This window comes from Lentilactobacillus kefiri (assembly GCF_007989105.1).
In the GTDB taxonomy this organism is placed as follows: domain Bacteria; phylum Bacillota; class Bacilli; order Lactobacillales; family Lactobacillaceae; genus Lentilactobacillus; species Lentilactobacillus kefiri.
This window is the reverse complement of the sequence record NZ_BJVK01000001.1, coordinates 57672-115342: the sequence shown is the minus strand read 5'-3', so window position 1 is coordinate 115342 and position 57671 is coordinate 57672. Positions and strand designations below refer to the sequence as shown.

Sequence of the window (57671 nt, the reverse complement as noted above, 5' to 3'; positions counted from 1 at the left end):
TTGGCAAATAAATGTCGTAAGATCTCTTCTTGTCCCGGACGAAAGGAGGTAAAGCCAAAATCTCTTTTTAAAATGTCATGCAAATTAATTTTCATCAGCTAATTTACTCCTGTATATCTGAAAAAGCCGAAATTCAAAGAACGCCAAATGAGGAAACACTTTGGAAGCATCTGCAAAAGACCATTCACCAACGTCTTCCGGTGAGTTGTCCGCCAACCGTTTCCAGAGATCGGGGGCAATCAAAGATTGATAAGGAAAAGCGTTGATTGGTGACATGATGGCCATTTCCAGTAAATGTTCGTACACGGTTGTTAATTTGATACCCCTTTGTTGGGCAATTGTTTTAAAGTCTCCGCTTCCCTGTTTGACAAATAGGTCAAAGGTTTCTTCGGCGCTCTTGGCAACCACCGGCTTATCCAGTCCGAATGTCAACTGCAACAACGGATTATCTTTAGGCAGCTTCAACAACTCCTGCAGCAGCATCCCATACAGCTGGAGCCATTGCAGCTGGACAATCGTCGCATGGGTATGTTCAGCGGCAGCCACCTGTTCTCCGGTCAAGCCCGAAAAATCATGACCGACCAAACTTTGAGTAAATGCATCAGCTAATTGGTTATCGCCCAGTCCACTCAAAAAGTCGTTTAACAGATCATGGAACTGTTGAGGCAACTGATGACGCTTATTTTGGATAAACCAGCGTTTTAACAATTGATCTTCAAAATAGTTGATCGATTGCGGATAGTATTTGTTGTTGGAATAACTATATTCGGACACAATTTGAACGGCGAAAGTAAACCGATGCATAAACTTCGCAACATCGTATCGGGATCCCACCGCCAAATTCTTTAATGGCAATAGCTGGCTTTGAAAATCCAGTTGTTTTTTGACGCCTTTGGAAGTGAGTCGAAAGCGGAAATCATCATCGGTTTCAACTAGGCCATCGTTCTTCAATTGTTTTAAAGCAGCGCTGTCCTCTTCAAAGCTGACGCCGTGCAGTGAATCAACAAAGTCCAACATGCCATATTGTAATGCCCAATACAGATTGGAGACCGTCCGTCGCCCACGAAGCGTGTTTTTAATGGCTTTGACTCGTCGAAACTGCGTGGGACTGCCAAATATTAACAAAAGAATGCTTAATTCCATGGATGGCCTCCGAAATAAAAAGCCAGTTCAAACTGTCAGTTTGTCCTAGCTTTTAAGATTACTCACTATTTAATTATATACGAATTGCTTTGAATATATACCTTAATTTATCGGAGCTTGAGCCGCGGCAGGAAACTCTGCTTAATTAAGATAAAGATTCCACCTACTACAACGCCCTTAATGAAGTTAAATGGCACAACCCCGGATAAGATAACCGTTGCCAGTGGGAATCCAAGCTTCATGCCCATCAGCTTCATATAAGGTGGAATGACACCCAGCCAATTGGTCAATGACATCACAATTGTCAGCAAAATTGCCATCAAAAGAACGATCAACGCAGCTTTCTTCCAACCATGGGTGAATGAGAAGAACCGGTCACCCAAGTAATAGGCCCAGATGAGCACCAGGGATGAAATCAATGATGATCCCACGCCGATGAAGTTAATGACATCCGCTCCGGTTGTGACCCAGTAAAGCAAGGCCTTGAGACCAGCGATTGTCATGCCGCCAACGGGTCCGAACAGAACCGTTCCCAACAAAATTGGCATATCGGCCAAATCCAATCTCATATATGGCACGATCGGAATAATTGGAAGTGAAAGAAACATGAGGACATAAGACAGCCCCGCTAAAACCGACATCTCTACCAAACGAGTTGTTGCCAACTGTGTATGCTTACCACTATTTTCCATTGAAAAAACCTCTCCTCCAATGGTCAATCTTCAAAATAATGCCCTGACAAAAAGAATTTGTCAGGGCATTACAAAAAGCGTGTAAAATTTAATCTTCTACATACCAGACTTTACTGTCGGCACTGGAATTTCACCAGCTCAGCACGATCTCTCGTGTGTCGCGGACTATCACCGCCGGTCGGGAATCACACCCTGCCCTGAAGATAAACCAATTTATTTAATTCAAATATATCAGAATTAAACCAGATGTCAACGATTTGTCTTGTCGGTCATTTCTTTCAACTCTTCAACTTCATGTGGCTTAAGTGGTCGATAGTCGCCTGGCTGTAATCCTTTAAGGGTTAAGAAGCCATAAGTTTCCCGACTTAATTTTTCAACCGGATGGCCGATTTTTTCAAACATATTTTTGACTTGGTGATTGCGGCCTTCATGAATTGTCAATTGAACAATTGAAGAATCCTTGTTGGTCCGAATCAGCTTAGTCTTGGCTTTGGCAGTCTTTCGATGCTCGATGACCACACCGGTTCTTAAGTGTTTCAAATCATCGTTTGTGACGATACCTTTAACCTTGGCAACATAAGTCTTCTCAACCTCATACTTGGGATGGGTCAACCGATTATCCAAATCACCATCGTTGGTCAATAGCAGCAAACCAGAAGTATCGTAATCCAAACGGCCAACCGGATAAATTCTTTCCGGAACCTCGTCCAAGATGTCGACAACTGTCTTTCGGTGCTTATCATCAGTAACCGCCGTGATCACACCGCGGGGCTTATACAACAGATAATAAACGGGGGCTTCTTTAGAAATTGGCACCTCATCGACTTTCACTTCGTCATTTGGGGTGACCTTGGTACCAAGTTCTTTAACAACTTCACCGTTGACCTTTACATGCCCGGTTGAAATTAAAACTTCAGCCTTTCGTCGAGATGCAACCCCGGCATGGGCAATGACTTTTTGCAAACGTTCTTCGTTCATAAATTTACCTCTTAATTTTCTTTATCAATTTCCTTGTTGAAACGTGTCAATAATGAATCGCTGGTGTCGTCATCCAAGACTTCGTCCTTCGGCAACGGCGGCAGATCTTTTAATGATTTCAAGCCAAAATAGTCTAATCCAAAATTGGTAATCCCATACTGCTTAGGATTTCCAACCTCTTCTTTGACACCCGTGACTTCGATCAAATCCTGGTTAACCAAGCGGTGAAGAATAGCCGAACTGTTAACACCACGGATCTGATCAATTTCAATTCGGGTAATCGGCTGATTATACATAATAATCGAAATTGTTTCCAGTGCGGCTTCGGATAAAACTCGTGGTTTGGCATCGTTCACGTAGTCGCCCACAAGTTCGGACAATTGCTCTTTGGTGCCCAATCGGTAGACATTATCACTTACAAATACTTTGAGGCCACTGTCTTCGTCATTTGTATACTTCTCAATGATTTTTTCCAGCAGCTGTCGACATGCGGCAACCGTCAAAGCCGTCCGTTGAGAAATTTGTCGCAGTGTGATGCCCTGATCACCGGATGCGTACAAGAGCGCCTCAATTTTTGCTAAATTACTGATCAACGTATCCCGGCCCCTTTCGAATTGTGATTTCTGATTGAACATTTGGCTGATCCAATCGAACTTCGTTGTATTTAGCCATTTCCAAAATTGCCAGAAAATCAGTCACAATTTCTTCAGTCTGGGATGAATGGCTGACCAACTTGTCAAAGGAAAGTTGCTCATGGTGTTGATTGAGCAGCTGTCGAATGCGTTGACTTTGACCCTGAATCGTAAACTGCCACTCATGAATAACCGTGGACATGGGTTGATTGTATTTAAAGTGCTTTAAGGCATCCACATAACTGGCCATGATGTCGCCACTATTAAATGGTGAAGGCTGGATCAGCTCTTCTTTGGTTGGCGGGACGGTCAATTCTGAACGGGTAAAGCTTTCCCGGCGGGTCATCTCACGCTTCTTGATGTCGGCTGCAACCATCTTGTACCGCTTGTAATTAAGCAGTTGAGAAACCAGTTCCTCTCGTGGATCGGCTTGTTCCTCGTCAGACTGGTCATCAGAAATCGTTGGCAGCAACATTTTTGATTTGATTACCATTAGTTTGGCAGCCATGACAAAATACTCACCGACAATTTCAAGGTTCAACTGTTGAGCATCATAAATATACTGCATATACTGCTCAGTAATTTTCGAAATCTGAATATCATAGATATCCATCTTCGACTCTTGAATCAAGTGCAGGAGAACTTCCAGCGGCCCATCGAAATCATTTAAATGTAGTTCAAGCTGCTTTGATTCAGGCATGATTGGTTGTGTTCTCCCATTTTTCCCAAGGTTCTCGATTATCAAATCCAACCACAATTTTATATTTGGGGTAAAGATCCTGTAGATCATCAAAAATGCGGTTGTAGTTGCCCTGACTGATGCTCTGGGGCGTTAAGACGAGTTGGTGAACCAACAGTTGGTCGCCTTGAAGTTCGATTCCGACCAAGCCGGACCAATTATTGGAAGGATCGCGCCATAAATAAATCAGCCGGTTGTCCTTGTTGGCGTACCAGTTCATTTCCTGGGCAACCAAATCCATATTTTGAAGTTCGGAAACCAATGAGAACAGGCCCATTGTGACTTTTTCATAATCTTTTCGGTATTGATATAACATTTATCTAGCCTCACTAATTATGCTCTAGGATGAAACTTATTATAGACTTCCGTCAAATGCTTATGGGAAACGTGGGTGTAAATCTGGGTAGTGGAAATATCCGAGTGCCCCAATAATTCCTGCACGATTCTCAAATCGGCACCGTTTTCCAGCAAATGCGTTGCAAACGAATGCCGCAAAGTATGCGGGGTTACATGGCGTTTAATGCCCGCCTGCTTGACATATTTCTTAATCATTTGCCAGATTGCCTGACGGGTTAAACGGCGTCCATGGGCGTTCAAAAACACATACTCGGTGTTGGACTTACCGCTTAACAATTGAACCCGGGTCGTTTTCAGATAATGATTCAACCAATTAATGGCAACGTCACTAATCGGAATAATCCGTTCTTTATCGCCTTTCCCAATGGTTTGTAACAGATTCATTGGTAGGTGAAGATCCCCAAGCTTTAAATTCACCAATTCGCTGACCCGCAAACCGGTCGCATATAAGGTTTCTAAAATTGCCCGGTCACGAATTCCCAACTTCTTGTGAACATCCGGCATGGACAACAATTTGTTGACCTCGGCAACCGTCAACACATCAGGAAGCGTTTGAGCTTTTTTGGGTGAATCAACTTTGAGCATCGGATCGTCTTTAATGACGTGAAACTGCACCAAATACTGAAAGAATCGGCGCAAAGTCGATACTTCCCGAATAATCGTGTTTCGAGCTTTATTCTGCTTTTGAAGACTCTCCAAAAAATTGAGAATAACAAACTGGTCAACCTTGGTGATTGTTCCTGCATGTTTGTCAAAAAAAGCACCGGCTTCTTCCAAATCCTGCCGATAACTTTTAATCGTATTTTCTGAAAGTCCACGTTCAACTCTCAAATAATGAAGGTAGTCCTCAATTTGTTCATGCATCTAAAAACCTACTTTTTTAACGAAATATGGCCATCTTCTTGAACAATCAAGTGCTCTTTTAACAGATGTCCCAATGCCCGTTTAAAAGCACCCTTGCTAATTCCAAAGTACTCCTTAATGGAATCAGGCGTACTTTTATCACTGAAATCAAGCTGCTTTTCATCGGTATGTTCGATAGCTGCCAAAATCATTTGAGCATCTTCACCGATTTCTTGATAGGCCCGTGGCTTTGTGGAAATGTTAACACTGCCGTCACGCAACATGCCAATAACTCGAGCATCAACTTCCTGACCCAATCGTGGCTCCATCAGGCGCTCATCTGGGTGTAAAAACGCCAAGTTGTAATCTTCGGTCAATAAACGGGTACCGGAAATCTTCAACCGATAAGCTCTGGCTTTCAAATTTTTATTTTGCAAATCGTCTTTAGCTGGTTTTGCAATTGCAGCGAAAATTTCTTCATCGGCCAAATGTCCCCAAATCCGGTTCTTTTTATCAACTGTTAAATCAATCAATAATTTATCACCATCTTGAGGCCATAATGAACGAACAGTTGGGAGCTCATCAATTGAAACCACAACATCTTTGTTGGGAAGCCCGATGTCGACAAAAACACCCAAGCCAAATTTTTCCTTCACAACTGTCGCAAATCCATAATGATCCCGTCTAATATCGGGAATATTTCTGGTAATCTGCATTTTATGCTGTTCATTTTCATAAGTGAAACCGGTAAAAGTAGCACCAATTTTCAACGGCTTCTTAACTTCAGTTTTATCGAGGAGAAAAGTTTCTCCTTCAATTTGAACATAATAATCTTTATCATTTTCATCGATAACCTTACCGGTTACCACTTGTGCAAGTATATTATTCATGCTTATCTCCGATCTAAACCCATCTTGCTCTTATTTTACACGTTTTCAGACTAAATTTCGACCGCAGGACAATAATAACAAACAGGTCCGGACGGATTAACCGCCCGGACCTGTCATTATTAGTCGTGATCACTCACGAATTAAATTTAGATTGATGATGAAGCACCATGGTAAATGATACCACGATGTGAATCAACAGTGATTAATTCACCGTCAGAAATCTTAGTAGTAGCATCGTTAGCACCAACAACAACTGGAATACCCATTGAGATACCCACAACAGCTGCGTGTGAAGTCAAACCACCGTTTTCAACAACAACGGCGCTAGCCTTTTCGATAGCTGGAAGATATTCTTTGTCAGTTGACTTAGTTACAAGGATGCTGCCTTCAGTAACTTTGCTCTTGGCATCTGCAGCGTTCTTAGCAACAACAGCTTTACCAATAACAGTCTTGTCACCAACACCTTGACCTTGAACAAGCTTTGAACCGATCAATTGAACTCTCATCAAGTTAGTAGTACCACTTTCACCAACTGGAACACCGGCAGTAACGATAATTAAATCGCCTTCCTTAGCTAAACCAGTTTCGAGAGCCTTCTTTGAAGCTAATTCAAAGATGTCATCAGTGTTCTTAACTTCGTCAACCAAGATTGGGTGAACACCCCAGTTAACCATCAAACCACGACGAGTACGTTCGTCAAATGTGATGGCAAGGATGTCAGCATCTGGATGATACTTGGAAATCATTTTTGCGGTGTAGCCTGAACGGGTAGCTGCAACGATGCAGTGGATGCCTAATTCTTTAGCAACACGGGCAACTGAATCACCAATTGATTCAGTAACATCACTTGAGTCGAATTTTGGACGTGGAGTACCAAATTCGCTAAATGCGTTTTCAGCCTTAACATCGATTCGAGCCATAGTTTGTACTGATTGAACAGGATAGTCACCATTAGCACTTTCACCAGACAGCATTGTTGCATCAGTACCATCAAAGACGGCATTGGCAACATCAGAAGCTTCGGCACGAGTAGGACGTGGGTTTTCCTGCATTGAATCAAGCATTTGAGTAGCGGTGATAACTGGCTTGCCAAGTTGGTTACATTTCTTGATCAAAGTCTTTTGTACCAACGGAACGTTTTCAGCTGGAATTTCAACACCCATGTCACCACGAGCAACCATCAAACCATCTGAAACCTTGATGATGTCATCAAAGTTGTTGATTCCTTCTTGTGATTCGATCTTAGGGAAGATTTGAACATGTTCCATATGCTTTTCTTCAAGCAATTGACGAATGTCCAAAACATCTTGAGCCTTACGAACGAATGATGCAGAAATGAAATCAATGTCGTGATCCAAACCGAAACGAATATCATCTGAATCTTTTTTAGTGATACCAGGTAAGTTGATTGAAACACCAGGTGCGTTAACACCTTTACGTGATCCAAGAACACTATCGTTTTGAACAGTGACAACTAATTCTTTGTTAGAAGCATCTTTCTTAGTTACAACAGTGTCCAACAAACCATCATCAAAAAGAACGTGACCGCCTTCATGAACATCGTCAAAGAGTCCTGGGTAAGTAACAGCAATCTTATCTTTAGTACCCTCAAGGCTTGCGTCCATTGAAATGCGGAATACATCGCCAGTGTGGAATTCGATCTTGCCGTCCTTTTGGACAGTGGTACGAATTTCAGCACCCTTAGTATCAAGCATAATTCCAACAGTCTTACCAGTCTTCTTTTCAGCTTCGTGAACCTTGTTCATACGATCAAGATGTTCAGGGTGGTCACCATGTGAAAAGTTAAATCGGAAAACATTAGCCCCAGCCTCAATTAACTTAGTAATTGTTTCGACATCAGTACTTGCTGGTCCTAATGTACTTACGATCTTAGTTTTCTTCATAAGTAAAATCTCTCCTTCGGTTTTTGGGCACTCAACACACTATTAAAAGTATCGTAAAACACTTTAAATGACGCATCGGTATCCTTTTAGATTTCAACCGTATTTTATCACTTTTTACGCGGGTTGTCGCCCACATTTTGGGTGTAAATGAACAAATTAACAAAACCCCACAAGGCAAAAAGTTAGGTGCACCGCAAATGTAAGCCTTTACCTAATTAACTTTGTTCACTAAAAGATAAACTAAAAATTACTTATAAACCACATTATTTCGCCCAAAAATTGTGATTAAACGGTCTTTAAGCGTATCACTTTGATTCAGCCATAAATCCGGATCCAGCTGCCAGGATTTTTTAGTTTCCATTTCAAATACAATCACTGGTACCTGGCCGTGAAATTCGTGACTTAAATCATCAAGTTTGTGAAACATTGCGTTTTTATCATGGTTACCGTCAATTCTCAGGTACCATTTTCGGGTTTCAGATGTCCGCTTGAGATTTTGTAGGGCATTGGCAGCCGGCTCCATCTCATTGGCAACCATTTGAATCGTATTATTTTTCTCAACGTTGCCCTTCACGAGGATAACCAAATCCTTGTGAAGCCAGGACTGGGTTTTGGCAAACAAATTAGGGAAGACGGTGATTGAGGTCTCCCCCACTTGATCATTTCCGTCTAAAAATGCCATCTGTTTACCGGTTTTAGTCCTGATAATCTTCACCTTGGTGACGTAAAGAATCAGGTAAACATTTTTCATCCCTTCTGCCATCGTATTGGTTGTTTGGGCCTTAAGGCGTTTAGCCAGGGGCACAAACCGTTCCGTTGGATGACCGGATAAATAGGCACCAAGATATTCGTTTTCTTTTTCCAGCCGATCCATCAACGGCATTTCCGGCATTCGCGGCATCTTGGGTTCCAGTGCCTTAAACAAACTCATCGAATTACCACTCAACTCAACGGAACTGATAAATTCCGGTGCGGCCGCAATTAATTCAGAACGGTTAAACGGAAAGACATCCAGCGCGCCGGAATAAATTAACGCGTTAATGAGTTCAACTTTTCGATATTTATCTGCCAGCCGACTTAAAAAGTCGGGAAATGATTTGAAGGGCCCGTTTTTCTTTCTTTCGGCAAGCAGGTCAATGACCATATCATGGCGAACACCCTTAATCGAATCAAGGCCAAAAATAATTTCGCCATTTTGAAAGGTAAAGTCCGCTTCACTTTGATTGATATTTGAGCCAACCACTTTGACCCCCATGGACTTGGCGTCCAATAAATACTCTTTGACCTTAACTGAATTATTATTAACAGAATTGAGCAGGGCAACGTGAAATTCGCCGGGATAATATACTTTCAAAAAGGCCAGTTCGTAAGCCATCTTGGTATATGCAACGGCATGGGATTTGTTAAAACCATAATTGGCGAATCGTTCGATATAGTCAAAAACTTTGTTGGCAACCTGCTCGGAATGGCCGCGCTTTTTGGAACCGTCCATAAACAGAACTTTCATCTGCTCCATGACGCCAAGCTTCTTCTTACTCATCGCCCGCCGTAAAATATCGGCTTGTCCAAGTGAAAAGCCGGCCATCTTTGAGGCTACCAGCATCACCTGCTCTTGATAAACGATGACGCCATAAGTCGGCTTAAGAATTTCCACCAAACTATCGTCGGGATACGTCAATGCTTCATTGTGATTTTTGCGTTTAACCACTTCATCGATATTTTGCATTGGACCGGGACGATACAGGGCATTTACAAGGGCCACATCTTCAAATCTTTCCGGATGCAGTCGGCGTAAAACGCTTCGAATCCCGTTTGATTCAAACTGGAAAATACCAGTTGTGTTCCCTTCCGCAAACAGCTGAATGGTTTTCTCATCATCCAAGGGCACAGCTGAGATATCCAAATCTTTACCTGTCGTCAGTTTCACTTGATGCAGGGCATCCGCAAGAATCGACAGGTTTCGTAATCCAAGAAAATCCATTTTCAACAAACCGACTGATTCAACATAGTCCTTGGAATACTGGGTCATCAGCAGGCCTTCATTACCATTTTGCAGTGGAACCAAGTCAACCAGTGGATTATCACTCAACACCAGTCCAGCAGCGTGAGTTGAATAATGTCTCGGTAGACCTTCCAAGCTTCGAGCAGTTTCGTACAGCGCTTGATTCAAAGGACCATCGGCAACCAAATTTTTCAATCGCTGAGAATTATCGTAGGCATCCTGCAGCGTCACGTGAAATGCACTGGGAATCGCTTTACTCCATTGATCCTGTTGAGTCGTGTTCAAGCCAAATACCCGGCCGACATCCCGAATTGATTGCTTGGCGGCCAAAGTTCCAAATGTGATAATCTGGGCCACCCGCTTATGACCATATTTTTGGTGGACATACTGGATCACTTCATCACGTTTATCATCCGGAATATCCAAATCAATATCCGGCATTTGAACCCGTTCCGGATTCAAGAAACGTTCAAACAATAAATTATATTTAATCGGATCAACGTCAGTAATCGTTAAAACGTAGGCAACCAGCGATCCGGCAGCCGATCCCCGTCCAGGACCAGTAATGATATTGGTCTGGTGGGCGAAATTGATAACGTCCCACACAATTAGGAAATAATTGTCAAAGCCCATTGAGTGAATAACCGACAGCTCCCGATCCAGACGATGCTTATAAGGCGTTGAATCCTTAATTTTATTCTTGGTTAAGCGATCAGCCAACCCCTTTTCACAAAGTTGACGAAGATAGGTACCCGAATCAATCCCGTTTGGCGTATCAAATTGAGGCAGCTTGGGCTGTTGTTTTTTAATTTCAACGTTACATGCAGCGACAATGTTATCAACTTGGGTAATCGAATCAGTTAAATGAATTTGGCGGTACTCGGCTTCTACCTGATCTGCCGGTCGCAGCCAATATGGACCCACTTGTTTGCTTAATTCCGCAACGTTGGCAATCTTTGTTCCCGCGGCAATGTTTTTCAAGACCTGCATTGGAAAATAATCGGTCGCATCGATGTAGTCGACTGGTGAATCGGCTACTAAAGGGACCTGCTCATCGGCCGCCAGCTTGCCAAGCATGTCGATCAGACTGTCAGAGGAATGGTAATCAACCCCAATTTTTAAAGCACCTTTGTCAATGCCCAGGGATTTGAGTTGCTCAATCAGTGCTGCTGCATCATCGGAACGGCCCTGCAGTAAAAGGGCGTTCATTTCGGCAAGCGGCGGTAAAATCACAACCAGATTGTTTAAATATTTTTTCAACTGGGAAACAGCCAGCTCCGGAAGCGTCATTTTCAACGTTGATAACTTCACAAGATTGGCATACCCCTGCTGATTTTTGGCCAGCATCACTAAATTATAATGATGATCGCTTAAAATCAGTCCGGGCAGCTGTAAGGTCAATCCAATCAACGGCTTAATACCCGCATTCGAACAAGCATCGTAGAATTCAACAGCGCCGTACATAACGTTGAGGTCCGTCAACGCCAGGGCCTTGTATCCTCGATCCTTTGCCTCGGAAATTAGTTCCGAAATTCGAATTGGGCTTTGCAGTAAACTATAGGAACTGATGACTTGTAATGGAACGTAACTCACAGTATTGCCCTTCTTTCTCTATATGAAATTATACCAAATTAATCGACGCCGCATTAGCAATTCAAAATTAAATAATTGATGATTTTTCACAAAATATATGCTAAAATGCTATTGATTGTGAGGTGGCGTTAAACATGAAACTTATTGCTTCAAATATCGTAGCTGTATTATGGGCTTATATCTTCGGAGAAATCATCGGTTACATAGGTTCCGCCCTTGAAGTCCGCGCATGGGATCCTTCCCAAGTCGGAATTGCTGCCGCTATCACCGCATTTATTGCCGTGAACGGTATTTATCTGATCAGCAAGGATTCAGCATCATCAAGTAAATCAAAAGATTAGTGTTTTTATGAAATGTTAAAAGGCTATGGCAAATACTTGTCATAGCCTTTTTATTATCTTCAAATATTACTTACTGATGAATTTCAAAAAACTTGAGCAGCCGATCGAAAACGACCTGGCGTTTGGTTTCCTGAAGGACTTCGTGTTTCATGTGAGGTTCACGGATACTGATGACCTTTTGATAGCCAATTTTCTTCAGTGTTCCAACCGTGTCAGCCAACCCTTTTTCACCACCACTAAATTTATCTTCGGCACCTACCAAGCTCATAATCGGTAAATGCGGGTTGGTACAGTGAAAATGGCGGGTCTGCTTAAGCTCAAAGTCGCCTTCCCATAAAGTCACCAAGCTTTTAACGGGATATTCATCCATCATTAAGGGATCTTGACTAACTTGGCGGATGTTTTCCCGATCGTAACTGAGCCACGAATGGTCACCGGGAGCCAATCCAGATAGTTTCGAAAGAAATGTCCATTTGGCAGTCTCAGGGTAAATCTTCAAAAAAGCTTTGCCGATCAATAAGCCAAGTGGCACGACCGGAATGTAATTTGCTGTTCCGGTGAGGGCCACCGCGTTAATCTCATTATCGTGTTTTTGAAGATATAAGCGCGCCAAAATTGACCCGAAAGAATGGCCAAATAAGCTGACCTGTAAACGGGGATATTTTTCCTTAATAAAGTTGGTTATCCGGACCTGATCGGCGATCAATTGGGGGATGCTGCGCATTATTCCCCATGGATCATCCTTTGAAATTGACGCACCATGACCGCGATTATCTGAGACCACCGCGATATAGCCGTGGTCACTCAAAAATTGGGCAAATTCATAGTACCTTTCCTTGTGTTCCAAGGCGCCATGAATCATTTGAACGATACCCTTGGGACGGGTTGTCGGAAAAACGGCCACTGCCAAGTGAGTTCGATTGTTTGTGGGAATCATGTAATTGTTTGGCACACCCATTCCTCCTAAATCATAATGACCGAGCTAAATTTGGGTGTCTGGCGACAACTGCTCGGGGGTGAACGTTAATTTATCACCGTCAAGATTGATGTGAACTTCGCTGTGCGGCTTAATCTCGTCGGCAACAATCATCCTGGCAAGTGGGGTTTCGACAACATTGGTGACATATCGTTGAAGCGGTCGTGCCCCATATTGAGGTTCATAACCATTGTTGGCAATCCAACGTTTGGCTTCATCGGAAATTGAGAGCTTGATGTCTTGAGCCTTTGTCCGTTGTGACAACTCGTTAATCAACTTCTGAACGATCTTTTCAATATCTGCTTTTGTGAGTGGTGTAAAGGTAATCACATCATCAATCCGGTTCAGAAATTCCGGCTTGAATGACGCCTTCAACAACTCATTGACCTTTTTCTTGGCATCATCGGAAATCACGCCGTTTTCATCGGTACCATCCAGTAAAATGTCTGATCCCAAGTTAGATGTCATAATTAAAATCGTATTTTTAAAGTCAATTGTCCGACCCTGACTATCCGTCAAACGACCATCGTCAAGAACTTGTAGCAAAATGTTGAAGACGTCCGGATGAGCCTTTTCAATTTCATCAAAAAGCACGATTGTATATGGATTACGCCGGACAGCTTCAGTCAGTTGGCCGCCTTCCTCATAGCCGACATAACCGGGAGCAGCTCCAACCAAACGAGAAACAGATTCTTTTTCCATATACTCAGACATATCAATTCGAACCATGTGGTTTTCAGAATCAAACAAGTCTTCTGCCAATGCCTTGGCTAATTCGGTTTTTCCGACTCCAGTAGGTCCTAAGAACAGGAATGAACCCAATGGCTTGCTTGGGTCCTGTAAGCCCGCACGCGACCGAATAACGGCATCTGAGACGGCAGTAACCGCTGCATCCTGACCAATCACTCGTTTATGCAAATTGTCGGCCAAATGAAGCAACTTCTTACGTTCTCCCTCAACCAACTTGGTGACCGGAATACCGGTTTCACGGCTGACAACCGCCGCAATCTCGTTGGCGGTAACTGATTCACTGACCAGCCAATCCGAATGCTGATCATTATCTTCCAGCTTCTTCAAATCGGCTTCCAGTTGTGGAATTGTTCCATGTTGAAGAACGGCTGCCTTATTCAAGTCATAGGCATTTTCAGCCTGCTTTAAATCATTCTTTGCTTGATCAAGTTGCTTCTTTTTATCAGAAATCTTTTTAATGGCTTCTTTTTCTTGAGACCATCTGGCATTTAGCTTGTTAACCTTTTCTTTGATATCGGCAAGGTCTTTGACAACTTCTTTCAAGCGTTTCTTGGAAGCTTCATCAGTCTCCTGCTTTAAAGCAGCTTCTTCGACTTCCAACCGCATCATTTGGCGCTTGGACTGATCAAGTTCGGTTGGACTAGAGTTCATTTCAACCCGGATTTCAGCCGAAGCCTCATCAACCAGGTCAATTGCTTTGTCAGGCAAATACCGATCAGTGATGTACCGGTCGGACAGTTTTGCGGCCGCTACCAACGCGTTGTCATGGATTCGAACACCATGGTGAATTTCCAAACTTTCGGACAAGCCACGCAAAATCGTGACCGTATCTTCAACGGATGGTTCGTGCACCATTACCCGCTGAAATCTTCGTTCCAGTGCCTTATCTTTTTCCATGTATTTCCGATATTCATCAATCGTGGTGGCACCAATCAAATGGAGTTCGCCACGGGCAAGCATCGGCTTTAAAATGTTGCCGGCATCCATGCTGCCTTCTGCTTTTCCGGCACCAACAATATTGTGAATTTCATCGATGAACATGATGATTTGACCCTCGGCCTTTTTAACTTCTTTCAAAACGGCCTGAAGACGTTCTTCAAATTCACCACGATATTTCGCGCCGGCAATGAGTGACCCCATGTCTAATTGAAAAATGGTTTTGTTTTTCAGGTTTTCGGGAACGTCGTTGGACGCAATCCGCATCGCCAATCCCTCAACGACAGCAGTCTTACCAACTCCGGGAGCCCCGATTAAGACCGGATTGTTCTTCGTTTTTCGCGATAGAATTCTGATAACATCCAGAATTTCTTCGTCTCGGCCAATGATTGGCCCTAATTTATTATCACGGGCAGCTTGAACCAAATCGGTTCCGTATTTTTCAAGTGATTGGTAACTGTCCTCTTGATTCTTGGTCGTGACTTTTTGGCCGCCACGGATTTTTTCAACCACGTTGCGGACCTTCTGCTCAGTGATTCCCTGGCCAGCCAGATAATCGGCAAACTTATCGCCGTGCAGCTGCATAACCGCAATCGTTAATGTATCAACCGCAATATAGGTATCGCCAAATTCATTTTTAATCTGTTCGGCATTTTGAAGGAGTTGATACAGGTTGGATGACAGAGATTCACCATATTTGATATTACTGCCTTCAACCGTGGCAATCTCGTCGATTTCAGAGTCCAGCTCCGAATTGACGTCGTCCAGATTCTGCCCCAACTGGGAATAGATTTCCCTTGCCAGTTCACCAGGCTGAACTAAAAACTTAAATAGATGGGCAACCGTAATGTTTTGCTGCTTACGGGTGGCGGCAATTTGTTGAGCCTGTGAAATGGCTTGGGTAACTGCTTCAGTTAAATTATCAGGATTCATTAAATTATCACCTTAATTAATGTATTTTTAAAAATTGATTTTAATAAAAAGGTTCGAAACAAAAATAAATTTTTCATTCCAAACCATCTAAAGCTATACTATCAAATTTTGAATGCCCTGAACAATAATTTGACCTTTTTTGACCTATTACTTTTCAGCGTATAATTTTGCAATTTCCAGAACAACATCGACCGCTTTTTCCATCGTCTCTTCTGAAACATATTCAAAGCGTCCATGCATGTTCTCACCACCGGCAAAGATGTTTGGGGTTGGCAATCCCATGTAAGAAATCTTCGAACCGTCAGTTCCACCTCGAACTGGGAAGACATGTGGCTTAGCATCCACATTTTCCATGGCTTGTTCGGCAATCTTAACGGGAGTTGGATCCTTTTTGATAATTTCGCCCATGTTGTAATACTGATCCTTGATGGTGACTTTAACCCGATCTTCACCAAAATCACTATTCATTTGGTTAGCAATTCCCTTAAATAATCGTTTTCGAGCTTCAAATCGATCTCTGTCGTGGTCACGAATAATATATCCCATGTCGGTGTGATCAACCGTTCCTTGAAAGTCGTAGAGATGGAAGAATCCTTCCCGGTCTTGCGTCTTCTCAGGACGATCGAAATCAGGCAGCTGAGCATGGAAATCCATTCCAACTTGGATGGCATTAACCATAATGCCTTTGGCTTCTGCAGGATGAACATCGGTTCCTTTGATGGATACCTTGGCGTCGGCAGCATTGAACGTTTCATAGTTCAAGTCGCCAAGTGGCCCACCATCAACGGTATATGCCACATCGGCCCCAAAGTCTTTAACGTCAAAGTGATCGGCACCGGTTCCAATTTCCTCGTCGGGTCCAAAGGCAACTTTAATGTCACCGTGTTTGATGTCTGGGTGCTCCTGAAGATATTTAACCGCTGAAATGATTTCGGATACTCCAGCTTTGTCGTCAGCACCTAAAAGGGTTGAACCATCGGTCGTAATCAGAGTTTGACCGGCATATTTTTTGAGGCTTGGAAATACCTTTGGGTCCAAAGTGTATTCACCGTTGTCATCCAGCTTGATAACGGAATGGCCGTCATAGTTTTCAACAATCTTCGGTTGAATGTTTTCAGAATTAAAGTCAGCCGTATCAATGTGGGAAATAAATCCGACTGCTGGAACTTTTTTATCTGTATTGGCAGGTAAAGTGGCAAAAACATAGGCACTTTGCTTATTGGTATGCACATTTTCCAATCCCATATCACTCAGCAAGTCCTTGAGGCTGTTCAAAAATTTAGTCTCTCTGTCTGAAGATGGAATTGTCGTAGAATTGGCATCAGAACGGGTATTGACCTTAACAAATTTCAAAAAATTGGGAATTAATTCAGAATACTTAGCCATAGTGATTATCTCCTTATTTTTTACATAAATGTGAATGGATCTGTATTGATGGTGGATTGGTAGACATCCAGATTCCAACCGTTTTCCTCGGACCACTGTTTGAACAATGCTGCCAACTTGGGAATACAGATACTTTCAATATGGTGACCGGGATCGATAACTGGAAAATCAGCGGCCAACATATCATGACCGGTATGATAATACACATCCCCGGTCACGTAAGCATCGGCACCCTTTTGTTGCGCCAAGTGGAAGAACTTGCCCCCGTCGCCGCCTAAAATGGCAATCCGTTTCAACGGCTTGTTCAAGTCATTGGCAATCACTCTCAGTCCGGAAACGTGGAAAACCTGTTTGCAATACAAAGCAAATTCTTTCACCGACATCTGATGATCCAGATCGCCGATTCGGCCCATGGTGAAGTGATGCTTTTTATCTTCAAGCCGAATCAGGTTATACAGTGGATGGTCCAGTGGATGAACATCGATCAGTGTCTTCAATACGTGATGCAAATTCTTTTCCGGCACTTCAAATTCCAGTCTGGAATCTTCAATTTCATTTGGTTCACCGGCTGCTCCCATGGTCGGATCCGCACCCGCTTTGGGAACATAATAAACGGTGCCGTCAATTGCGTACGTATAGCCACTATACTGATCAGCGCTGGCTTGCGCACCCGCATCAACTAATGACATGCGGACGGCAGTTGCATATACTTTTGGGACTTGAACGGTCAAACGAAAAACCGATTCGTCATAAGCCGGCACCATGCCGGATAAATTGTTAAGCCTTAACGTTTCGGCCAACCAATCGTTCATCCCGCCATCGGCAGAATCTAAATTGGTGTGAGCCGCATAAACCGTGATATGATGCGCAATGATGTTGGCATACATGGCGTTTTGCGGATTGTCCAAATCCAAGTTTCTTGCCGGATGGAACATGACCGGATGATGGGCAAAGATAAAATCAACGCCGTTTTCAATCGCTTCATCAACGACTTCCGGTCGAACATCCAAAGTCGTCATAACCTTGTGAACTTCGCTGTTCAATGACCCAATTTGTAACCCGACTGGATCTTTTTCCATTGCAAGCTTTTTCGGTGCAAACTGTTCAAAACGGTCAACTAATTCTTTAACTTTCAACCTGTATCACCTCATTAATTGTATCGATTTCTTTTTGAATGGATTGAATTTTTGTAGTATCTTCGTGAACGGCTTGATGCATATTTTCAATCACCCGTTTTAACAATTCAATTTCTTCCTGCCACTTTTCAACAAATACCGGTGACTTTTCTTTCATCAAAAAAGGGCCGAACTTTAGCTCCAAATCCGTATAGTGAACCGGCTGGGGTGCTTTTTTTGCCGTAATAATTTCATAAATATGCCCATCTTCTTCAAGAATTTGTTCAGCAAAGATTCGGTAGCCGTTGGTCATCAGCCAATGTCTAACAACTGGTTCGCCAACGTTGGGTTGAAGAATCAATTTTTCCTGGCCTGAAAGCTTCTCTTTGCCGGCTTCAAGGATGTGGGTAATTAAGTTACCACCCATTCCGGCAATGGTAATTGCATTGACATTGTCGCCGGGTTCGATGGCCGCTAATCCATCCGCAAGTCTGGGATGCAAAACATCCAGAAGACGATCTTTTTTGATTTCTGATATGGCGTTTGAAAGCGGACCTTTAGCAATTTCACCAACAACACCGTATTCGATGGTGTGGTTCTTAGCCAGATGAATCGGCAAATAGGCGTGGTCTGAACCGATATCAGCCAACCGACTGCCTGGTTCAACGTGATCACTAACGGTCTGCAAACGTTTCGATAAATGAGTGCTATTCATAATAAGCTCCTAAGTTTGTGTATAAATTCATTATAAATTATTCAAATGAAAAATAACAGATTTGACATTTAGTTTTGAAGAATCCCAAAAACAAGCCGTAAAAAAGAGGCTGGAACAATGAATGCTCCAACCTCTTTTGAGTGAACCTTTTTTATTAATCCAAGAAATCTTTAAGCTGCTTACTACGTGAAGGATGACGCAATTTTCTCAAAGCCTTGGCTTCGATTTGACGAATCCGTTCACGGGTAACACCGAAGACTTTACCAACTTCTTCAAGGGTTCGGGTGCGACCATCATCAAGACCGAATCGTAAACGCAAAACGTTTTCCTCACGGTCAGTCAACGTATCCAAGACACTTTCAAGCTGCTCTTTCAGTAATTCATAGGCAGCATGATCAGCTGGTGACGTTGCATCCTGATCTTCAATAAAGTCCCCAAGATGTGAGTCGTCCTCTTCACCAATTGGTGTTTCAAGCGAAACAGGTTCTTGAGCAATTTTAAGAATCTCACGAACCTTTTCAGTTGGCATATCCATTTCAGCACCAATTTCTTCAGGAAGCGGCTCACGGCCTAAATCTTGAAGCAATTGACGTTGAATCCGAATCAACTTATTGATCGTTTCAACCATGTGAACAGGGATTCGGATGGTCCGAGCCTGGTCAGCAATGGCACGGGTGATGGCCTGTCGGATCCACCATGTGGCATAAGTTGAAAACTTAAAGCCTTTCCGGTAATCAAACTTTTCAACGGCCTTCATCAAGCCCATATTTCCTTCTTGAATCAAGTCCAAGAACTGCATCCCACGACCAACATAACGCTTGGCGATGGAAACAACCAGTCGTAAGTTGGCTTCGGCAAGTTCCTGCTTGGCTTCTTCATCACCGGCTTCAATTCGCTTGGCCAATGAAATTTCCTGATCGGCACTCAGCAATGAAACCCGACCAATTTCCTTCAAATACATCCGGACTGGGTCGTTAATCTTAACACCGGTTGGAGCAGAAACATCGGAAAGTTCCTTCTTGGTAACCTTCTTGGCAGCACCAATTGCTCGTGGATCCGGATCACCTTTTTCATCAACAACACTGATTCCAGAATCTTCAATGCTTTCCAACAAGTTTTCCATATCTTTGTCAGTCAGAGAATATGGCTTTTGAATCTTCTCTGCCAATTCATCATAGGTGATATGACCGATTGGCTTATTTTTCTTGACAATTGCGTTAAATTCTTTTTTGTAAGGCTTGTCTGCTTTCTTGGCAGCTTTGGTCGTTTTGGCCTTGCTTGACTTGGCTCTGGTAGATTTTGCCTTGGCTGCAGTTGTTTTTTTGGCTGTGGTCTTCTTGGCCGTAGTCTTTTTAGCCGTCGTCTTTTTAGCTGCAGTTGTCTTCTTAGCTGTCGTGGTCTTTGCTTCTGTTACCTTATCTGTTTTTTTGTTAGCCATCAAAAAGCCTCCTGGAATTATACTTGTTGCTTCATTCTCTTCTGTTGTTCAAGCTTGACAATCTCGATTGTTAACGCGCGCTGTTTGTCAACATCGCCGATCTTGGTTGCCTGCTTAAGTTCCGCACGCTTTTTCTTTAATTTTTCTTCTACGGGCGCTCGATGCATTAAAATGTTTAAATAACTGTCAATTTCAGCATCGGTTGGATTATCAGGAAGTTCGAGCATGTCGATATCAACTAATAGACTTTGCAGGGAATCTTCTGAAATCAGATTACTGAAAGTGGCCACATTATAATCATCAAATTTAGTGAAATAGCCCTCAGCTAAAAGGTACAACATTTGATACTGTTCATCAACAAATGAGAATCCTGATACATTACTTACCTTTAACCAAATATCATGGTAATGCAGCATCCGGTTCATCAACTGCATTTCGGCTTTCTCAACCAGTGAGTAATGCTTTTGCTGTTTAACCGTCTGAGCCGGCTTGTGATAAGCATGCTGCTGTTCAGATGCCTGAGTGTTCGGCCGGGCAAGGAGTGGTGCCAACTGCTGTTGCAGCAGCGACTTGTCCACGCCAAACTCTTGAGCCAAGCGATTCAAGTAGAGATCCCGTGAAATGCTGGAATCCACACGACTAATCAGTTTTAAAGCTTCAGCAATGTAATTGGTTTGATCAACTTCAGAATCTAAATTGTACTGCTTCTTAAGAAAGCTCAGTTCAAATTCAATTGGTGCCTGAGCATGAATAATCAACTGTTTGAAATCATCAGCACCCTTGTTCCGAATGAACTCATCAGGATCCATCCCACCGGGAATTGAAATAATTTTCATTTCAATCTGACTTTTTTGCTCATTGAAGGCATCAATTGCCCGCTTGATTGCTTTTTGACCTGGTGTATCGCCATCATACGAAATCACAACTTCATGAGTGATCCGTTTGATGTCATAAATCTGTTGTTCGGTTAAGCTGGTTCCCATTGAAGCAATTCCTGATTTGATACCTGCCTGATAGGCAGTGATCACATCCATAAATCCTTCAAATAAAATTGCCGGATCCTTGCTGCGAATGTTCGGTCTGGCAAGATCCAGGTTGAAAAGAACCTTACGTTTGTTAAAAATCTCTGTTTCAGGACTGTTCAAATACTTTGGCATATCCGAATCAGTCGTTAACAAACGGCCTGAAAAGGCAATGGTTTGCCCCGATCCGTTGCGAATTGGGTACATCACCCGATCAACAAATCGGTCTCTCAAGTTACCGTCCTGATCCTCTGAAAATAAACCGGATTTGCGAAGTAACTGAAAGTCCACCTTCCGTTCATCGAAAAATGGTTTCAATAAACGTTGTGCAGGTGCATAACCCAACTGATAAACCGCAATGGTATCATCGGTAACTCCCCGCTTGTGGAGATAGTTAAGGGCTGGTTCTCCCATCTTGGTATTTGTCAAAATATGATTATACAGCTTGACACTTTGCTCATGAAGGTCAATTAACTGTTTTTGCTGAGAATTTTCGGCTGCGGACTGAGAATTGCCGCTCCCACGGAAATACTTGTCATCAACCGAAATATTTTTCATCTCGGCAACTTTTTTAACGGCCTCTGGAAACGAAATGTTTTGAAGCTCCATCAAGAATTTAAAGACATTCCCGCCTCTTCCACAACTGAAACAGTGGAAAATCTGTTTATCTTCAGATACAGAAAAAGATGGGGTCCGCTCCTCGTGAAACGGACAAAGGCCAAATAAATTCTTTCCGGATTGTTTTAACTGAACAAACTGGGAAACAACGTCAACAATGTTAACCTGTGACCTAATTTCTTCAATCACATCTTCTGGGATTTTCACCATACTTCGCCTCCCATCTTTTAAAACAGCGTCAATACCTGTAAAAAGCCGCACCAAAAGTGCGACTTGTTTTACTGGCGATACGTATTTAAATATTATCATAAATGTCAAGTTTGTACAAACATTGACACTTTAAAATTATCCTTTAACAACCAACTTATCAAGATCACCAAGGTACATAATCATGTTGGCAATAATCGTTAATTGACGAAGGTGATTATTCTTCAATTTGTCATCTTTTGCCATAACCATTGTTGCATCGAAGTAATCGTTGATCTTATCTTTCAACTGAGACAACCGATCGAAGTCTTCCTCTGCTGTTTGACTAGTAAAGTCTTTTGAAGCAGTAGAAACAGCTTCATACAAGGCCTTCTCGGAGTCGTTTTCAAACAAGTCGGGGTCAACATTCAGATCATCAGGCTTAAATGAACCCTTCTTGGAAATTCGTTGAACACGGGTAAGTGATTCAATGATGTCTTTGAAGTTGTCATCGTCTTTATGATCTTGCAAAGTCTTGGCACTAGCAATGTTGAACAGGATGTTGGTATGTGATCCTGAAGTAACGGCATCCGCAATATCGTAACGAACACCCAAATCATCCAAGTACTGCTTGATCCGGTCTTTTGTAAATGAGCTGACGGCAGCAACTTGGCTCTTCATATCAAGTTTTGGTGCAACTTTTGACTGTTCTTCCAAATCAATCAGCTTATCAAGGGTGTCATCCAGATCAAAGTTCAAATTCTTATCGGCAACAATTCGAACAACTCCGGTGGCCTGACGACGCAAAGCGTATGGGTCATTTGAACCGCTTGGAATCATCCCTGCAGCAAAGAATGTCAAAATGCTGTCCAATTTATCGGCAATTGCCAAGATTGAACCAACGTTGGTCTTAGGCAACTCACCATTAGCAGAAATTGGCATGTAGTGTTCGGAAATCGCGGTGGCAACGGCTTGGTCTTCACCCTTTAACAAGGCGTATTTGTTTCCCATTACTCCTTGAAGTTCAGCAAATTCGCCAACCATTCCGGTGACCAAATCAAATTTATAGATTGAAGCAGCCCGCTTAAGATCCTTGAGTTCCTGTTCGGAAAGTCCGGCCAGCTTGCCAAGGTAAGCAGACATTACTTGAACCCGCTGCATCTTTTCGTACATCGTTGAAATCTTGTCATGGAAGCTGACTTTTTTAAGTCGTTCAACATCATCGGCAATCGACTTCTTTTGGTCTTCTTGATAGAAGAACATGGCATCATCAAGTCGGGCGGTCAAAACTTTTTCGTTCCCGGCAACCACGTTTTGAATGTCATAGTCGTTTCCGTTTCGAACGGAAATAAAGTGTGGTAATAATTTGCGATCTTGATCAGTGACGTAGAAGAATCGTTGATGATCTCTCATTGAAGTAATCAAAACTTCATCGGGAATTGTCAGGTATTTTTCATCAAAGTTACCGAAGAATGCGGTTGGCCATTCAACCAGGTTGTTAACTTCTTCAAGCAGGTTTGGATCAAGATTGATCTTCCAATTATTGTCGGCAGCAATCTTATTAATTTGCTTGGTAATTAATTCTTTTCGCTTGGCAGCATCGGCAATAACGAACTGTTCGGTTAATTTTTCTTCATACTCATCAGCGTTGGCTAATGCAATATCTTTACCTAAGAAACGATGACCGGAAGTGATTCGGTCGGTATTGACGTCCAAAATCTTGAATGGAATGACTTCATCGTTGAGCAATGCCACAAGCCATTTGATTGGACGAACATACTCAAATGAGTAGGTTCCCCACTTCATCATGGTTGGAAATGTCATTGAAGTAATAACGTCCTTCATACCAGGCAAAATTTCTTTAAGTGACTTTCCGGCAATATGCTTTTCAACGAAGACGTATTCGGTTCCTTTAACATCCTTGAAGGTAATGTCGTCAGGAGTTGCTCCCTGGCCTCGTGAAAATCCGATTGCAGCTTTGGTCCAGTTGCCGTCAGAATCTTTGGCGATCTTCTTGGCTGGTCCCTTAACCGATTTGTCAATGTCCGGCTGCTTGTCGGCCAAACCAGTGATGTACAAAGCCAAACGACGTGGAGTACTGAAAGTTTTAATATCAGCAAATGAAATTCGTTGATCCTTCAAGAAATCACTGGCCCGCTTCTTAAGTTGATTAATACTTGGTGTTACAACGTGGGCAGGAATTTCTTCCAAACCAATTTCCAATAAGAAATTATTAGCCATTATTTCTTCTCCTCCTTATCGTCTTTTAATAGTTCTTGGCGTTTCTTTTTGTCTTTGATTAATGGGAAGCCAAGGCGTTTACGTGCTTCAACAAATTCTTTGGCAACTGAACGGGCCAAGTTACGGATTCTTGAAAGGTATCCTGCTCGTTCGGTAACTGAAACGGCTCCTCTGGCATCCAGTAAGTTAAAGGTGTGACTGCACTTAAGAATGTAATCATATGCCGGGTGAACCAAATCTTGAGCCAACAAACGTTTAGCTTCACGTTCGTAATCATTGAACAGATTCAGCAGCATTTCCTGATCGGAAACTTCGAAACTGTATTTTGAATGTTCATATTCGGGTTCTTTAAAGATATCACCGTATTTAACATCGTCTGACCAGTTAAGATCAAAAACGGAGTTGACGTCTTGAACGTATGATGACAAGCGTTCAAGTCCATAAGTGATTTCAGAAGCAACTGGATTCATCTCAAGACCACCGACGATTTGGAAATAAGTAAACTGGGTGATTTCCATTCCATCCAGCCAAACTTCCCAACCAACACCGGCACAGCCCATTGATGGGTTTTCCCAGTTATCTTCAACGAACCGGATATCATGTTCCAAAGGATTGATACCTAATTCCTTTAAACTATTTAAATATAAATCTTGAACATTTTCGGGAGAAGGCTTCATGATCACTTGGAACTGGTGATGTTGATACAACCGGTTAGGGTTTTCTCCGTATCGACCATCAGCAGGACGGCGTGATGGTTCAACGTACGCAGCGTTCCAAGGTTCTGGCCCGATAGCTCTTAAGAAAGTGTAAGGACTCATGGTTCCGGCACCTTTTTCAGTGTCATAGGCCTGCATTAACATACATCCCTGGGCTGCCCAATACTTTTGCAGGCGCAGTATAATCTCTTGAACTGATAATTTTTCAGTCATAAAAGTTCCTCCTAATTAGTTAAAAACATGAAAAAAGTCCCTATGTTCAACGACTTATAGACTAAGCCACTCAACATAGGGACGATGAAATCGCGGTTCCACCCTACTTCTGGTATTGCTACCAGCACTTAATTGTTCAACTCGAAAAGCGCCATTCGTCCAATAAATTTTAATCAGCTCACACTATCCTGATCTCGTTTTAAAAATCCATTAGACAATTTCTTTTGTCATCGTTGAATTATTCATTTCAAAAATAATCATAGTTGACATTAAAATAATTGTCAACGCTGTTATGCATTACAACTTAAATTTACCAAGCTGATCGATAAAATGCTTGCTCTTTGGGACGACCCCAACGCTTCGCAAATAAATCTGGTCAAGCACTTCCCGCAACGACTTTTTGGTTTGGTCATTGACTTTGATATGGGTCAGCTTTTTAAGATCTACCACAGAAAATAAACGCAGGTAGTAAATCGTCCGGGCATCTAAATGCATCCGGTACGGGTCTTTATTCCAGTGGTTACTGCACAATAACCCACCATAGGCTTCGGAATAATCAAACGGCAGGTCGGTTCGATGGCAAATGACACAGTCGACCCAGTCGGGCGCAACCCCGTATGCATTAAGCAGCTGAACCTCAAAAATGTTGGTAATGATTTGTTCATCAAATCCTTCATCAATGAGATGCAAACCCGTCAATAATTTGTCATACCAACCGGGAATTGCCTCCCCATCCGGATACGCCATATCAATCAGCGACATAATGTAGGTTGCATAAGCATTTTTAGTGATATCTTCACTAATGTTTTGGAAATGTTCCAAATGCTTATCGTTCATGATATAAGAAAGGCCGGAGTCTTTGATGTCACCACCATAAAGGCCGTATGTAAACGGTAAAACTGCCGCCCGCATTTTGAACTTTGGCCGTTTGGCACCCCTTACCAGAAACATCTTTTTGCCGAACTCCTTGGTCAGAAATTTTATCAGCAGGTCGTGTTCCCGATAGGCTTTTGTATATAGCAAAATACCGTTAAAATCCGTTCGCTGACCATTTGACAAAATCACTCACCTCTAATAATTATCTTTACGGTAACCATATGAATTTAACAAGTTGGCTTTATCACGCCAATGAGGCTCAACCTTAACCCAGAGTTCCAAGAAGACCTTGTTGCCCATCATGTTTTCAATATCTTTTCTGGCAAGTGTTCCGATCTTTTTGAGCATCGATCCACCCTTGCCAATGACAATTCCCTTTTGGCCGTCACGTTCAACAATAATTGTTGCCCGAATTCTCAAAAGACTCTTTTCAGTCTTGATACTTTCGACAACCACTGCGGTTGAATGGGGAATTTCCTGACGGGTTAATTCCAATACTTTTTCACGAATTAATTCTGAGATGACGAACCGCTCAGGGTGATCGGTTACCTCATCAGCAGGATAATATTGGGGACCATTTGGCAATTCTTTAATCAAAGTATCAACTAATTCGGGAACGTTGTTGCCTTGAAGTGCCGAAATTGGATAAACATCTTTAAACGGCAGTGCATTCTTATATTGCTCAATGATCGGCATAATATCATCTGGTGAAATTTCATCAATCTTATTAATCAACAGATAGATTGGCTTGTCGACATTCTTGAGCTGGTCAATGATAAAGTTGTCACCGGCACCACGATGTTCTGTGGCGTTAACCATGAATAAGACCGCGTCAACTTCTTTTAAAGCAGACAGCGCAGAATCCATCATGAAATCACCCAGTTTATTTTGTGGTTTATGAATTCCGGGTGTATCGATGAAGACAATTTGGGCATCCTTGGTTGTATAGACACCTTGAATCTTATTTCTGGTTGTTTGTGGTTTGTCACTCATGATCGCAATCTTTTGGCCGATCACTCTATTTAAGAAAGTTGACTTACCAACGTTTGGTCTGCCGACAATGGCAACAAAGCCTGAATGAAAATCTGGATTATCCATTTTTTACCCCTCTTATTTCAATAACGTCATGAATCTGGGAACAAAAATCAACATGCCGATGATAACAGCAAAAAGTGCCGACAGTAGGACACCACCGGCAGCCACATCCTTCGCACGCTTGGCCAAGAAGTCAAAATGATGGCCAACAATCAAGTCAACAACATTTTCAATAACCGTATTTAGGACTTCGGAACCAATGACAGAGAAAAATGCGGCAAACAGCCATAGCCATTCGTTGATACTGATCTTCATAACGATTGCAAATGTTAAGACAACAATTGCGACAATTAAGTCGATCCGGAAATTGCGCTCTTCTAAAAGAAGTCGCTTAATACCGTCAAGCGCATGACCGACTGATTGAAGAAATGATTTGTTCTTATCCAATTGTGGTTTTTGTTTATCTTTTGAGTCCATAAGCATTTAAAATCTCTTTTTGAAGCGGAAACATCACGTCCGCGTCAGCTTTCTTCATATGATCGTAGCCGTTTAGGTGTAAGAATCCGTGAACACAGAGAAATCCCAGTTCGCGTTCAAACGAATGACCGAGGTAATCCGCTTGTTCAGCCACCTTGTCGACAGAAACAAAAATATCGCCAATGTTTTCAGGAATGGCCTCTTTTAAAGACTCATCCATGACAATTGGAAAATCGTCTGCATCGTCACTATCATCTTCGATTGCGAAGCTGATAACATCAGTAGCCCGGTCAACACCCCGGTATTTTTTATTGATTTGATGAATTTCATCGTTATTCACAAGGGTGACCGACATCTCAGTATTGTCAGCCAAATGAATGTAAGATCCGGCAAAATCAAGAACGTCGCGGATCAACTTTTGATCCTTTTCAGGGACCCCTTTTTCAGTTTTATCATATATTTCTAAATCCATTAAGTTATTCCCTCAAGTCTTTTGTAAAGTTAATGGCCACTTTTTTCGTACGCAGTAATAATTTTTGCAACAACTGGGTGACGAACAACATCTTTAGCCGTAAAGGTCACAAACTCAATTTGATCAATGTTCTTTAAAATCTTTTGAGCGGTTACCAATCCACTGGCAGAATGTTTTGGCAAATCAATTTGTGAAATATCACCATTGACAATCATTTTAGATCCAAATCCAAGTCGGGTCAGGAACATCTTCATCTGCATGTTTGTCGTGTTTTGAGCTTCATCCAAAATCACAAACGCATTATCAAGTGTTCGGCCACGCATATAGGCCAATGGGGCAATTTCAATTGTTCCGCGATCCATAAGCCGTTCAGTGTGTTCTGCACCCAAAATTGAATGAAGAGCATCGTAAATTGGTCTCAAATATGGATCAACTTTTTCTTTCAGGTCACCCGGCAAAAAGCCCAGGCTCTCACCTGCTTCAACAGCAGGTCGGGTCAAAACAATCTTGTCGACGGTTCCCTTCTTGAGAGCAGCGATCGCCATGACAACTGCCAAATAAGTCTTACCGGTTCCGGCAGGACCAATTCCAAAAGCAACGTCATGGTGTTTAATTGCCTGAATATACTGTCGCTGTCCAAAGGTCTTTACACGCACAGCCTTGCCTTTTGCATCTTTTATAGGGACTTCATTGTAAAGGTCTTTAAAGTACTCCAGCGTGCCATTTTGAGCCATATTCATCGCACTAATGAAGTCACTGCTGTTAATATTAATTCCCTTTTGAATTAACGAGAGAATATTCTCCAAAATATGCAGCGTAATGCTGACAGGTTCATCCTGACCAGTTACTCTCAGCGAATTGCCAAAGACATTGATGGAGACATCCATTCCCTCTTCGATGATTGTAATGTACTCATCTTGAGCACCGACAATCTGCAATAATTCGTTTGGGTCGGATACAATAAACTCTCTTGTAACTTGTTGAGTATCAGCCAAGTAAGTGAGCTCCTTTTCATTGTCATATTTATTCAGATACTACCACAAAGTTGGCAGTATCCTAACAGAATTCTAGCTTTGTAGCTGTTTCTTAACTAATTTGTTAATAACGCTGCCGTCAGCCTTGCCTTTAACTTTAGGCATAATAGCACCCATTACTTTACCAAAGTCAGCCATTGATTCTGCACCAATTTGTGAAATTGTGTCATTGACAATCTTTTCAACTTCATCTTCTGAGAGTTGTTTTGGCGCATATTCTTCAGCAATCTTCAACTTGGCTTCCTGGTCTTTTACGAGATCCTGGCGGTCGGCTTTTTTAAATTCTTCCAATGATTCTTTTTGCTGCTTAATTTCTTTTGTGATAATGTCATTGATTTGGTCTTCGTTTAAATCATGGTTTCCATCTGCTACTTTGGCGTTCATAATTTGGGCCTTGATTCCGCGAATTACACCAAGTCGGACTTTGTCACGAGCCTTCATGGCATCTTTCATGTCAGAAAGCAATTTATCATATACACTCATCAAAGTAACCTCTTTTCAGTTAATACTTAAATTTTAACATTAAAAAAGATCAGAGACTAATAAACATTAGCTCCGACCTCTATAATCGCTATTGATTAATAACGACGTTTCTTCTTATTGTTACGCTTACGTGCTGCTTCAGACTTTAATTTACGCTTAACACTTGGTTTTTCATAAAACTCTCGTTTACGATATTCCTGTAATGTACCGCTTTTAGAAACTGTACGTTTGAAGCGTCGAAGAGCATCATCAAGAGACTCGTTTTTACGAACGACTGTCTTTGCCATATGAAATTCCCTCCCTCCGAGCTTAAATGTAACTGTTTAATCAACACATTAAGTGTTTTCTAAAACGGTTCGAAGTAAATTATACATATTAATCGATATATCGTCAATGATTTAAGATAAAAATGATACTTCATGTTAATATTTAGTTAGTAAATATAATTTTAGGGGTTATTTATCATGCAAACTCAAAACGTTTTTATTATATCAGATTCAAGCGGTGCAACGGCTCAGACAGTTGCGCAAACCGCCCTGTCACAGTTTCCAGACATTAAAGGCGAGATCCGGCGCTTCCCATTTATCCAAACTGATTCGATTTTAAGGGGAATTTTAAAGATTGCCTTAAATCAGCATGCGATGATTTTCCATACGTTGGTCAATACCGATCTCAGCAAAATGGTTCAAAGCTTCTGCAAGGAAAACGGCCTTTCGGACTTTGACTGTGTTCAATCACCAATGAACATGCTGAGTCAATTGACGGGTCAGCAGCCGGCCCACGTTCCCGGATTAATTCATGATTTAAATCAAAATTATTTCGAGCGAATCTCCGCAATTGAATTTGCCGTCGAAAATGATGACGGTAAAAATCCAAAGGGACTTCAAGAGGCCGACATTGTGTTGCTTGGTGTTTCAAGAACGTCTAAAACGCCATTATCATTATACTTGGCAAATCAAAACCAAAAGGTTGCCAACCTGCCAATCGGCCCTGAATTGCATCTTCCGGACGAAATTCACGATATCGACAAGGATAAGATGTTCGGCTTGTTAAACACACCCGAAAAGCTCAGCAAGATCCGTAAGCAGCGAATGATTTCATACGGCATGAATCCTGATACGCCTTATTCTGATCCAAAGCATATCAAGACTGAATTGGAATACGCAAAAAAGCTGTATCGTAAGATTGGTTGTTTGACAATTAATGTCGCAAACAAGTCAATCGAAGAGACAGCTACCATCATTTTGGAAAGTTTAAATTTGAATACAACAGAATTTGAAGATTAACAAGCAGCCGGTATCAATATGGCTTGCCTGCCTTCATATCTTCAATAATGTCGGGATTAAATTTCTGCTTTTTAAGCATCGCAACTTCATAACCGTGAGGATTCCACTTAATCTTTTTGTTGTCGGGATCCTTCAAAACTGGCGTTTCCATTATTTTGGGAACGCTTTTTAGTTGGTCATGATGAGCAACATAATTGAGGGCGTCAAACCCGATTGTCCCCAAACCAATGATTTGATGACGATCTTTGTGGCTACCCTGCTCATTTTTGGAATCGTTTAAGTGAATGACCTTAAGTCGATCCAGCCCAATGATGTGATCGAACTCGTTTAATACACCGTCAAAATCATTCTTGATATCATAACCGGCATCGCTGGTATGACAAGTATCAAAGGTAACGGCTAATTTGTCATTATTTTGAACCTTATCGATAATCTCAGCCAACTGTTCGAAAGTGACACCAACTTCCGTCCCCTTGCCTGCCATCGTTTCCAAGGCAATTTGGGCATGCTGGTCATCAGAAATGACTTCGTTAAGCCCTTTGGCAATTTGATTAATTGCCTTTTCAGGTCCGGCACCCACATGAGCACCCGGATGCAAAACGATTTCTTTAGCGCCAATTGCTTCAGCACGTTTGATTTCCTGTTGAAGAAATTGAACGCCAAACGTAAAGTTTTGCGGCTTCAAAGTGTTGCCAAGATTAATAATATAGGGCGCGTGAACAACGACTTCTTTTAAGCCGTTGTCGGCCATAAACCGCTTACCCGCATCAGCATTTAATTTTTCAATCGGTTTTCGAACGGTATTTTGAGGAGCTCCCGTGTAAACCATAAAAACATTCTCACCATATGAGGCAGCTTCTTTGGCCGAACCCAGAAACATGTCCTTGCCGTTCATACTGACATGAGAACCAATTAAAAATGTATCATCACTCATTTCGTTTTCCTCCCTGTAAAATCAGTTGACTAACCTTCTCAGAGGCCTGACCGTTTTCCCATGAGCAGAACTTCCTGTTGAATGCCTCAAGATTGGTACTAAAGTCAGTAAAGCTTCCGTGGTCAGTATAATCCTTTAAATCCTGATAAAATTCATCAGTGCTTTGAGCCATCGGTCCGGGGAGATTATCCTGATTATAATCAAAGTAAAATCCTCTCAGTTGATCTCGATAATGAATCAAATCGTAGGGATAGAAAAGCATTGGCCGTTCCAGATTGGCGAAGTCAAACATCACTGAGGAATAATCGGTAATCAATAAGTCGGTAATCAAATACAACTGATTAATATCAACATCGGCAAAAATTCGAACCCGATCTTCATATCCAGAAATATCAATCCTGTCCTTAACCAGGTAATGCGGCCGAATGACCAACATCGTATCCGGAGAAACCCGCTTAAAGAATTCGTTCAAATCAAATGGCAGGTTAAACTTATACTGTCCCTTTTCAGAAAAGCTGTCATCGCGCCAAGTTGGTGCATACATCACAACTTGTTTAGGTTGAAAACCAAACAGCTTTTGCTTAATAGTGGCAATCTTTTCTGGTGTATTTTCAGAATATAGAACATCATTTCGTGGGTAACCAATATCCAAAAAACGGCCAGCGTATTTAAAAGCCGACTTGAAAATGTCATGAGAGTACTGGTTGGGTGCGATTAAATAATCCCAACGAGCAGCTTCATCCACAAATTCCTGATGGTATTCAGCTGTCGTACTACCGGGAATTTCGACGTTGGCAATATCAACACCCAGTTTCTTTAAGGGCGTCCCATGCCAGGTTTGAATAAACGTGGTCTGTGAGTTTTTCTTCCACCACTTTGGCATTCGGGAATTCATCACCCAAAAGTCTGCTCGGGCAATGTATTTTACCCACCCTGGCGTAAAGCGTTTAACAAATTGAATGTCAGGATATAATTCTGATAATTTTCGATACTCACTCGGCTTTACGCTGAAATAGCAGCGATTGCGAGCACCAGGATCATCCGACAGCAGTTGTTTGTATATAGCAAGTGGGTTGTCACTGACATCCTTGCCGTTAAAACTTTCAAACAAAACGGTCTCTTTTTTAACCGGCATACAAATAAACCCATCGTTCATCACGATGAGTATTATGCGGGCTATAAGTTTAATAAAATTGATCATTGAACGTTTCAAAAACTCACCCTCAAAGCTAGATTAAATCAACAAATCTTGATCTGAATTTATAGTGCAAATGAGAACCAACCAATAAGAAGAACAGGATCATTCCCCAAAAGACAAGGGTCAAAGTTGGCTTTTGCCAGAACCATGCGGTCCCAAGCATCCCATCACGGAATCCTGAAACAACATAGAAGAATGGGTTTAACTGCAAGATATGAACGAATGGTGCCGGAAAGGCATCAGTCTGGAAGTTAAACAATACCCCGGACATATAAAACAGCATCCGCATCAACGATTGGAGCAGGATTCGATAATCCCGAACCAAAACAGAGATTGTCGAATTGAAGATTCCAAACGCAATCAGCCAAGCGATCATGCAAATGAAGTAGTAGATCCATTGAATCCAGTAAATCGATGGTGTCACTCCGTAGAGAAAACCAATGACGATTGAGAAGACCAGCATTGTCCAAAAAGCACTTAAGTTACTGACAATCTTAATGGTTGGCAGCACACTAACGGGAAATTTCATCTTGGAAACCATCCCGACACGTTGGTAGATACTCTTGGAAGCATCAAGAGTCGCACGGTTCATAAAGAACCAAGGCGTGATCCCGATAACCATCCAAACCAGGTAATCAATCCCGTGGGTGGAGTTTCCGTGCTTTAATCCAATACCAAACACCAGCCAATAAATTCCGATTTGAATCAATGGGTATAAATATTCCCAAATTAATCCGAGATAATGACTTTGGTATTCAGCTTTATCTTCGTATTTTGAAATTCGAAAAATAATTCCAATATTTAGAAATTGTTCTTTTATTAAAGTACTGACTTCTTTCAATGTAAGGCACTCCTTAATTAGACTCTAAGAATTTGACGTAACGATCAATGACTCGTGCAGTCGCATGGCCATCATTATACGTATTCCAGTGTTGATTAAACTTTTCAAAGTTAACAGCTTTTGATTCGGCAATTTGTTTTCTGAGCTGCTCGACCTTATAAACCGGCTCTACCGGTAGCCAGTCGAGAAAATCATCTTGAATTCCCGGATCCTTCTTGTAACTGTCAATATCAAACATAAAGAAAATCATCGATTTGGCATTCGGCAATAAGCTGAAGTCAAATGCAACGGAAGAATAATCAGTTACAAGCGTGTCGGCAACTGCCAGTAAATCACTGGTTTCAAGTTCATGATAAAACTTGATTTTGGGATTGCCAATCCGTCTCATTGACACTTCGCGGTCTCTCAACACAGGATGCAATTTGATTACAACCACAGCATTCGGATCCGCAACCAAGGCACTGCCAAGCCCCTTGGGCAGCTTAAAGTCCTGATGGGCACGATAAGTTGGCGCATACAGGATAACCCGGCGATTCTTTAATTCGGGAGCAGAACGATAAATTCTTTCCCGAGCTTTCTGTTGCCAATCCTGACTCAAATATTGATCAGATCGTGGATAACCCAGCAACTGAATTTTGTCGAAGTCTTCGTGATAACTGTTAACAAACACTTGGCCCATCGCTTTGGAGGCAACAATATACTCATCAAAGTGGTCATAGACCTTTTGAAATCGTTTCTTATCAGAAGAGCTCCGCTGTTCAGTCGTTGGATCTTGCCAGCCGAACTTCTTAATCGCACCATCAGCGTGCCAAATTTGAACGATCTTTGTCGATGGCAGTTTGATCAAACCACCTAAAAAAGCATAATAGTTGTCACAAATAATCAGCTTGGCCGACATCAGCAATGACACGTCGCTCAAGACAAATTTTAACCCATCGCTAAATGATCGTGTATTAATGCCAAAAGCTGCCAAATCAGTAGCAGCCGCTTCTGTATTGGAGCGGTATAACACATATAATTTATATTTATGTGGCAGTTTCTGCGCCAGTTGCTTAATAAAATCAACATTATCGCTGAAACTCATCACATAAACAATTTTATTTTTAGACCGCCAAACATTCATCATTGAAAATAGCTTGATCAGCCATAAATAGACAACTTTCAAAATTTTCACCGTATTTCAGTAATTTGTGATCACACACAAAAAATATTATAACATAATCCTTCTGGAGAACTAATTTCTTAGGAAATCTTTAGAAACATCAGCTAAGGCTTCGGCTCATAAAATCGGCCAAGAATTTTGACCGAATCCGATATGCTTGCGAATGCATTCGGATCAGATTCCAGCAGTGCCTCTTCAAGTTCCCCCATTTCATAACGTGAAATGACGGTAAACAAAATGGTCTTTGCATCATGGCGATAAGCCCCTTCGGCGTTATGAACAATTGTGATTCCCCGTCGCAAATGATTTTGAACACTATCAATCACTGTGTTGGGCCGATTTGTAATAATCATCACCTGCATTCGCTGTTGCCGAGTATATGTCATATCCATGACCCGGGCGTTGACAATCAAACTCAAGACTGAATAAAACGCATAAGGCCAGCCATACATAATCCCCGCCGAAAGAATAATCAACGAATTAAAGGCAATATTAATGGTTCCGATGGAATTTCCGGTTCGATGCCGGATAACAATCCCTAAAATATCAAGGCCACCGGTTGAAATACCATTTCTCAATGCCAAGCCAGTTCCAAAACCATTAACGGCCCCACCAAAGATCGCACAAATAATTGGATCATGCGTCAGTGGAATCGGCTTTAACAACTGAATCATAAAACTGGAAAGAAAAACCGTGACAATGGTGAAAATGGTGAATTCATGGCCGATTGCGCGCCATGACAACAAAAATAATGGCAAATTAAGCAGAAAGAGTGCAAGTCCAGTTGAAATTGTAAACGGGAATGCCCGGGTGGAAATGGTATTCAGCAACTGGGCAAATCCAGTGACACCGGACGAATAGATATGTCCAGGTGTCCAGAAAAAATTAACCGCGATAGAAACTAAAATTGCATAGAAAAATGAAGTTGAAATTTTGGTTACGTAGGTATGCCTACGCATTAATTTGGAAACATCATCCATAAAATAAAACCCCTTCGAATACGATTTGAAGTCCATGCTTAATGATAAACGTAAATGACAAAAATAACATTAAAAATCCTGTAATCAATGAATAGATTACAGGATTTTAAGAAATTAATTTAGTTTAAAAACTGTTGTCTACTTTTTGTCATCAGGCTTGGCAACAAACAAACCAAGATCTTCAAGCTGTTTAGTAGCAACAGGTTGTGGTGCACTGGTCAATGGTTCAACAGCCTTCGAGTTCTTAGGGAAGGCAATCACGTCACGAATGTTTTCAGTGTTGGCAAGCAAACGGACGAAACGATCCAAACCAATTGCCAGACCACCATGAGGTGGAAAACCATAATCCAAGGCATTCAGGAAGTAACCAAACTGAGCTTCGGCGCTCTCTTTGGTAAAGCCAAGTGCTTCGAACATCTTTTCTTGAAGGGCTCTGGTATGGATACGAATTGATCCACCACCAAGTTCAAGACCATTCAAAATAATGTCATAACTTTGAGCGTATGCCTTATGTGGATCTTCACCCTCGTTCATCAAGTAGTGAACATCGTTTTCATTAGGCATGGTGAATGGATGGTGAGCAGCAACGTAACGCTTTAAATCAACATCCCATTCAAACAATGGCCAGTTGACAATCCATAAGAAAGCAAACTTGGATTCGTCAATCATGTCCTGTTCCTTGGCAATTTCAACACGGAGATATGCCAATGTGTTGGCAACAACCCGGCTGTTATCAGCAGCGAACAATAACAAGTCACCAGGCTTTGCTTCGGCCTTTGCTAAAATCTTTTCACGCAAGTCAGGATCCTTGAAGAATTTGGCAATTGGACCGTTAAAGCCGTCATCAGTGACCTTAAACCATGCCAAACCTTTAGCGCCAAATCGTTCAACGTATTCGGCAAACTTGTCGAGATCTTTACGTGAATACTTTTCAGCACCACCAGGGACGGCAATTGCCTTAACTTGGCCGCCATCTTTAACGGCACCAGAGAAGACTTTGAAATCAACATCTTTCATAATATCTGAAAGATCCTTGAGTTCCATTCCAAATCGGACGTCGGGCTGATCGGTACCAAAGCGGGCCATTGATTCATCCCAATCCATTCGCTTGAATGGCAGCTTAACATCGATTCCCATTGCATCTTTCATAACTTTGGCAATGAAGCCTTCAGTAACATCTTCAATTTCTTCCTGATCGGCAAATGACATTTCCATATCAATTTGGGTAAATTCAGGTTGACGATCACCACGTAAATCCTCATCACGATAACAACGGGCGATTTGGTAATATTTATCAAATCCGGCACCCATCAGCAATTGTTTAAATTGTTGTGGTGATTGTGGCAATGCGTAGAATGAACCAGGATATACACGTGAAGGAACCAGGTAATCACGGGCACCTTCAGGAGTTGACTTGGTCAAAGTTGGGGTTTCAATGTCAATGAAACCATTTTTATCAAAGAAGCTGTGGATTGATTGAATAATCCGGTTTCTCAGCAAAATGTTTTTTTGCATTTCGGGACGACGAAGATCCAGGTAACGATATTTCAGCTTCAAATCTTCTGAAACGTTAATGCCGTCTTGAATATAAAATGGCGGTGTTTTGGCAGTTGCCAAAATTTTGGCTGAGGTAATATCAACTTCGATCTTACCGGTCTTCATCTTCGGGTTAATTTCTTTAGGATCACGGGCAACAACCTTACCCTTGGCTTCAACAACGAATTCGCTACGAAGCTTATCGGCAACAGCCAATGCATCCTGGCCAAATTCCTCACTAAATACCAACTGAACGATTCCTTCACGGTCTCGCAGTTCGATAAAAATCAAGCCTCCAAGATCTCGACGCTTTTGGACCCAACCTTTTAACACGACTTCCTTGCCGATGAGCTTTTCATCAACAAGGCCAGCATAAGTGGTTCTCTTCATGTCTAATCAATCTCCTCATCATCTGTAAAATATTTGGCAATGATATCATCAAAGTCCTTGAAAATTGAAGCAAGTGAAACGGTAACTTCTTTACCTGTACGCATCTGTTTAACATTGGCTGTCTTATTCTCCAACTCACTCTCACCAACGGTAATTGTGTATTGAGCGTTCAACTTATTAGCCGTCTTAAACTGCGCTTTGGGTTTCCGATCAAGATAATCCCGATCAACAGCAAAGCCGTCGGCACGCAATGCCTGAACAATTTGAAGGGTCAAGACGCTGGTTTGTTCACCAATTCCAACAACATAAGCATCCAGTTGATCAAGGACTGGGAACTTAACGCCCTGGGCCTCCATCAATACCATCAAACGCTCCATGCCAAGGCCAAAACCAATTCCGGGCATTTCAGGTCCGCCAAGCTGCTCAACCAAGCCATTGTAACGGCCGCCGGCACAGATAGTTGTGTATCCGTCGCCAAGGGCCTTTGAATCCACCATAATTTCAAAGATTGTGTGGTTGTAGTAATCCAGTCCCCGAACCATATCCGGATCGATGACGTAAGGAATATTCAAAGCTTTGAGTAAGCTCTTAACACGATCAAAATGTTTTTGGGATTTTTCGTCAAGATAATCCAAAATTGAAGGTGCATCTTTAACGATTTCCTTATCGCGTTTATCTTTACTATCAAGCACTCGGAGTGGATTCTTGTGAAGCCGAACTTTTGAATCATCACTCAACTCATCAAAGTGTGGATCAAGATAATCGATTAAAGCTTGACGATAAGCATCCCGGGATTCTTGATCCCCAAGGGTGTTGATTTCAAGCCGCAGGTTGGATAAACCAAATTGCTGCAGCAAATCCATCCCCATAGCGATGACTTCAACATCTAATTCGGGTTCGTCACTTCCAAAAGCTTCGACACCGATTTGATGAAATTCACGCTGACGGCCTGATTGTGGTCGTTCATATCGGAACATCGAACCCATGTAAAAGACTTTAACTGGACGTGGATGTTCCGGACCATACAATTTGTTTTCAACGAAGGCTCGAACAACCCCTGCAGTCCCTTCAGGACGAAGGCTCATGTGTCGGTCACCTTTATCTTTAAAATCATACATTTCTTTTGTTACAACGTCGGAAGTATCACCAGACGTTCTGGAAAAGACATCAAAGTTTTCAAACATTGGTGTCCGAATCTCTTGATAACGATAATCGTTAAACAGCATCCGGGCAGTCTCTTCGACGTAATTCCACTTTTGAGCTTCGCCTGGTAAAATATCAGCCGTTCCTTTTGGTCGTTGATATCTCATAATTGTTTCCTCCCACTTTTATTTCCGAAAAAAAAGACCCCTGTCCGAAGACAAGGGTGCAATGCGCACGGTACCACCTTAATTATTTCTCAAGGATAACGCTCGCACGAATAGCATTTCGCTATTAACCATTATTAGCAAAAAGTGTCACTTCGAAATAATTGACGCACTCTTTCACCAAATGAATGCTCTCTGGAAGCCAACCATAACGATAGTTCTTTTTATCGGTTGAATGTTTAACTGTCTTTAAGATTAGCGTAACCTCACTGAAATGTCAAGAGAACATCGACATGATTTCTAATCCCACTAGCCTCTTTTAGCGTTTTCAACTATAATATTATTATTTGAGTGAGGGAATAGACTTTGAAAAGAATTTGGGAAAATAAAAGCTGGATCGTGGCAACCCTGGCAATCATCATCACTTTTGTGATATTGATTCTTTCGTTGGAAGCCAATTCAGTGACCGTAAAGGTTAATCAATTAAATATTCGAAGCGGCCCTTCCGTGACCTACTCCGTTAGGGCAAAAGTTAAGCAGGGCCAACGCCTTCAGGTCATCAGTAAAAAGAGCAACTGGATTAAAGTGATCTACAAACACAAGACAACCGGCTGGGTCGCAGCTTGGTTGGTTCAAAACAGCAACGTGCAAAACGTCACCCGCCTGTCGGAGGCGACAATCGTACTGGATCCCGGCCACGGCGGTTCAGATACCGGTGCCCTTTCGATGTCCGGCCAGCCCGAAAAAAAGTTTACTTTACAGGTTGCCAAACGTGTTGAACGAAAACTTCAGGCAAGGGGCGCCCGGGTTGTGATGACGCGGAGTTCCGATAAAACAGTGCCGTTAGCTGCCCGACCGGAAGTCGCCAACTCGGCGTCAGCCAACATCTTTGTCAGTTTTCATTTTGATTCGTCGGATGAAAATAACGTTGCCTCCGGATACACCTGCTACTTCTATCACGATGGTGATTCAAAACAGTTGGCTGAATCGGTTAACAAAAAGATGACCAACTTACCAGTACCGTCTCGGGGAACTGAATTTGGCAATTTCCTGGTAATCAGAGACAATTCAGTTCCGGCCATTCTGATTGAAGGCGGTTACATCAACACCAGTAAAGACTTCAAGCAAATTAAAAGTCCAGCCTATCAAAAAAAGCTTGCAACCGATGTTGTCAACGGAATTGCAAACTATTTTAAAAATCACAATTAAATTATTTATTGGTCAGCCAAGGAACCAGTTCGTTAATCTCGGTTACCCGAATTTCAGGGTTCCCGGAATCAACAATGGTTCCATCCGGATCAAACAAACACGAAGCGATATTTGCATTGTGTCCCGCAGCGACATCAAGCTTGCGGTCACCAATCATAATCGCTTTTTTTCTATCAACATTGTTGGTTTTAATCAACCAATTAATTGAATCAGGCTGGGGCTTTCGCGGAAAGTTTTGATCAGAAGTGACAAAATCACTAAAGTAATCCAGTAAATCAAACTTCTTGAGCATGGTTTTAGCCTGATCGTCACGATGGGTGAGTAAAAAGTTCCGACCGTCCATCGAGGTTGCTAAATCAAGGACTTCTTTAGCCCCCGGAAATGGTAAGGCCGTTTCAATCATTTTTGTCTGATACGTTTTGTTAAGCTTACGGAGCTTTTTTTCGTCAATCCCATAAAAGGCCGAAAACTTTCTGATCGCTGTTCCAACGTCATGTTGACGCATTGTGACATAGATTTGATTCTGGTCAATTTCCACATCATCAACCCCTAAATCACGCAATGCCTGCATAAATGCTTCCACCATCTTTGGATACGTATCAAAAAGCGTTCCATCAAAATCCCAAAATAATTGATTAATCATTGTGCACTCCTTAAAAAAGCCGAATCTTCACGATTCGACTTTTATTTTTATCTAAATCATTTGTTATCTGTGTCAAAAAGAATGGTAACCGGACCATCATTTTGAATATTGACCAGCATGTCGGCACCAAATACACCGGTTTGAACATCCAGTCCAGTCTGTCGCAAACTTTCATTCAACTGCTCATAAACTTTGTCTGCGTGTTCCGGCTCACCGGCTTTGGTAAAACTTGGCCGATTGCCCTTCTTGGTATCTGCATACAAAGTGAACTGGGAGATGGATAAGATTGCGCCGTTAACGGCATTAATATCCAAATTCAATTTGCCATTATCGTCTTCAAAGACCCTTAACTTACTGATTTTATGGGTTAAATAGGCAACTTCTTCGTCACCATCGCTATCACTTACCCCAACCAGCAAAACGAATCCTTTGCCAATTTTGCCATGAACCTGACCATCGATACTGACGGATGCTTCTTTCACTCTTTGTAATACGACTCTCATCCAGCTAAACTCCTATCTGAATTTTCGTTCAACCAAATAAACATCGTGAACGTTTTTAATAGCACCAATTACCCGTTCCAACTGTTCAAGGTTGCGGACGCCAACGACCAGTGAAATTGTGGCCATCTTATTGTTATCAACCTGACCGTTAACAGATGACACCGTCTTGGTAGCTGAATTAACAGCGGTCAAAACGTTGGTCAATAATCCCGATCGATTGTATCCCTGAACGGAAAGACTGGCATCGTACATAGCTCGTTCTTCCGGATTGTCAGCCCAAGCGACTTCAATCAAACGTTCACCGTTTTCTTCGGCAGTTCGAATGTTTGGACAGTCAACCCGATGAATAGAAACCCCACGGCCTTTGGTAATGTAACCAACAATCTTGTCACCCGGCACAGGTGTGCAGCAGTGACTCAAGCGAACCAACAAATTGTCGACACCTTCAATGACAATTCCGTTGGAAGACTTGCGCTTCTTTTGCTTCTTGGCAGTCTCCGTATCTTCGGAAATTGTCTGATGGCCTTCAAGGACTTCCTTTTCGGCCTTATCCTGACGTTCCTTTTTAAGCTGGGCACGGGCGTCTTCGGTCAATCGGTTAATAACCCCGGTTGGCTGCACGTCACCAAAACCAACCGCTGCCAATAGATCGTCAGCGTGTTGATAATGCATGTTATTGGCTGCTTTTTCAAGTTTATCCGGAATCATGATCCGGTTGGGCTCAAATCCAGCTTCACGAAGTTTTCGTGAAATCAGATTCTTTCCCTCTTCAATGTTCTTAGTCCGATCTTCTTGTCGGAAGTACTGCTTAATTTTATTTCTTGCTCGCCGGGTATGAACCAACTTAAGCCAATCACGACTGGGACCGGCAGAACCGGTGGCAGTAATAATATCGACAATATCACCGGTCTTTAACTGATGATCCAGGGGCACAATTTTGCCGTTTACCCGCGCACCGGTGGTGTGGTTTCCAACTTCGGTATGAATCATATAAGCCATATCAAGTGGGCCGGCACCCTTGGGAAGTTCGTAAACATCCCCCTTGGGAGTAAAGACATAGACGTGATCGCCAAATAGTTCCCCTTTGACACTGTCCATAAAGTCGGCGGCGTCATCGGTATCTTCTTGAAGCTCGATAATTTGTTTAAACCAGTTCAGCTTATTGTTATCCTGAGAACTTTTAACCGCGCTGGTAATGCCTTCCTTGTATGCCCAGTGAGCAGCAATACCAAATTCAGCAACTCGGTGCATTTCTTCCGTTCGAATCTGCACTTCCAGCGGCTTGCCTTCAGGGCCGATAACGGTTGTATGCAACGATTGATACATGTTGGCCTTAGGCATTGCAATATAATCTTTGAACCGTCCGGGCATTGGCTTCCATTCGGAATGAATGGCACCTAAAACCGCGTAACAGTCCTTAATTGAATCCACAATTACCCGAATGGCCAATAGATCATAGATTTGGCTGAACTGCTTATGCTTTTCAACCATTTTCCGGTAAACAGAATAAATGTGCTTGGGACGGCCATAAATTTCAGCCTTAATTCCCAGTGCAGAAATTGCCTGCTTAACTTCCTTAATCGCCTTATCGATATAATCCACCCGTTGATCTCGTCGTGAGTTCATCAAATGAACAATTCGATAATATTGCTGTGGGTTGAGGTAACGTAATGAAATGTCCTCAAGTTCCCACTTGATAGTTCCAATACCTAAACGGTCGGCAATGGGTGCATAGATTTCCAAGGTTTCACTGGCAATGCGGCGCTGCTTATCGGGACGCAGTGACTTAAGCGTCCGCATGTTATGCAGCCGGTCAGCCAGCTTAACGATCATGACCCGGATATCTTTACACATTGCAAGCAATAACTTTCGGTGGTTTTCAGCCAGCCGTTCTTCGCTTGATTTGTATTTAATTTTAGACAGCTTGGTAACCCCGTCGACAATCAGCGCGATATCGTGGCCAAAAAGCTCTTGGATGTCGCTTAAAGTGGCCCCGGTATCTTCTACTACATCATGCAGAAAACCGGCTGAAACCGTCTCAGGGTCCATATGCAGGTCAGCTAAAATACCAGCCACTTGGGTTGGATGCGTAATGTAGGGTTCGCCCGATTGACGTTTCTGGTATTGATGGGCAATTTTTGCAAATTTATATGCTTTTTTAACCTCATCGACATGTTCTTTATTCATGTACTCGGAAACTTTTTCGATTACATCGTCTGGAGTCCAAATTTTCGTTGCCATTCTACCAACTCTTCTCTCATCTGCCCGGAGGCGTTCATCAATTAATCTTTATCATAATAATATCATTGTTGTCAACGTCATTCAGCTAACTAGATCAGTTCGGTCAAGACAGAAACCGCGCTCAAAAAATATAACGGAGCGGTTTCGGTACGCATGATTCGGGGACCAAGGCCGGCCAAAACAAATCCATTTTCTTTTAAAAGTGAAATTTCAGATTCACTAATGCCACCCTCAGGGCCAAAGACTGCCACAATCGATTGGCCTGGTGAAGTCTGCCTGACAGCTTTAACCAAATTCGCTTCTTCACCGACTTTGGCAGACTCTTCATAGGCAACCAGCTTGGTATCGAAATTCATTTGGGTCAATGCTTTAAGCCCATTCAAATAGGCAACTTCAGGAACCACATTTCGATGGGATTGTTCGGCAGCACTTAACGCGACCTCGTTCAGTCGGTTAATTTTTTTCGATGCTTTTTGATCCCACTTAACAATTGACCAGTTCATTGGCATAAAAATGACTTTTGAGACACCCAGTTCCGTCGCCTTTTGGACAATCCACTCAGGCTTGTTACCCTTTGACAGCCCACTGACGATCGTCACGTTGACAGGCAGCTCAACATCTTTATTCGTTTGTTCAGTCACCACTGCGGTGATTTGATTGCCGTCAAGCTCACTTATTTTGGCTTCAAAGACTTGATGCTCGCTTGAAACCAGTTCAAATTGGTCACCCACCTCAGCCCGCAAGACTTTCCCCAAATGATGGGCAATCTCTTTTGGCAGCTGAACGGATTGGCCGGTGGTCAAACTTTTGTTTAAGAAATAGTGCTGCATCGTTAATCCTCATCCTTTGGCTTTTGCGCGATAATGCCATACCAGTCTTTCATTCTTAACGTTTCGATGATCAGGAATCCCTGCTGGGTCATTGAATCTCGAACCGTTTCAAATTTATCTTTGATGATCCCGGAGGTCAGAAAATAACCTTGGGGCTTTAAATTCTGCCATGCCTGGGGCACCAGTGGCACGATAATTTCTGCCAAAATATTGGCAACAACAATATCGACTTGTTCATGAATCCCTTTAAGAAGATCGTTTGCGGAAACTTGAATATCTTTGGCTGCCGGATTGAGCTGAATATTCTTTTCGGCTGACCTGACCGCAATATCGTCGACGTCAAACGCGTGAATTTTTCCGGCGCCCATCAATTTGGCCGCAATACTCAAAACACCCGAGCCGGTACCGACATCTAGGATCGACTCCCCGCCCTGCATCACGATTTCCAATGCTTGAAGGGATAATCGAGTTGTTGGATGAGTTCCGGTTCCAAATGCCATTCCGGGATCCAAGCGAAGAATCTTTTCCTGATCTGATTTAGGTTGATAGTCTTCCCAGCTTGGCACAATCGTCATAAATCTGGAAATTGAAACGGGATGATAGTATTTTTCCCAAGCCGTCTGCCAATCCTGGTTGACGACCGACGTAATGTTGACTTCGGCCGGACCAGGATTTAGCCCGAATTGGGACAGATTTCGAACCTTATGGGCAATTTCTTCGGCCTCTTGGTCAATATGCTGATTATTTGGATAGTACGCTGACACAACCGCTCCCTGCGTAATATGAGTCAGGTCGGCTGGATCAACAATTTCACCGTGATCACCATATCTACCGGGCTTTAATTTTTCAAAATCCTTTGCATCTTCAATTGAGACGCCAGATGCGCCATGTTCCATTAAAATATTGGAAACAGCTTCCACTGCCTCACTGGTTGTCATGATTGATAATTCTGTCCAATCCATTGCTTTCTCCTTTAATTTACAGTCAAAAATCCGGCTTAATTGGTCATTTTAGACGGAAAGCTGGTTTCAGCCCAAATAGGCAAAAACCAGCTTTCTGTGAGAGTCCGTATCATTTTGACACGCCGTTTGCGGCATGCTTTTTTCCTTCACGCTTTTTTTCTGCCTCTCTGGCACGTACTTTAGCTTCGTGTTTCAGCAGATGGTCTTCCAAGTAATTCAATAATTCAGATTCATTTTCAAAAATCCGGGGATGCTTTTGCTTATGAAGACGTAAATCTATTTCGTTAATGCGTTGTCTTCCAGTCCACTTATGACTGTACCGAATAATAAGCCGGTTATCCAAGCGGTCGCGGCCAAATCTAAAAATGTAGATGTTGTCCGGGGTAAGCAAGGGGCGAATATATTCCTTTTTATAAAAATACCCATTTTTTCTTAAATACTGTTTCGTTCGACTTAGAATAATAACACCTCCCAGCTTATTAAATTTTAATTTTTCGAATCGAATAAATGACGAATTAATATATATAATAATTGAATGTGATAGAAAACGCAAACTGTTTCTCATACTTCGAGGTTGCTTTACTTAACAAGTTTAGCATATGATGTAGGAAAGGAGTTGACAATTATGGAATTATTCCGAATTCGATTCATCAACAAAATCCGTCCCGATACACTTGAAATTCGCTACCGGGCAGTGCTGGAGTCAAACTCCAGCGATACGATTTTTGAAGGTCACCAATTATTCCTGAGAAGTTATCTGGACCCCACAATCTTAAAATCTGGGGAAGTTGCCCTCAAGGCAATTTATAATATTTTTTCAGCAACCCCCAAGAATCTGTTGTTGGATCAGGTTGCTTTTGAGCAATCTCACGATCGAAGTCTTCTCGAAGTGCCAACCAAAAAATTCTTTGATGAATATGTGATCGACAATGGCATGATTAACCGGGTTGTTAGCCATCAGGGAAAAGACGGCAATCCAATTATTGATACCAAATTGGTCACTGAACTGCGGATTGGATAATTTCATTTCTCCCAAAGTGTATTAGTTTGACAAGTGTGTGTCAATTGTCATATGGTAACTGTGACAGGAAAATTAAAATTAAATACTGAATTTTATCATCATTTTTTTATCATTTGGGGGAAATGCATATGAATACTAGAGAAAAAATTCAGGCAGTTATCGACAGTCATGATAGTGCCTATCAAATACAGAAGTTAACGGGGGTTAACTCGTCAATCATCATCAGATTAAGGAATCATACCAGATCCATTGACCGTCTGTCACTAAATACGGTTGAGAAACTGGAACGATACTTTGACTACCACGTCAAACACGAAAATGACGACTTTCCAACATCAATTCAATTATCGCATTTTCGTCATCGCCTAATCAATCTTCTTCAAGAATTATATGAAATTCAACAAGCAAAAGTTGAATCTCCCGATGCCCAACCAGATGAAAAAGCAATGACCGCTGCGGTTGAGCAAATGTTCAATGACGTTATCGGCAATAAGCTTGAACTGGAACATCTTGAAACAATTTACAATCAATTGGCTCCAAACCCCAATCAGTTGGAAGCCGAAGTAAAATAAACGATTTCAAAAATCCCATTACTTGGATGAATAACATCCAGTAATGGGATTTTTATTTGCAAATTTATTTGTCGCCTTTTTCTTCCTCGTCAGTTTGAAGAACGGCCATGAAAGCTTCCTGAGGGATATCAACCTTCCCCACTGCCTTCATCCGCTTCTTACCGGCTTTTTGCTTTTCAAGCAACTTCATCCGACGGGTTCGATCACCACCATACAACTTGGCGGTAACATCCTTTCGGTATGCCTTGATATTGGTTCGGGCAATAATTTTGGCACCAATTGCCGCTTGAACCGGAATTTCAAAGTTTTGCCGGGGAATAATGTTCTTTAATTTTCCGACAATGTCTCGTGCTCGGGATGCAGCAAATTGACGGTGAGAAATGAAACTCAACGCATCGACTTTTTCACCATTTAATAAAATATCAATTTTAACCAGGTCACTTGGCTTATAATCTTCCAAATCGTAATCAAGTGAAGCGTATCCTTTGGTACTTGACTTTAATTTATCAAAGAAGTCAAAAATGATTTCTGACAACGGCATATGATAAATCACGTTAACTCGGTACTCATCGAGATACTCCATCGTGTCAAATTCACCACGTCTACGCTGGCAAAGCTCCATCACCGGTCCAACATAATCGTTTGGAACCATGATAGTGGCTTTAACGTATGGTTCGGAAATCTGCTTAATGGATGAAACATCCGGCATTTCTGATGGGTTTTCAACGGTCTTGTCTTCCCCATCGGTCAATTTAACTTCGTAAGTAACTGATGGTGCGGTCGTGATCAACTCAAGGTTAAATTCCCGCTCGAGTCGTTCCTGAACAACATCCATGTGGAGTAGTCCAAGAAAACCACAACGGAAACCGAAGCCCAAGGCCTTGGAAATTTCGGGTTCAAATTCCAATGCGGCATCATTTAACTTCAGTTTTTCCAAAGCTTCACGTAAATCATCAAACTTGGCGTTATCAGTCGGGTATAATCCGGCATACACCATCGGGTTCATTTCACGATATCCGGGCAATGCTTCATCTGCTGGGTCAAGAGCGTTGGTAACCGTATCACCAACACGGGTCTGGGTGATATCTTTAATGCTGGCAGTAATATAACCAACATCTCCGGACATGAGGTAGTCTCTTTTAACCGGTTTAGGTGAATTGACACCCACTTCGGTCACTTCATACTCACTACCACTGTTCATCATTCGAATCTTGTCACCAGGCTGAACGGTTCCTTCAAACAACCGAACACTGAGGACAACCCCGCGATAATCATCGTAGACGGAGTCAAATACCAGTGCCTTTAAAGGTGCTTTGACATCCCCATCGGGAGCTGGAATCTTATGAACGATTTGTTCAAGGAGTTCTGGAACCCCGATTCCCTTCTTGGCACTTGCCAAAACGGCATCAGACGCATCCAGTCCAATCACATTTTCAATTTCACTCCGAACCTTCTCGGGTTCTGCAGATGGCAAATCAATTTTATTGATTACCGGCACAATTTCCAAATTATCGTCAATCGCGAGATAAACGTTGGCCAAAGTTTGGGCTTCGACTCCCTGTGCAGCATCGACAACCAGTACCGCACCCTCACAGGCAGCAAGGCTTCGCGAAACTTCATAAGAGAAGTCCACGTGCCCCGGGGTATCGATTAAATGGAACTCATAGTCATGACCATCTTTAGCATGGTATGTGAGTTCAACGGCATTCAGTTTAATGGTAATGCCTCGTTCACGCTCAAGATCCATGTTATCCAACAATTGATCTTTCATGTCACGTTTGGCAACCGTATCCGTCATTTCAAGAATTCGATCAGCTAAGGTCGACTTCCCATGGTCGATGTGAGCAACGATGGAAAAGTTTCGAATATATTTTTGATGATCCTTCATTTTGTCTAAATCCATGTTGTGTTCTCACTTTCATTTGTTTAACTGTTTACAATTATAACAGCCATTTGTGTTTATCCAAAGTTAAACAAGAATCGTGACCGATCGATAAGCTAAAAAAAGAGTCCAGCGGCGCTGAACACGCCAACTGACCCTTTAAAAATGATTGACCATCATTTTATTTATCAAATGCATCTTTCATCTTGTCAAAAAAATTACTGCCGCCCTTACCGGCGATATTGTCGCCACTTGCCTTGGCAAATGCTTCCAAAGCAATCTTCTGATTCTTATTGAGCGACTTTGGTGTCACAACCGTAACGGTAACCCGTTCGTCACCATTGCCGTTGCCACGCAGTCTTGGAGCACCCTTACCTTTCAAACGGAAAGTGGTGCCGGTTTGAGTACCGGCAGGAACTTTAAGTTCGACATCACCATGAACAGTCTTGACTTTAATTTTGCCGCCAAGTGCTGCTCGGGCAAATGTGATCGGCTGGTTGACGTAAATTGTCGCACCATCACGCGTAAAGTCTTTGCTTGGCTTTACCCGGAAGACAATATACAAGTCACCATAAGGGCCGCCATTTTCACCGGCTTCACCTTGGCCTTGAAGTCTCATCTGTTGACCATCGTCAATACCGGCTGGGACATTGACTTCAAGTTCATGACGCTCGTCAGTTTTACCACTACCGCCACAAGTTGGGCACTTCTCTTTAATTTCTTTACCGGTTCCGTGACATACAGGACATACCTGACGTGACTGCATTCTGCCAAGCGGTGTATTGGTCTCGGTGGTTACATAGCCACGACCTCCACATCGGGAACAGGTAACGGGTGAAGTACCGGGCTTGGCACCAGTACCGCCACAGGTCTTACATTGAGCTTCACGGTTATATTTAATAACCGTCTTTTTACCAAAGATGGCTTCTTTAAATTCCAGCGTCATCTGGTATTGCAGGTCACGGCCTTGTTGTGGTGCGGAAGGATCAGATCTTTGCTGACCGCCGCCGAAGAATTGGCTGAATATATCATCAAAGCCAAATCCACCGCCGGCACCGCCACCAAAGTTACTGAATCCGCCTTGGCCGCCACCGCCAAATCCGGCACCAGCACCATCAGCTGAGCCATATTGATCATAGTTGGCCCGCTTTTGTGGATCACTCAGTGTTTCGTATGCTTCGTTAATCTCTTTAAATTTTGCTTCAGCATTAGGAGCCTTATTAATGTCTGGATGCCACTTTTTTGAAAGCTTACGATAGGCGTGTTTGATTTCGTCATCGCTGGCGTCTTTGGAAACTCCAAGAATATCATAATAATCTTTTTCTGCCATTAGAAACTCCCATCCTCATTCAAGTCTTTAACCATGATAATATACCATATTTTAACAAAAAGCCAAAGCCAGCCGGCCTTGACTTCTCATCAAAAATATTAGCTTACAAATTACTTTTTATCATCATCGTGAACTTCGTGGAAGTCACCGTCAACAGTACCATCGTCACCCTTGCCAGTGCCTTTGTTGTCAGCTGAACCGGCTTGTGGGCCAGCTTGGCCAGCAGCGCCACCGTCTTTAGGTGCTTTTTGTTGATACAATTTGACAGCCAAGTCTTGAACAATCTTGTTCAAAGCATCCTTCTTTGACTTCATGTCGTCAACGTTGTTATCTTCCTTGGCTTTCTTAAGAGCGTCACGAGCATCTTCAGCCTTCTTGATTTCGTCGTCTGATACTTTGCCCTTAACATCTTTAAGAGTCTTATCAGTCTGGAAGATCAATTGGTCAACTTCGTTGTTCAAATCAGCTGATTCCTTACGCTTCTTATCAGCTTCTTCGTTTTCCTTGGCTTCGTTCATCATCTTCTTGATTTCATCATCTGAAAGACCTGATGAATCTTTGATGGTAATCTTTTGCTCTTTGCCAGTTCCCTTATCCTTGGCAGAAACGTTAACAATTCCGTTCTTGTCAATATCAAATTTAACTTCGATCTGAGGAACCCCACGAGGAGCAGCTGGAATGTCAGTCAGCTGGAATTGACCTAATGTCTTATCATCGGCAGCCATTGGACGTTCACCTTGGAGAACGTGGATATCAACGGCTGGTTGATTATCGGCAGCAGTTGAGAATACTTGTGACTTGCTGGTTGGAATCGTTGTGTTACGGTCGATTAACTTAGTGAAGACACCACCCATGGTTTCAATACCAAGTGACAATGGAGTAACATCAAGCAAAACAACATCCTTAACATCACCGGTAATAACACCACCTTGAACAGCGGCACCTAAAGCAACGGCTTCATCAGGGTTAATTGAGTGGTTTGAATCCTTACCAGTCCATGACTTTACAGCTTTTTGAACAGCAGGAATACGAGTTGAACCACCGTTTAAGATAACTTGGTCAATGTCTGAAGTGCTCAACTTGGCATCCTTCAAAGCATTGTCAAATGGAACCTTGGTCTTGGCAACCAAGTCAGAAGTCAATTCGTTGAATTTGGCACGAGTCAAAGTTGTTTGCAAATGCAAAGGACCATTTTCACCAGCGGAAATAAATGGCAAACTGATTTCTGATTCAGTCACACCTGAAAGATCCTTCTTAGCTTTTTCAGCAGCATCCTTCAAACGTTGTAATGCCATCTTGTCTTTTGACAAATCAACGCCATTGTCCTTCTTGAATCCTTCAACCAACCAGTCAATGATTCGTTGGTCAAAGTCATCACCACCAAGATGAGTATCACCATTAGTTGATAATACTTGGAAGACACCGTCACCTAATTCAAGGACGGAAACATCGAAAGTACCACCACCTAAATCGTAAACCAGGATCTTTTCATCTTTATCTTGTTTATCCAAACCATATGCCAGAGCAGCGGCAGTTGGTTCGTTGATAATTCGCTTAACAGTTAAGCCGGCAATTTTACCAGCATCTTTAGTTGCTTGACGTTGAGCATCGTTAAAGTAAGCAGGAACAGTGATAACGGCATTTTCAACCTTGTCACCCAAATAATCTTCGGCAAAATCCTTGATGTATTGAAGAATCATCGCAGAAATTTGTTGAGGAGTGTACTTCTTACCATCGATATCAACTGTGTAACCTTTTTCACCCATGTGACTCTTAATTGAGCGAACGGTGTTTGGGTTGGTGATTTCTTGTCGCTTGGCAACTTCACCAACCTGTGGCTTACCATCTTTAAATGCAACAACTGATGGTGTCGTACGGGCACCTTCTGGGTTTGGAATAATTTTAGGCTCGCTGCCTTCAAGAACGGCAACGGCGGAATTAGTAGTTCCTAAATCAATACCAATAATTTTATTACTTGCCATAGATAATCCTCTTTTTCTTTTAAAGTTTTATTTTGCTACAACAACCATTGCTGGTCGAAGAACCCGGTCCTTCAAACGATAGCCGTCTTGAAGAACCTGAACAACAGTGTCAGCCGGATGATCATCATCGGCTGGCGAAGTCTGAACTGCTTGATGAAATTTTGGATCAAATGGTTTATTTAATGCATCAATCACTTCAACCCCGTTATCAGACAAGGCTTTGTTGAAATGCTTATAAACCATTGAAACACCCTGCTTAAGCTGCTTGCCGCCTTCATCAGTGACATCAACTTTTAGTGCTCGCTGCAGGTTATCCGCAATCGGCAGAATATCATGTGCCAATTGTTGACCGTCATACTTGATCAGGTCTGCTTGTTCTTTCTTGGCATGGGTTTCGATATTTCGCATATCGGCTTCAGCCCGAAGGAATTTGTTTTCCATTGCGTCAAGCTTCTTTTGCAGTTCAACAACTGTTTGTTTTAACTTTTTAGTATCATCAGAATCTCGGCTTTGGGTCTTATCAGCGTCTTTGCCATGCTTAGCTGTTTGTTTCTCAGCTTTGCCAGCTTGAGCCGATTTCTCCTGAGTTGGCCCGTTTTGATTCTTCTTAGTTGAATCATCTTTACTGTCTGCCAAACAATCGCCTCCTTAAATTAATCGTTATCATCATCGTAATAGCCCAGCAGCTTCTTGGTTAATTCTTCTCTTAAAGCCCCGACTATTCCAATAACTTTTGAGTAAGGCATCCTGGTCGGTCCAATGACAGCAATCACACCGTGGCCATACTCTTTTAAGTCATAAGTTCCTGTGATAATACTATAATCTTTCAACAAATCGTTACGAAGCTCTCCGCCAATCCGGACCTGAACATCTTTGGAGTTCGGATCAATAATCTTTGAAACCGAATCCTCGGTGCCAAGCAAATGGTAAAGCGGCTTTAAACGATCAATATTTTGACGTTCAGCGAATTTCAATAAATTCAGTTGACCGTCAACATGAACTTTATCCCGACCGGCTTCGGTCAGCATATCGCCAAAGATCTTCAAGAATCCCTCTGGACTTTGAATATATTTCGTCATGAGCATTGGAATATCAAGTTTCAACTTGTCCATGACTTCCTTCAAAGGCTTGCCAACCAACTCCGTGTTGATAATGTTGACGATGGTTTCAAGTTGTTCGGATGAAACATTTGCCAACCGGAAAATCTTATCAATAACATGACCGGTATTGGTAACAATAATTGCCATTACCTGTCGGTCATCCAGCTTAACCAGCCGGAAACCGCCAAGCTTAACGTTATCCCCTGATTCGGGATTAAACGTTAAAGCCATGTAGTTGGTCAAATCAGATAAAACTTTCGCTGATTCCTGAACGATCTCATCAATTCGATCGAATTCATTGTTAAAAGACGTTTTAATTAAATCTTCCGCCCCCTCATCAAGCGGGTCCGGTTGAACAAGGTTATCGAGGTAATAACGATAACCTTCAATTGACGGAACCCTTCCTGATGAAAAGTGGGTTTTATTGATTAAGCCCTTTGATTCAAGTGCAGCCATGTCATTTCTGACCGTCGCGGAACTAACGTGGGTCGGAAACTCCTCAGCCAATGCCTTGGAACCAACTGGCATCCCTGTTCTTGTGTAATCACGAATGATTATTTGAAGAATATTTTTTTGCCTATCCGTTAGCACCCAAATCACCTCTTTTTAGCACTCAATATACCCGAGTGCTAAGGCACATTTATAATTTAACAAACCATCCTTTATAAGTCAAGGGAATAAAGCCTTATTTTAGCATTAATTTGCATTGAGTGCTAATAGTGCTAATCGATGACGTCAGGATGCTGCTCCAAGTATTCTCGAGTGGCTTGTTTATCTTTATCAAGCTGATCGATTAAATCTTCGGGTGTCTGGAATTTGATTTCATTTCTTAAGAATGACAGCCAGTTAACGTTGACGACTTCTCCATAAATGTTGTGGTCAAAGTCCATCAAATTAATTTCAACCGTCATTGGGTGAACATCTGAGAAAGTCACATTCTTTCCAATAGATGCCATCCCCAAATAGCGTTTTCCGGCAATCTCAACGGTTACAACGTAAATTCCAATCGCTGGTAGCCACTGGTACTCAGAATGCTTGACGTTGGCTGTCGGATACCCTAAAAGACGGCCACGCTCCTCACCGTGAACAATCACCCCACGAGTCTGGAATGGCCGGCCAAGCAATTCAGTCACACTGTCAACATCACCCGAGTCAAGTTCGATCCGGATTCGGGTAGAACTGACCTTTTTGCCATTAATATCAACTGCCGGAACGGTAATCACATCAAAGGCGCCTTTTACGTACTTTGGAAAGTTCGCCATCGTGGCAACTTTCTTATCGCCGTATGTGTGGTCAAATCCTGCTACCACTGCCACAGCGTTGAAACGCTTCAAAAAGTTGTTCACAAATTGTTCAGGCGTTTGGCTCTGAAAATCATAAGAATAATTAACCAAAAAGACCTGGTCGACACCAAAATCTTTAAACAACTTCATTTTATAATCGTTTAAAGTTAAGTATCGCTGCTCATGCGGTGACATTTTCCGATACACAATTGCCGGATGATGATCGTAAGTTAAAACAGCCAACTTGGCACCACGTTTTTCAGCCTCATCCTTTGCTCGCTGTAATACTGCCTGATGACCCTTATGAAAGCCATCGAAAAATCCCATTGCAACGACTGTCGAGCCGTCAACTTTAAATTCGTCGGCCAATGGATAATGTAACCTTGATATTTTCATTACTAACACCCCAATTTTTAAGCTAAGAACATTCGAAACGGCCGGTACTGGCCGATCGATTTATCTAATTTATATAAAGCCTTCACATTTTGCTGATAATCAAGTCTGACAACCGGATCATTATTCGGGCAAATCGACTTGTCTAAAAAGCCCCCGTGAGACACAATCGTCCAACGGCTGTCATCCAGTTGATAGACGGGATATTCAGCCAATGCTTCGGATAACGGATGAAGAACTGCGCTAACGTTTCCTGCATCAACAGCTGCTTGAACCTCAGATAATTTTGAAGTCTGAGAAATATTAAAACCACCACTTTGGATTCTGGTTAAATCAGACATCACAGAAGGCAGTCCCAGTATTTTCCCAAAATCAACCGCCAACGTTCGGACATAAGTGCCTTTTGAACAGCCGACTTCGAAATAAACGGTCTGGGTTTTGGCATTTTCATCATAAGTTGTTGGTTTAATTTGTTTGAAGTAATCAATGTGAATCGGGTGTGGTTCCCGCTCAATCGTCATGCCTTTTCGCGCGTACTCATACAATTTGTGGCCATTAACCTTAACTGCCGAATACATTGGTGGGGTTTGCATAATATCCCCCGTAAGCTTAGCCAGTGCTTGATCAATCTCCTCATTCGTAACTGGCTTTTGGATCGGCACCTGTTCGATTAACTTGCCATCTAAATCCTCGCTGTCATAAGCCATTCCCAACGTGATCGCGCCACGGTAAACTTTTCCGGAATGCATTAGCAGCTCACTGATTTTGGTTGCTTGGCCAATACAAATTGGCAGAACCCCGTCCACATTTGGATCCAACGTTCCGGTATGCCCAACCTTCTTGGTATGCAAAATTTTTCTTAACTTACTGATGCAGTCGTGACTAGTCATGCCACGCTCTTTGTATAACGCAATTACTCCATCCATTCGAATTCTCCTAGTTTTTTCATGTATAAAAATTATATCACAAAAAAACTGCTCAGCCATAAAGGCATGAGCAGTTGAGGTGGCTATTCACCACTTTGTTTAAGCTTATTAATTAACCGATCAATTTTATCTCCATATTGAACGGATGAATCCAATTCAAATTTAATCTCTGGTGTCTTATAGATGCTAAGACGATGGCCAAGCTCGCCACGGATTAAGCCGGAAGCCTTTTCCAATCCTTTAGCAGTTGTCTCTTCATCCTCTTTTTTATCGGACAAAATACTGTAGTAGATAGTGGCTTGCTGAAGATCACCAGTGACTTCAACACCCGTTAAAGTAACGCCTTGAACTCGAGGATCACGGACACGCTTTAACAGAATATCGTTCACTTCTTTTTGAATTTCCTGTTCCAATCGGCCTACACGATAATGAGCCATAGAAACACCTCCAAATTACTTGACAGGCACTTGTTTCATAACGTATGCCTCGATGACATCGCCAACTTTAATATCATTATAGTCTTTGATGGTCAAGCCTAATTCAAATCCCTGCTTAACTTCGTCAACATCGTCTTTGAAGCGTTTCAAACTGTTCAATTCACCAGTGTAAACAACCACACCGTCACGAATTAAACGAACTTTACTATTCTTCTTGACGACACCGTCAACAACCATTCCACCAGCAATTGTTCCAACTTTGGAAGCCTTGAAGATATCACGGACTTCAACTTGACCGGTAACTTCTTCGGTATAAGTTGGTGCAAGCATTCCTTTCATGGCTGATTCAACTTCATCAATTGCGTTATAAATAACTTGGTGAAGACGAATATCAACATGATCAGAATCAGCTTGTGATTTGGCTTGTGGTGTTGGTCGAACATTGAAACCAATAATAATGGCGTTACTTGCTTCAGCTAAGGCAACATCACTTTCATTAATGGCACCAACGCCAGAATGAATGATGCTTACTTTAACGCCCTTAACTTCAATCTTTTGAAGACTATTTGCCAAAGCTTCAACTGAACCTTGAACGTCGGCCTTGATAACAATGTCAACTTCCTTCATTTCGCCTTCTTTAAGCGAATCGAACAAGCTGTCCAAGGTTACTCTGGTTGTCTTACGACGTTCTTCAACTTGAGCTTCCTTGGCACGTTCTTCACCAACTGAACGGGCAGTCTTTTCATCGTCGAAGACGACGTAACGATCACCGGCTTCTGGGACTTCATTCAAACCGGTAATTGAAACAGGCATCGAAGGCGTTGCTTTCTTCAACTCACGCCCACGCTCGTTAGTCATTGTCCGCACTCGACCAAATGTATGGCCGGCAACGATTGGGTCACCAACGTGTAAGGTTCCTTGTTGAACCAACAAAGTGGCAACTGGGCCTTTACCTTGATCCAAACGGGCTTCAATAACAGAACCTGC

Annotated in this window: 54 protein-coding genes and 1 riboswitch (2 of these 55 cut by a window edge); of the genes, 5 read left to right on the top strand and 49 right to left on the bottom strand. The window is 42.3% G+C overall.

Annotated features, from left to right (window positions below; translation table 11 throughout):
• The 11 genes from LKE01_RS00595 to dnaE form a co-directional block, all read right to left on the bottom strand.
• A protein-coding gene (locus tag LKE01_RS00595) for a RecQ family ATP-dependent DNA helicase (protein WP_057962835.1) crosses the window boundary here: on the bottom strand, nucleotides 1–95 show its 5' end (the start). Its footprint begins 1363 nt before the window's first position; 95 of the gene's 1458 nt are visible here — the first part of the coding sequence; it begins with the start codon at nucleotides 93–95; its stop codon lies off the left edge, out of view.
• A complete protein-coding gene (locus LKE01_RS00590; RefSeq protein WP_057962836.1) occupies nucleotides 85–1143 on the bottom strand; it encodes a helix-turn-helix domain-containing protein in 1059 nt (352 codons plus the stop codon). Before LKE01_RS00590 ends, LKE01_RS00595 begins: the two co-directional genes overlap by 11 nt.
• Nucleotides 1144–1250: 107 nt before the next feature.
• Entirely contained in the window at nucleotides 1251–1835 is a 585-nt protein-coding gene (locus tag LKE01_RS00585; RefSeq protein WP_054768888.1) for an ECF transporter S component, read from the bottom strand.
• An 87-nt stretch (nucleotides 1836–1922) separates the two neighbouring features.
• Nucleotides 1923–2044, bottom strand: a riboswitch (FMN riboswitch).
• 40 nt (nucleotides 2045–2084) lie between these two features.
• A complete protein-coding gene (locus LKE01_RS00580) occupies nucleotides 2085–2813 on the bottom strand; it encodes a pseudouridine synthase (RefSeq protein ID WP_054768889.1) in 729 nt (242 codons plus the stop codon).
• Nucleotides 2814–2824: 11 nt separating this feature from the next.
• A complete protein-coding gene (scpB, locus tag LKE01_RS00575; RefSeq protein WP_054768890.1) occupies nucleotides 2825–3406 on the bottom strand; it encodes an SMC-Scp complex subunit ScpB in 582 nt (193 codons plus the stop codon).
• A complete protein-coding gene (locus LKE01_RS00570) occupies nucleotides 3396–4145 on the bottom strand; it encodes a segregation and condensation protein A (RefSeq protein ID WP_054768891.1) in 750 nt (249 codons plus the stop codon). The genes scpB and LKE01_RS00570 overlap by 11 nt, the downstream gene beginning before the upstream one ends.
• Complete coding sequence (locus LKE01_RS00565; protein ID WP_054768892.1) at nucleotides 4138–4500, bottom strand: hypothetical protein; 363 nt, start codon at nucleotides 4498–4500, stop codon at nucleotides 4138–4140. Before LKE01_RS00565 ends, LKE01_RS00570 begins: the two co-directional genes overlap by 8 nt.
• 17 nt (nucleotides 4501–4517) lie before the next feature.
• Nucleotides 4518–5405 carry a site-specific tyrosine recombinase XerD gene (gene xerD, locus LKE01_RS00560; RefSeq protein WP_057962837.1) on the bottom strand — a complete coding sequence of 296 codons (888 nt, stop codon included), beginning with the start codon at nucleotides 5403–5405 and terminating at the stop codon, nucleotides 4518–4520.
• Nucleotides 5406–5413: 8 nt separating this feature from the next.
• Nucleotides 5414–6274: a CvfB family protein gene (locus LKE01_RS00555; protein WP_057962838.1), complete on the bottom strand. Its 861-nt coding sequence runs from the start codon at nucleotides 6272–6274 to the stop codon at nucleotides 5414–5416.
• Between the two features lie 146 nt (nucleotides 6275–6420).
• Nucleotides 6421–8178, bottom strand: a complete 1758-nt coding sequence (gene pyk / locus LKE01_RS00550) for a pyruvate kinase (RefSeq protein ID WP_054768893.1) — start codon at nucleotides 8176–8178, stop codon at nucleotides 6421–6423.
• Between the two features lie 247 nt (nucleotides 8179–8425).
• Nucleotides 8426–11773 (bottom strand): DNA polymerase III subunit alpha, encoded by a 3348-nt coding sequence (gene dnaE / locus LKE01_RS00545; RefSeq protein WP_057962839.1) that lies wholly within the window; start codon nucleotides 11771–11773, stop codon nucleotides 8426–8428.
• Between the two features lie 134 nt (nucleotides 11774–11907).
• Here dnaE and LKE01_RS00540 point away from each other — a divergent pair, with 134 nt between their 5' ends.
• Nucleotides 11908–12114, top strand: a complete 207-nt coding sequence (locus LKE01_RS00540; RefSeq protein ID WP_057962840.1) for a DUF2929 family protein — start codon at nucleotides 11908–11910, stop codon at nucleotides 12112–12114.
• A gap of 70 nt (nucleotides 12115–12184) precedes the next feature.
• On the opposite strand, the gene LKE01_RS00535 is transcribed toward LKE01_RS00540, so the two are convergent.
• The 16 genes from LKE01_RS00535 to rpsU form a co-directional block, all read right to left on the bottom strand.
• A complete protein-coding gene (locus LKE01_RS00535) occupies nucleotides 12185–13066 on the bottom strand; it encodes an alpha/beta fold hydrolase (protein ID WP_095344832.1) in 882 nt (293 codons plus the stop codon).
• 30 nt (nucleotides 13067–13096) lie between these two features.
• The gene (gene clpB / locus LKE01_RS00530) at nucleotides 13097–15709 is read right to left on the bottom strand and encodes an ATP-dependent chaperone ClpB (protein ID WP_057962842.1); all 2613 of its coding nucleotides are present in this window, start codon (nucleotides 15707–15709) and stop codon (nucleotides 13097–13099) included.
• A gap of 147 nt (nucleotides 15710–15856) precedes the next feature.
• The gene (gene pepT / locus LKE01_RS00525) at nucleotides 15857–17095 is read right to left on the bottom strand and encodes a peptidase T (RefSeq protein WP_057962843.1); all 1239 of its coding nucleotides are present in this window, start codon (nucleotides 17093–17095) and stop codon (nucleotides 15857–15859) included.
• A gap of 20 nt (nucleotides 17096–17115) precedes the next feature.
• Nucleotides 17116–18231, bottom strand: coding sequence for a Nif3-like dinuclear metal center hexameric protein (locus tag LKE01_RS00520; RefSeq protein ID WP_057962844.1), 1116 nt, complete (start codon nucleotides 18229–18231; stop codon nucleotides 17116–17118).
• Entirely contained in the window at nucleotides 18221–18925 is a 705-nt protein-coding gene (locus LKE01_RS00515; protein ID WP_057962845.1) for a tRNA (adenine(22)-N(1))-methyltransferase, read from the bottom strand. Before LKE01_RS00515 ends, LKE01_RS00520 begins: the two co-directional genes overlap by 11 nt.
• A gap of 154 nt (nucleotides 18926–19079) precedes the next feature.
• Nucleotides 19080–20363 (bottom strand): RNA polymerase sigma factor RpoD, encoded by a 1284-nt coding sequence (gene rpoD / locus LKE01_RS00510; protein WP_095344831.1) that lies wholly within the window; start codon nucleotides 20361–20363, stop codon nucleotides 19080–19082.
• 17 nt (nucleotides 20364–20380) lie between these two features.
• The gene (dnaG, locus tag LKE01_RS00505; RefSeq protein ID WP_057962846.1) at nucleotides 20381–22213 is read right to left on the bottom strand and encodes a DNA primase; all 1833 of its coding nucleotides are present in this window, start codon (nucleotides 22211–22213) and stop codon (nucleotides 20381–20383) included.
• Between the two features lie 135 nt (nucleotides 22214–22348).
• Nucleotides 22349–24430 carry a glycine--tRNA ligase subunit beta gene (gene glyS / locus LKE01_RS00500; protein WP_057962847.1) on the bottom strand — a complete coding sequence of 694 codons (2082 nt, stop codon included), beginning with the start codon at nucleotides 24428–24430 and terminating at the stop codon, nucleotides 22349–22351.
• On the bottom strand, nucleotides 24430–25359 hold the full coding sequence (glyQ, locus tag LKE01_RS00495) for a glycine--tRNA ligase subunit alpha (protein ID WP_057962848.1): 930 nt from the start codon (nucleotides 25357–25359) through the stop codon (nucleotides 24430–24432). The genes glyS and glyQ overlap by 1 nt, the downstream gene beginning before the upstream one ends.
• Before the next feature lie 297 nt (nucleotides 25360–25656).
• A complete protein-coding gene (gene recO, locus LKE01_RS00490; protein ID WP_054768895.1) occupies nucleotides 25657–26418 on the bottom strand; it encodes a DNA repair protein RecO in 762 nt (253 codons plus the stop codon).
• Nucleotides 26419–26430: 12 nt separating this feature from the next.
• Entirely contained in the window at nucleotides 26431–27333 is a 903-nt protein-coding gene (era, locus tag LKE01_RS00485; RefSeq protein WP_057962849.1) for a GTPase Era, read from the bottom strand.
• 12 nt (nucleotides 27334–27345) lie between these two features.
• Nucleotides 27346–27753: a diacylglycerol kinase family protein gene (locus LKE01_RS00480; protein ID WP_095344829.1), complete on the bottom strand. Its 408-nt coding sequence runs from the start codon at nucleotides 27751–27753 to the stop codon at nucleotides 27346–27348.
• Nucleotides 27731–28219, bottom strand: coding sequence for an rRNA maturation RNase YbeY (gene ybeY / locus LKE01_RS00475; protein ID WP_057962850.1), 489 nt, complete (start codon nucleotides 28217–28219; stop codon nucleotides 27731–27733). The genes LKE01_RS00480 and ybeY overlap by 23 nt, the downstream gene beginning before the upstream one ends.
• 29 nt (nucleotides 28220–28248) lie before the next feature.
• Nucleotides 28249–29214: a PhoH family protein gene (locus LKE01_RS00470; RefSeq protein ID WP_057962851.1), complete on the bottom strand. Its 966-nt coding sequence runs from the start codon at nucleotides 29212–29214 to the stop codon at nucleotides 28249–28251.
• Nucleotides 29215–29286: 72 nt separating this feature from the next.
• Nucleotides 29287–29736: a GatB/YqeY domain-containing protein gene (locus LKE01_RS00465; protein WP_054768897.1), complete on the bottom strand. Its 450-nt coding sequence runs from the start codon at nucleotides 29734–29736 to the stop codon at nucleotides 29287–29289.
• 95 nt (nucleotides 29737–29831) lie between these two features.
• Nucleotides 29832–30023, bottom strand: coding sequence for a 30S ribosomal protein S21 (gene rpsU, locus LKE01_RS00460; RefSeq protein WP_035177572.1), 192 nt, complete (start codon nucleotides 30021–30023; stop codon nucleotides 29832–29834).
• A 177-nt stretch (nucleotides 30024–30200) separates the two neighbouring features.
• Here rpsU and LKE01_RS00455 point away from each other — a divergent pair, with 177 nt between their 5' ends.
• Entirely contained in the window at nucleotides 30201–31022 is an 822-nt protein-coding gene (locus tag LKE01_RS00455; protein ID WP_054768969.1) for a pyruvate, water dikinase regulatory protein, read from the top strand.
• A gap of 13 nt (nucleotides 31023–31035) precedes the next feature.
• Here the strand turns inward: LKE01_RS00455 and LKE01_RS00450 are convergent, their stop codons facing one another.
• The 7 genes from LKE01_RS00450 to hisS all read right to left on the bottom strand — a co-directional run bounded on the left by LKE01_RS00450 (nucleotide 31036) and on the right by hisS (nucleotide 39373).
• On the bottom strand, nucleotides 31036–31956 hold the full coding sequence (locus LKE01_RS00450; protein ID WP_095344850.1) for a deoxyribonuclease IV: 921 nt from the start codon (nucleotides 31954–31956) through the stop codon (nucleotides 31036–31038).
• Nucleotides 31949–33169, bottom strand: coding sequence for a CDP-glycerol glycerophosphotransferase family protein (locus LKE01_RS00445; protein ID WP_057962852.1), 1221 nt, complete (start codon nucleotides 33167–33169; stop codon nucleotides 31949–31951). The genes LKE01_RS00450 and LKE01_RS00445 overlap by 8 nt, the downstream gene beginning before the upstream one ends.
• A gap of 16 nt (nucleotides 33170–33185) precedes the next feature.
• Nucleotides 33186–33995, bottom strand: coding sequence for an ABC transporter permease (locus tag LKE01_RS00440; RefSeq protein WP_054768970.1), 810 nt, complete (start codon nucleotides 33993–33995; stop codon nucleotides 33186–33188).
• 13 nt (nucleotides 33996–34008) lie between these two features.
• Nucleotides 34009–35160, bottom strand: a complete 1152-nt coding sequence (locus tag LKE01_RS00435) for a CDP-glycerol glycerophosphotransferase family protein (protein WP_095344848.1) — start codon at nucleotides 35158–35160, stop codon at nucleotides 34009–34011.
• Between the two features lie 101 nt (nucleotides 35161–35261).
• On the bottom strand, nucleotides 35262–36137 hold the full coding sequence (locus LKE01_RS00430; RefSeq protein ID WP_057962853.1) for a YitT family protein: 876 nt from the start codon (nucleotides 36135–36137) through the stop codon (nucleotides 35262–35264).
• A 138-nt stretch (nucleotides 36138–36275) separates the two neighbouring features.
• Nucleotides 36276–38063, bottom strand: a complete 1788-nt coding sequence (gene aspS / locus LKE01_RS00425; protein ID WP_057962854.1) for an aspartate--tRNA ligase — start codon at nucleotides 38061–38063, stop codon at nucleotides 36276–36278.
• 2 nt (nucleotides 38064–38065) lie between these two features.
• Nucleotides 38066–39373 (bottom strand): histidine--tRNA ligase, encoded by a 1308-nt coding sequence (gene hisS, locus LKE01_RS00420; RefSeq protein ID WP_054768971.1) that lies wholly within the window; start codon nucleotides 39371–39373, stop codon nucleotides 38066–38068.
• Nucleotides 39374–39736: 363 nt separating this feature from the next.
• On the opposite strand from hisS, the gene LKE01_RS00415 reads away from it, so the two are divergent.
• Nucleotides 39737–40579, top strand: a complete 843-nt coding sequence (locus LKE01_RS00415) for an N-acetylmuramoyl-L-alanine amidase family protein (protein WP_056982623.1) — start codon at nucleotides 39737–39739, stop codon at nucleotides 40577–40579.
• A gap of 1 nt (nucleotide 40580) precedes the next feature.
• Here the strand turns inward: LKE01_RS00415 and LKE01_RS00410 are convergent, their stop codons facing one another.
• The 6 genes from LKE01_RS00410 to LKE01_RS00385 form a co-directional block, all read right to left on the bottom strand.
• Complete coding sequence (locus LKE01_RS00410; protein WP_054768972.1) at nucleotides 40581–41222, bottom strand: HAD-IA family hydrolase; 642 nt, start codon at nucleotides 41220–41222, stop codon at nucleotides 40581–40583.
• 56 nt (nucleotides 41223–41278) lie between these two features.
• On the bottom strand, nucleotides 41279–41725 hold the full coding sequence (gene dtd / locus LKE01_RS00405; protein ID WP_056982621.1) for a D-aminoacyl-tRNA deacylase: 447 nt from the start codon (nucleotides 41723–41725) through the stop codon (nucleotides 41279–41281).
• Between the two features lie 12 nt (nucleotides 41726–41737).
• Nucleotides 41738–43966, bottom strand: coding sequence for a RelA/SpoT family protein (locus tag LKE01_RS00400; RefSeq protein WP_056982620.1), 2229 nt, complete (start codon nucleotides 43964–43966; stop codon nucleotides 41738–41740).
• Nucleotides 43967–44055: 89 nt separating this feature from the next.
• Nucleotides 44056–44796, bottom strand: a complete 741-nt coding sequence (locus tag LKE01_RS00395) for a 16S rRNA (uracil(1498)-N(3))-methyltransferase (RefSeq protein ID WP_056982617.1) — start codon at nucleotides 44794–44796, stop codon at nucleotides 44056–44058.
• 2 nt (nucleotides 44797–44798) lie between these two features.
• Nucleotides 44799–45758, bottom strand: a complete 960-nt coding sequence (gene prmA, locus LKE01_RS00390; RefSeq protein WP_056982615.1) for a 50S ribosomal protein L11 methyltransferase — start codon at nucleotides 45756–45758, stop codon at nucleotides 44799–44801.
• A gap of 109 nt (nucleotides 45759–45867) precedes the next feature.
• Nucleotides 45868–46218, bottom strand: coding sequence for a hypothetical protein (locus LKE01_RS00385; RefSeq protein ID WP_179286794.1), 351 nt, complete (start codon nucleotides 46216–46218; stop codon nucleotides 45868–45870).
• A gap of 165 nt (nucleotides 46219–46383) precedes the next feature.
• Here LKE01_RS00385 and LKE01_RS00380 point away from each other — a divergent pair, with 165 nt between their 5' ends.
• Nucleotides 46384–46779, top strand: coding sequence for a hypothetical protein (locus tag LKE01_RS00380; protein WP_056982613.1), 396 nt, complete (start codon nucleotides 46384–46386; stop codon nucleotides 46777–46779).
• Between the two features lie 128 nt (nucleotides 46780–46907).
• Nucleotides 46908–47351, top strand: coding sequence for a hypothetical protein (locus LKE01_RS00375; RefSeq protein WP_054768973.1), 444 nt, complete (start codon nucleotides 46908–46910; stop codon nucleotides 47349–47351).
• Between the two features lie 64 nt (nucleotides 47352–47415).
• Here LKE01_RS00375 and lepA read toward each other — a convergent pair whose 3' ends face one another.
• The 9 genes from lepA to infB all read right to left on the bottom strand — a co-directional run.
• Nucleotides 47416–49254: a translation elongation factor 4 gene (gene lepA / locus LKE01_RS00370; protein ID WP_056982611.1), complete on the bottom strand. Its 1839-nt coding sequence runs from the start codon at nucleotides 49252–49254 to the stop codon at nucleotides 47416–47418.
• A 160-nt stretch (nucleotides 49255–49414) separates the two neighbouring features.
• On the bottom strand, nucleotides 49415–50563 hold the full coding sequence (dnaJ, locus tag LKE01_RS00365; protein WP_056982609.1) for a molecular chaperone DnaJ: 1149 nt from the start codon (nucleotides 50561–50563) through the stop codon (nucleotides 49415–49417).
• A gap of 110 nt (nucleotides 50564–50673) precedes the next feature.
• Nucleotides 50674–52545, bottom strand: a complete 1872-nt coding sequence (gene dnaK, locus LKE01_RS00360) for a molecular chaperone DnaK (RefSeq protein WP_056982607.1) — start codon at nucleotides 52543–52545, stop codon at nucleotides 50674–50676.
• 27 nt (nucleotides 52546–52572) lie between these two features.
• The gene (gene grpE, locus LKE01_RS00355) at nucleotides 52573–53181 is read right to left on the bottom strand and encodes a nucleotide exchange factor GrpE (RefSeq protein WP_054768974.1); all 609 of its coding nucleotides are present in this window, start codon (nucleotides 53179–53181) and stop codon (nucleotides 52573–52575) included.
• Nucleotides 53182–53198: 17 nt separating this feature from the next.
• Nucleotides 53199–54242 (bottom strand): heat-inducible transcriptional repressor HrcA, encoded by a 1044-nt coding sequence (gene hrcA / locus LKE01_RS00350; protein WP_056982629.1) that lies wholly within the window; start codon nucleotides 54240–54242, stop codon nucleotides 53199–53201.
• 125 nt (nucleotides 54243–54367) lie between these two features.
• Nucleotides 54368–55324: a riboflavin biosynthesis protein RibF gene (gene ribF, locus LKE01_RS00345; RefSeq protein WP_054768975.1), complete on the bottom strand. Its 957-nt coding sequence runs from the start codon at nucleotides 55322–55324 to the stop codon at nucleotides 54368–54370.
• Between the two features lie 17 nt (nucleotides 55325–55341).
• Nucleotides 55342–56247 (bottom strand): tRNA pseudouridine(55) synthase TruB, encoded by a 906-nt coding sequence (gene truB, locus LKE01_RS00340; RefSeq protein WP_054768976.1) that lies wholly within the window; start codon nucleotides 56245–56247, stop codon nucleotides 55342–55344.
• A gap of 83 nt (nucleotides 56248–56330) precedes the next feature.
• Nucleotides 56331–56684: a 30S ribosome-binding factor RbfA gene (rbfA, locus tag LKE01_RS00335; RefSeq protein WP_056982605.1), complete on the bottom strand. Its 354-nt coding sequence runs from the start codon at nucleotides 56682–56684 to the stop codon at nucleotides 56331–56333.
• A 15-nt stretch (nucleotides 56685–56699) separates the two neighbouring features.
• Nucleotides 56700–57671: the 3' portion of a translation initiation factor IF-2 gene (gene infB / locus LKE01_RS00330; protein WP_056982602.1), read on the bottom strand. 1599 nt of this gene lie beyond the right edge of the window; only the last 972 of its 2571 coding nucleotides appear in the window; its start codon lies off the right edge, out of view — the gene reads right to left on this strand; it ends in the stop codon at nucleotides 56700–56702.

What these genes read in the sequence shown, in the direction of transcription:
- glyS (WP_057962847.1), bottom strand. Translation starts at nt 24,430, where the DNA reads ATGGCTAATAATTTCTTATTGGAAATTGGTTTGGAAGAAATTCCTGCC.
- LKE01_RS00380 (WP_056982613.1), top strand. Translation starts at nt 46,384, where the DNA reads ATGGAATTATTCCGAATTCGATTCATCAACAAAATCCGTCCCGATACA.
- LKE01_RS00585 (WP_054768888.1), bottom strand. Translation starts at nt 1,835, where the DNA reads ATGGAAAATAGTGGTAAGCATACACAGTTGGCAACAACTCGTTTGGTA.
- LKE01_RS00465 (WP_054768897.1), bottom strand. Translation starts at nt 29,736, where the DNA reads ATGAGTGTATATGATAAATTGCTTTCTGACATGAAAGATGCCATGAAG.
- LKE01_RS00540 (WP_057962840.1), top strand. Translation starts at nt 11,908, where the DNA reads ATGAAACTTATTGCTTCAAATATCGTAGCTGTATTATGGGCTTATATC.
- era (WP_057962849.1), bottom strand. Translation starts at nt 27,333, where the DNA reads ATGGATAATCCAGATTTTCATTCAGGCTTTGTTGCCATTGTCGGCAGA.
- aspS (WP_057962854.1), bottom strand. Translation starts at nt 38,063, where the DNA reads ATGAAGAGAACCACTTATGCTGGCCTTGTTGATGAAAAGCTCATCGGC.
- glyQ (WP_057962848.1), bottom strand. Translation starts at nt 25,359, where the DNA reads ATGACTGAAAAATTATCAGTTCAAGAGATTATACTGCGCCTGCAAAAG.
- LKE01_RS00395 (WP_056982617.1), bottom strand. Translation starts at nt 44,796, where the DNA reads ATGCAGCACTATTTCTTAAACAAAAGTTTGACCACCGGCCAATCCGTT.
- LKE01_RS00455 (WP_054768969.1), top strand. Translation starts at nt 30,201, where the DNA reads ATGCAAACTCAAAACGTTTTTATTATATCAGATTCAAGCGGTGCAACG.
- xerD (WP_057962837.1), bottom strand. Translation starts at nt 5,405, where the DNA reads ATGCATGAACAAATTGAGGACTACCTTCATTATTTGAGAGTTGAACGT.
- LKE01_RS00565 (WP_054768892.1), bottom strand. Translation starts at nt 4,500, where the DNA reads ATGTTATATCAATACCGAAAAGATTATGAAAAAGTCACAATGGGCCTG.
- LKE01_RS00375 (WP_054768973.1), top strand. Translation starts at nt 46,908, where the DNA reads ATGAATACTAGAGAAAAAATTCAGGCAGTTATCGACAGTCATGATAGT.
- truB (WP_054768976.1), bottom strand. Translation starts at nt 56,247, where the DNA reads ATGGATGGAGTAATTGCGTTATACAAAGAGCGTGGCATGACTAGTCAC.
- ribF (WP_054768975.1), bottom strand. Translation starts at nt 55,324, where the DNA reads ATGAAAATATCAAGGTTACATTATCCATTGGCCGACGAATTTAAAGTT.
- LKE01_RS00410 (WP_054768972.1), bottom strand. Translation starts at nt 41,222, where the DNA reads ATGATTAATCAATTATTTTGGGATTTTGATGGAACGCTTTTTGATACG.
- LKE01_RS00430 (WP_057962853.1), bottom strand. Translation starts at nt 36,137, where the DNA reads ATGGATGATGTTTCCAAATTAATGCGTAGGCATACCTACGTAACCAAA.
- LKE01_RS00570 (WP_054768891.1), bottom strand. Translation starts at nt 4,145, where the DNA reads ATGCCTGAATCAAAGCAGCTTGAACTACATTTAAATGATTTCGATGGG.
- LKE01_RS00450 (WP_095344850.1), bottom strand. Translation starts at nt 31,956, where the DNA reads ATGAGTGATGATACATTTTTAATTGGTTCTCATGTCAGTATGAACGGC.
- prmA (WP_056982615.1), bottom strand. Translation starts at nt 45,758, where the DNA reads ATGGATTGGACAGAATTATCAATCATGACAACCAGTGAGGCAGTGGAA.
- dnaJ (WP_056982609.1), bottom strand. Translation starts at nt 50,563, where the DNA reads ATGGCAGAAAAAGATTATTATGATATTCTTGGAGTTTCCAAAGACGCC.
- LKE01_RS00480 (WP_095344829.1), bottom strand. Translation starts at nt 27,753, where the DNA reads ATGCTTATGGACTCAAAAGATAAACAAAAACCACAATTGGATAAGAAC.
- LKE01_RS00555 (WP_057962838.1), bottom strand. Translation starts at nt 6,274, where the DNA reads ATGAATAATATACTTGCACAAGTGGTAACCGGTAAGGTTATCGATGAA.
- LKE01_RS00590 (WP_057962836.1), bottom strand. Translation starts at nt 1,143, where the DNA reads ATGGAATTAAGCATTCTTTTGTTAATATTTGGCAGTCCCACGCAGTTT.
- dtd (WP_056982621.1), bottom strand. Translation starts at nt 41,725, where the DNA reads ATGAGAGTCGTATTACAAAGAGTGAAAGAAGCATCCGTCAGTATCGAT.
- dnaG (WP_057962846.1), bottom strand. Translation starts at nt 22,213, where the DNA reads ATGGTGAAAATCCCAGAAGATGTGATTGAAGAAATTAGGTCACAGGTT.
- pepT (WP_057962843.1), bottom strand. Translation starts at nt 17,095, where the DNA reads ATGGCTAAGTATTCTGAATTAATTCCCAATTTTTTGAAATTTGTTAAG.
- lepA (WP_056982611.1), bottom strand. Translation starts at nt 49,254, where the DNA reads ATGGATTTAGACAAAATGAAGGATCATCAAAAATATATTCGAAACTTT.
- clpB (WP_057962842.1), bottom strand. Translation starts at nt 15,709, where the DNA reads ATGAATCCTGATAATTTAACTGAAGCAGTTACCCAAGCCATTTCACAG.
- dnaK (WP_056982607.1), bottom strand. Translation starts at nt 52,545, where the DNA reads ATGGCAAGTAATAAAATTATTGGTATTGATTTAGGAACTACTAATTCC.
- LKE01_RS00580 (WP_054768889.1), bottom strand. Translation starts at nt 2,813, where the DNA reads ATGAACGAAGAACGTTTGCAAAAAGTCATTGCCCATGCCGGGGTTGCA.
- hisS (WP_054768971.1), bottom strand. Translation starts at nt 39,373, where the DNA reads ATGAGATATCAACGACCAAAAGGAACGGCTGATATTTTACCAGGCGAA.
- LKE01_RS00400 (WP_056982620.1), bottom strand. Translation starts at nt 43,966, where the DNA reads ATGGCAACGAAAATTTGGACTCCAGACGATGTAATCGAAAAAGTTTCC.
- LKE01_RS00515 (WP_057962845.1), bottom strand. Translation starts at nt 18,925, where the DNA reads ATGAATAGCACTCATTTATCGAAACGTTTGCAGACCGTTAGTGATCAC.
- rpoD (WP_095344831.1), bottom strand. Translation starts at nt 20,363, where the DNA reads ATGGCTAACAAAAAAACAGATAAGGTAACAGAAGCAAAGACCACGACA.
- pyk (WP_054768893.1), bottom strand. Translation starts at nt 8,178, where the DNA reads ATGAAGAAAACTAAGATCGTAAGTACATTAGGACCAGCAAGTACTGAT.
- rpsU (WP_035177572.1), bottom strand. Translation starts at nt 30,023, where the DNA reads ATGGCAAAGACAGTCGTTCGTAAAAACGAGTCTCTTGATGATGCTCTT.
- ybeY (WP_057962850.1), bottom strand. Translation starts at nt 28,219, where the DNA reads ATGGATTTAGAAATATATGATAAAACTGAAAAAGGGGTCCCTGAAAAG.
- rbfA (WP_056982605.1), bottom strand. Translation starts at nt 56,684, where the DNA reads ATGGCTCATTATCGTGTAGGCCGATTGGAACAGGAAATTCAAAAAGAA.